Raw genomic sequence first — 49618 nt, forward strand, 5'->3', positions numbered from 1 at the left:
CGGAACCCTTCACGAGGTCCTCGGAAGCCGACGCCTGCTGCGGGAGCACCACGTCGGCGGCGTCCGTCTTCTTCGTCTCACTCACAGCTTCGGCGCAATCTCTTCGGTCCAGATCCGCGTGCGGTCCTCCTGCGAGAGGTGGCAGGCGGAGTAGTGACCGCCGCTGCCGACCAGTTGCAGTTCGGGGCGCACGGTACGGGTGACGTTCCCCTTGGGGAGGTCAGCGTACGGGCAGCGCGGGTGGAAGGCGCAGCCCGAGGGGACGTTGATGAGGCTCGGCGGCTGGCCCTTGACGGGGATGAGCCGCTCGGACGTCTCGCGGTCGATACGGGGCATCGAGCCGAGCAGACCCCAGGTGTAGGGGTGCTGCGGCTGCTCGAAGATCGTGTCGACCGGACCGCGCTCGGCGCACCGGCCGCCGTACATCACCAGCACCTCGTCGGCGATCTCGGCGACCACACCCAGGTCGTGGGTGATGAGGACGACCGCGGAGCCGAACTCCTTCTGGAGATCGCGGATGAGGTCGAGGATCTGCGCCTGGACGGTCACGTCGAGGGCGGTCGTCGGCTCGTCCGCGATGAGCAGTTCCGGGTTGTTGACGAGCGCCATGGCGATCATCGCGCGCTGGCGCATACCGCCGGAGAACTCGTGCGGGTAGCTGTCGACACGCTTGCCGGGCTCGGGGATACCGACCCGGTCGAGCATCTCGACGGCCCGCCTGCGCGCCGTCTTCCTGTCCACCTTGTGGTGGACGCGGTACGCCTCCACGATCTGGTTGCCGACCGTGTAGTACGGGTGCATCGCGGACAGCGGGTCCTGGAAGATCATCGACATCTCGCGGCCGCGGAGCTTGCGCACCTCGTCCGGGTCGGCGCCGACCAGTTCCTTGCCGTCGAGCCAGATCTCGCCGGACATCTGGACGTGCTTGCCGCCCGCGCCCAGCCGGTGCAGGCCCATGATCGCCAGCGAGGTGACGGACTTCCCGGAGCCCGACTCGCCCACGATGGAGAGGGTCTTGCCCTTCTCCAGCGAGAAGCTGAGCCCGTCGACGGACTTGACCAGGCCGTCGTCGGTCGGGAAGTGCACCTTGAGGTCACGTACTTCGAGGAAGGCGCTCGGCGCGTCGGAGCGCGCGGTGACGGGTTCGCCCACCGCGGCGCCGGTCGCGGACAAAGGATTCAGTTCGGTCACGAGAGCCTCACCCGCGGGTCGGCGGCTGCGTAGAGCAGGTCCACCAGAAGATTTGCGATCACGACGAAGAGGGCGGCGATCAGAGTGACACCGAGGATCTTGGGCAGGTCGTTGTCGGTGATGCCCTGTACCGCGTACTGGCCGATGCCGGGCAGCGAGAACACGTACTCGGTGATCACGGCTCCGCCGAGCAGCAGACCGAGGTCCATGCCGAAGATGGTGATGATCGGCGTCAGCGCGGCCCGCAGCCCGTGCCGCACCACGACCTTGCTCTCGCGAAGGCCCTTGGCGCGCGCCGTACGGATGTAGTCCTCGTTCATCGTCTCCAGCATGCCCGAGCGGGTGAGCCGCGCGTAGATGGCGGAGTAGAGGAGAGCGAGCGAGCACCACGCGGGGAAGAGGGTGTTGGCCCACTCCGCGGGATTCTCGGTGATCGGGACGTACGTCTGGCCGAAGATCGGCCACTGGAAGGTGAAGAGCAGCAGCGCCAGGTTGCCCGTGAAGAACATGGGCAGCGAGACACCGGCGAGGGCGATGCCCATGAAGGTGCGGTCGAGGAACGAGCGCGGCTTGAGCGCGGAGACCACACCGGCCGTGACACCGGACACCAGCCAGAGCACGGCGGCACCGGCGGCCAGCGAGGCCGTCACCGGAATGCGGGAGGTCAGCTCCGGCCAGACCGCCTGGTGGGTCTTGAAGGAGTAGCCGAAGCACGGCGCGTCACAGTGCGCCGTGGTGGGGCCGATGTCATAGGTGGCCCCGACGACGATCCCCTTGATGAAATGCCAGAACTGGGCGTAAAGGGGCTGGTCCAGTCCGAGGTTCTGCTTGACCGCGGCGATATCCGCCGCCGACGGGTTCTTCCCGATGTACTGCTGGGCCAGCGAGTCGGCGGTCTGACCGGCGAACCGTGGCAGTACGAAGAAGATGGCGAAGGTGACCGCGGTGACGACCAGCAGCAGGATCACTGCGGCGGCCATTCGGCGGAGGATGTACGAGATCACGGGGATCGGCGCTGGTGCCCGCGGGCCGCTAAGCCCGCGGGCACCAATGCCTTCACCTGCCTTCCGGGGCTACTTCTTGGTCGTACCGATGTTGAGGTAGTCGTACTGGCCGCTGAAGGCCGCCGTGGAGACCAGGTTGGTGAAGCCGGCCGGGCGGTACAGCAGGACCTTGAAGTAGGTCAGCGGAACGAGGGCTGCCTCTTCCATGGCCTTCTTGTCGACCTCGGTGTAGAGGGCGTCACGCGCGGTCTTGTCCTCGGTGCCGATCGCCTTCTCCAGCGTCGAGTTGACCACCGAGTCGTCGAGCTGCGAGAGGTTGGTGTTGCCGGAGGCGCCGATCGCGTCACCGTGCAGGATCTGCTGCAGGAAGCCGTAGCCGGACGGCCAGTCGGCACCCCACTGCATCATCATCAGACCGATGTTGTTCTTCTTGTCGAACGCGGGGACACCGGCGTTGTCGGTGAAGTACTTGCCCGACGGGTACTGCTTCAGGCTGGCGTTGATGCCGGCGGCCTTCAGCGAGTTGATGATCGCGGTGGCCGCGTCGATCTCCGCCGGGCGGTCGCTGCGCGCGGAGATGTTCGTGGTGATCGACGTCTTGCCGCAGGCCTTGAGCTGCTCCTTGGCCTTGGTCACGTCGCCCTTGTTGCCGGCGCTGGCGTAGATGTCCGACTTCTCGTAGCCGGGGATGTCCGGCGGGAGGACGGTGGTGGCGATGTCACCGCGGATCGGGCCGCCCTCGGCGGTCTGCACCGAGACCTTGTCGATGGCGTACTGGACGGCCTTGCGGCAGGCGACGTTGTTGAACGGCGCGAGCTTGGTGTTGATCGCCATGTAGACGAGACGGCCACCGTAGGTGTTGTCGGTGTTGGCCTTCAGGTCGGCGGAGTTGACCACCTTGGCCTGCGTCGCGGCCTGGACACCCGTACCACCCAGGTCGATGGCGTTACCGGCCATGACGTCCTGGTCGATCGTCTCGGCGTTGACCTTCAGCTTGACGACGATCTTGTCCGGGTACTGCTTGCGCAGCGGGTCGGTCTTCGCGTCCCAGTTCTCGTTGCGGACGAGGGTGACCTGCTTGCCCTCCTCGTAGCTCTCGAACTTGTACGAGCCCGAGGACACGATGTTCTTGACGTAGTCGACGCCGGTGTCCTTGGCCTGCGGCACCGGAGCCGTCTGCGGGGTGGCGACCAGGTAGTCGAACTCCTGGAAGGCGCGGTTCAGCTTGAAGACGACCGTGGTGTCGTCCGGCGTCTCGATCGACGACAGACCCTCGGCGCTCTTGTCCTTGTAGGGACCCTTGTACTTGTCGCCGCCCTCGAGGAACTGCTGGAAGTAGTTCGGGCCGAGGGAGAGTACGTCACGCGCGAAGTTGGAGCGCTCCACGGCGTACTTCACGTCCTTCGACGTGATCGCCGTGCCGTCCTGGTACTTCAGACCCGAGCGCAGCTTGTACGTCCAGGTCTTGCCGCCGTCGCTCGGCACACCCGCACTGGCGGCGAGGTCCGGGACCAGCTCGTTGCCCTTGTCGCCCGCGGCGGGCTTGAAGGTCATCAGCGGGCGGGCGTACAGCCGGCTGAGGTTGTACATGTACGCGTAGTACGTGTTGCCCGGGTCGAACGAGTCCGGGACGTCGGAGTACTCGTACGTGACCGTCCCACCCTTCTGGGTGGAGGCGTTGACGACGTCCTTGGTCGCTGCGTTGGCCCCAGCTGATTTCGTGTCGTCGTTCGTGTTGTCATCGGCCTTGCTGCAGCCTGCGAGAAGCAGACTCACACTGCCGATGGCCGCAACTGCGGCCAGCGCTGACCTTCGCATGATGTTCGGGTCCCCTCCATTGTTGGAAACTTGATGGACGCTCGGCGCTGCCACAGGTCAGCGGCTGCGCGGGTCGAGAGCGTCGCGCAGACCGTCGCCGAGCAGGTTGAACGCCAGCACGGTGACGAAGATCGCGAGGCCGGGCACGATCAGGAACTGCGGGTCGACCTGGTAGTAGGTGACCGCCTCGCTGATCATTCCGCCCCATGACGCCTGCGGGGGCTGGATGCCGACGCCGAGGAAGCTCAGGCTCGCCTCGAAGAGGATGTTGGTCGGGATGAGCAGCGTCGAGTAGACGATGATCGGGCCGACCAGGTTCGGAAGCAGCTCTCGGAAGAGGATGTACGGTCCCCTCGCACCCATCCCCCGGGAGGCGTCGACGAACTCGCGCTCCCGCAGGGCCAGGGTCTGGCCGCGGACGATGCGTCCCAGGTAGGGCCAGTTGAAGAAGCCGATGATGAAGATCAACACGCTGATGTGCAGCGGGAGTCCTTCGAGGCCGAACGCGCCGCCCTGCAGCGTCGCGGAGATCGCGATGGCGAAGAGCAGCAGCGGGAAGGCCAGGAAGGTGTCCATCAGCCGGCTGATGATCGTGTCCACCCGGCCGCCGTAGTACCCGGCGACCACTCCGAGGACCGTGCCGATCACGTTGGAGAGGATCGTGGCGCCGAAGGCGACGACCAGCGAGACCCAGGAGCCTTCCAGGATGCGGGTGGCGATGTCGCGCCCGAACTTCGGCTCCACGCCGAGCGGGTGCGCCCAGCTCATCCCGCCGAAGTCACCCAGCGGCAGCGAGGTGTTCGGGTCGATCAGATCCTGGTTGAAGGCGTTCGGGTCGAGGCCGAAAATGGCCTGGATGGGGCGCGAGAGCGCCGCGATCAGGACGAGCAGCACGACGATGACACCGCCGGCGACCGCCACCTTGTCGCGCTTGAAGCGCGTCCAGGCGATCTGCCCCAGGGAACGGCCCTCGATCTGCCCCTTGGGCACACCGGCCAGCACAGCCTCTGGCTGCGCCTCCGCTGTCGACCCGGTGGTCTCGATCGGTGCGGTCACGATGACCCGACCCCTCTGACCGGTGGTTACCGGCCTACGCCTGCCGCTGTCTGCGGCTTGGTTCACTTGCATGCCGGGAACGGCCGCAGATGATGCGGCCTGGAAATCCGGGCTGTTACGACGACTTGCATTCGCTCACGGGACCGAGGACCCCATGTCTGACACGGGAGTCTTCAGTGCCGCCACGATCACGTGCCAGGTCTGATGGAGAAAGTATGCGCAACCGTGATGCGGTTAAGTGGATTCCGTTATCCGAACAGTGGGTAACGCGGGGCGGACAGGGGGCAGTTGGGGTGGAAGAGGCCATGGAGCGCCCTTTCGGCCCGTGTCAGCCCCAAAGGGGACATCCAGCCCTTACGTCTGTCGAGCCGCAGGTCAGACGCGAGGTCATGGCATGCGGAGATCAGGACGTGACGGGGTCAGGACGGGTTTAGCGTTCGAACAGGGATCAGTATGACCGGGACTGCGGGTAGCCGTAGCCACCGGCCACCGGTGCCTGCGCCGGAGCCGCGTGGGCTTCACGGTCGTAGAAGGGCCGCGCGTTCGCGCGCAGCCACATGGCCACCGGGTCGTACTCGTCGGACATCGCGACGGTCGAAACGGGCAACCCGTCGGGCACCGCGCCGATGGACTGCTGCATCATGGCGCGCACCGAGTCGACGGCCGGCGGTGACGTGTCGTAGACGTCGAGACCGATGGCCAGATAAGGCGCCCCGAGGGCGGGCTGCACCCAGGCGCGGCGCAGCGAGCGCACCGCGGACGTGCGGTGCGCGTTCTGCGTGAGCAGGGCGTAGAACTGCGGGATCTCGATGCCCGGCTCGGAGAGTCTGAGCGGGCCCGCGGGCTGGCGCTCCAGGCCGGTGGCGATCCGGCGCAGGTCGAGCCAGGGGATGCCGACACCGCCGCCGGGGGCGTGCGGATTCAGCCAGAGACCGAACTGGTCGGGGTACAGGGTGCGGGCGACGTCGAGGCCGTCGACGACCTCGTAACTGCGGTTCCAGCCGCTGGCCGAGAGCTCCTGGGCGGAGGTGACACAGGGCGCGTACCCGAAGCCGTCCACCTGCATGTTCCCGTACTGCGCGTCCGGGGAGCCGGACTGGCCGTGCCAGAGCAGCATCCAGACCTGGCCTGCCGAGGGGGCGGCGAGCGCCCGCAGGAGCGCCTCGTAGGCGTCGTAACGCCCGGGCGTCACCTGGCGCAGCATGTGCTCGACCTGCCCGGCCGCGGCCGTGCCCGACGCGCTCACCCTGAACCGCCCCTTCGCGAAGAAATCACGACCAACTCACTCATTACGCCCCGGATGCCGGTTACGAACATGCGTCAACACCGGCACCGGCCCATGAAACCAGCTTAAGCGGCGATCCTGACAGCGACGTGGACGCTCCGCTGGGAAAGCCGCTTGAGAGGGCGGGACTTGTTTGATCCGGAGGGGGCCTCCGGACGGGGGCTAATGGCCGTACTGGTAGAAGGGGCGCACCTTCGTGCGCAGCCAGTCGCAGACCGGGTCCTGCGCCACGTCCATCAGGACGAGGTTCACCGGCCACGGCACCGCGACCCGGCCGAGCGCCCGGCCCAGCGCGTCCAGCGGAAGCGTGCGGGCCTCGCCCTCCCACAGGGAGAGTTCGACGCCGACGAACATCACGGGCCCGCCGCCCTCGATGCTGGCCAGGCAGCGGCGGGCGCTCAGCACCACGCCGGTCCCGGCGAACTCGGCGGAGGCCGCCGACAGGAAGTCCACCGGGTCGTCCTGCCAGTCGGGCTCGAAGAGCCGCACCCGGCCGCCGCTCGCGGATCCGTCGAGCGGCGTACGCCCGGCGCGGCACAGCTCGGCGACCGCGGGGGGCGGCAGCGGTATGCCGACCACGCCGTCCGGATTGACCGCGATGCCCACCTGCGGCGGCAGCCCGCGGGCGAACTCGACGGCGGGCGCGATCGTGTACGACATGTGCCCGCCGGTGACCTGGCGGAACTGCTCCTCGGAGCTGAAGACGGGGACGAACGCCTGCCCCGCGATCTCCAGGGTGGGCAGGTCGAGCGGGCCGCTGTGCGGGCCGCCGCCGCTGGGCAGCGGGACCCAGACGAAGCTGCGGCCGAGGACCTCGACGATCCGGGCACCCGAGGAGGGCCCGGCGGGCACTCCGAGGGAGGCCGCGAGCACCTCCTCCAGTTCGTTGCCGGGCCATCCGCCGTGCGGGTGGGGGTACGCCTGCGCCGGGAGGCCGGCGAAGTCGGGGAAGTCCATCTGTCTACCGCCTGCTTCGAACCGCTGTTCCGGAGTTCCGGTGTTCCGGTGTCCGGCGGGAAACCCTAACGGGTTGGGTGGTTCAGCCACCGAAGTCGATCCGGCGCAGCACGTCCGCCGCGTCCCGGTCGATGAGGACGGCCGAGCCGCACCCCTCCGGCAGGTGCCCCTTCTCCACGGACCTGAGCAGCCGGGCGACCGCGCCGCGGTGACGCGCGAACGCGTACCGCGAGACGCCGCGGCCGCGCTCGCGCTGGCCGTCGAGCGCCGTGCCCGGTGTGACGTCGAGCAGCAGCAGGTGCAGCGCGCCGCCCCGGCGGCGGGCCTCGCGGGCGAGCCAGCGGCGCACCCAGGCCTGTGTGCCGCAGTCGTGCACGACCACACCCGCACCGGAACGCAGTGCGCGGCGCAGCCCCGTGTAGTGGGCGACCCTGACCAGCGGGCGGTAGACGGCGTAGGGGAGCCGGCCGGACACCCGGCCGTCCCAGCGGTCGCGGGTGTCCTGCGAGTCGACGCGCGGGCCCGAGACCGCGCGGCGCATCAGGGTCGACTTGCCGCTGCCGGGAAGTCCGGTGACCACGACGACGTCGGAAGTGCCGAAGTGGAGTCCGTGCGGGCTGTGGCCGGCGCGGTCCCTGAGGTCGCGGACGACAGCCGTCGGAAACGGGTCGCACGCCTCCCGGACCGGAGCTCCGGGCTGCTTGGGCAGCGCGAGGCCCGCCGTCGTCGCGTACGCCGTGGTCCTGTTCACCGTGATCGTCCTCCCCATGGGTCTGGAGTCCCATCCCCGCCGAGTGTAAAGAGAAGGTAATGCGCGATGCTTCCTGTTTCCGTAATCGGACTGCCACAGGCTGGTTACAGGTCACTTCGAGGGGCGGTGGACCGCGCGGGGGCGCCCCTCCCGTGTCTCCGGGATGCATGCAATGATGTGCGCGCCAACTGCATACCGGCCGCTTGAATCCGCGCGGGAGAGTCCCAGGGCACCGCACGTCACCCTGGGCGCCGAAGGAGCAAGTCCCTCCCTTGAATCTCTCAGGCCCCGTACCGCGCGGGCGAGGCACATCTGAAAAGCGGGCCGCCGACCGGTGGCCCCACCCAAGGTGCAAATCATGACCACCGCTTCGCGGGGTCGTGATGAACCTCTCAGGTTCCGATGACAGATGGGGAGGAACGACCTCGCCGTCATGCCTTGGGAGCCCCACCGATGAGCAGTAACGCACCCCGTCACACCGCGCTCGATGCCCTGCATCGCTCGCTCGGCGCGACGATGACCGACTTCGCCGGCTGGGACATGCCCCTGCGCTACGGCTCGGAGCGCGACGAACACCTCGCCGTCCGCACGAAGGCGGGCCTCTTCGACCTGTCCCACATGGGCGAGATCACGGTCACCGGGCCGCGGGCCGCCGCACTCCTCGACCACGCGCTGGTCGGCAACATCGGCTCGGTCGGCGTCGGCCGCGCCCGCTACACCATGATCTGCCGGGCGGACGGCGGCATCCTCGACGACCTGATCGTGTACCGGCTCCAGGAGCACGAGTACATGGTGGTCGCCAACGCCTCCAACGCCCAGGTGGTACTGGACGCGCTCGTGGAGCGCGCGGCGGGCTTCGACGCCGTGGTGCGTGACGACCGGGACGCGTACGCGCTGATCGCCGTGCAGGGCCCGGAGTCCTCCGGCATCCTCGGGTCCGTCACCGACGCCGACCTCGACGGCCTCAAGTACTACGCGGGGCTCCCCGGCACGGTCGCGGGCGTCCCGGCGCTCATCGCGCGCACCGGCTACACCGGCGAGGACGGCTTCGAACTCTTCGTCTCCCCCGCCGACGCCGAGAAGGTGTGGCGGGCGCTCACCGAGGCGGGAACCCCCGCCGGGCTCGTCCCCTGCGGCCTGTCCTGCCGGGACACGCTGCGCCTGGAGGCGGGCATGCCGCTGTACGGCCATGAGCTGAGCACCTCGCTCACCCCCTTCGACGCCGGTCTCGGCCGGGTCGTGAAGTTCGAGAAGGAGGGCGACTTCGTGGGGCGCGAGGCGCTCTCCGCTGCCGCCGAACGTGCCCTGGAGAACCCTCCGCGGGTGCTCGTCGGTCTCGTCGCCGAGGGCCCCCGGGTTCCCCGCGCGGGCTACCCCGTGGTCTTCGGGGGCAAGGTCGTCGGCGAGGTCACCTCGGGCGCCCCGTCCCCGACGCTGGGCAGGCCGATCGCGATGGCCTACGTCGACGCCGCGCACTCCGCTCCCGGTACCAGCGGTGTGGGCGTGGACATCCGGGGCAGCCACGAGCCGTACGAGGTCGTGGCGCTGCCGTTCTACAAGCGCCAGAAGTGAGACTGGCCCACAGACCGCGCTCCGGGCCGCTCACGGTCACGGTCACGGTCACCGGACCTGAGCCGACCTGACCTGACCTGAGTACATCCGCCCTGCTCATCACCCCTCCCCCGTCATCAGCAATCCCCCGCGTACAGGAGAATCCACGCCATGAGCAACCCCCAGCAGCTGCGCTACAGCAAGGAGCACGAGTGGCTGTCGGTCGCCGAGGACGGCGTATCGACGGTCGGCATCACGGAGTTCGCGGCCAACGCGCTCGGCGATGTCGTCTACGCCCAGCTTCCGGAGGTCGGTGCCACGGTCACCGCGGGCGAGTCCTGCGGTGAGCTGGAGTCGACGAAGTCGGTGAGCGACCTGTACGCGCCGGTCACCGGAGAGATCGTGGAGTTCAACCAGGACGTGGTGGACGACCCGGCCCTGGTGAACTCGGACCCCTTCACGGGCGGCTGGCTGTTCAAGGTGCGTGTCTCGGAGGAGCCGGACGACCTGCTCTCCGCCGACGAGTACACCGCTTTCACCACCGGCTGAGGAGTCGTAGCCCCATGTCTGAACCCACGTCGATCCTGAACACGCCCCTCCACGAACTCGACCCGGACGTCGCCGCCGCCGTCGACGCCGAACTGCGCCGCCAGCAGTCCACCCTCGAGATGATCGCCTCGGAGAACTTCGCTCCGGTCGCGGTCATGGAGGCCCAGGGCTCGGTGCTGACCAACAAGTACGCCGAGGGCTACCCCGGCCGCCGCTACTACGGCGGCTGTGAGCACGTCGACGTCGTCGAGCAGATCGCCATCGACCGCGTCAAGGCGCTCTTCGGCGCCGAGCACGCCAACGTGCAGCCCCACTCGGGTGCCCAGGCCAACGCCGCCGCGATGTTCGCGCTGCTCAAGCCGGGCGACACGATCATGGGTCTGAACCTCGCGCACGGCGGGCACCTGACCCACGGCATGAAGATCAACTTCTCCGGCAAGCTCTACAACGTGGTCGCCTACCACGTGGACGACGCCACCGGCCAGGTCGACATGGCCGAGGTCGAGAAGCTCGCCAAGGAGTCCAGCCCGAAGCTGATCGTCGCGGGCTGGTCGGCGTACCCCCGGCAGCTGGACTTCGCCGAGTTCCGCCGGATCGCGGACGAGGTCGGCGCGTACCTGATGGTCGACATGGCGCACTTCGCCGGTCTGGTGGCTGCGGGCCTGCACCCCAACCCCGTACCGCACGCCCATGTCGTCACGACGACCACCCACAAGACGCTGGGCGGCCCGCGCGGTGGCGTGATCCTGTCCACGGCCGAACTCGCCAAGAAGATCAACTCGGCGGTCTTCCCCGGCCAGCAGGGCGGTCCGCTGGAGCACGTGATCGCCGCTAAGGCCGTCTCCTTCAAGGTCGCCGCGACGGACGACTTCAAGGAGCGCCAGCAGCGGACACTGGACGGTGCGCGGATCCTGGCGGAGCGGCTCGTGCAGGACGACGTGACCTCGGTCGGGGTCTCGGTGCTCTCCGGCGGCACGGACGTCCACCTCGTCCTGGTCGACCTGCGGAACTCCGAACTGGACGGGCAGCAGGCCGAGGACCGGCTCCACGAGGTCGGCATCACGGTCAACCGCAACGCCGTCCCGAACGACCCGCGTCCGCCGATGGTGACCTCGGGCCTGCGCATCGGTACGCCGGCCCTGGCGACCCGCGGCTTCACCACCGAGGACTTCACCGAGGTCGCCGACATCATCGCGGCCGCGCTCAAGCCCTCGTACGACGCGGACTCGCTGAGGACCCGAGTGTCCGCGCTGGCGGACAGGCACCCGCTGTACCCCGGCCTGAAGTAGTTCGTACGGTTCGTATGGTTCGTACGGTTCACGCCGTTCGCACGTTCTACGCGTTTTCTCGGGGCGCCGCGCACACTGGACGACAGGTGTGTGCGGCGCCCGCCCCTTGCACCACCCCTGTTCTGCCTGTTTTGAGGAGTTCCCGTGGCCATCTCGGTCTTCGACCTGTTCTCGATCGGCATCGGCCCGTCCAGCTCCCACACGGTCGGCCCGATGCGCGCCGCACGCCTGTTCGCCCTGCGGCTGCGCAACGAGGATCTGCTGGACTCGGTGGCGTCGATACGCGCCGAGCTGTACGGCTCGCTGGGCGCGACCGGGCACGGGCACGGCACTCCCAAGGCGGTGCTGCTCGGCCTGGAGGGCGCCTCGCCGCGGACGGTGGACGTGGAGGGGGCCGACCTGCGGGTCGAGGAGATCAGGTCCGCCGGCCGCATCCGGCTGCTGGGCGACCACGAGATCGGCTTCTCCTTCGACGACGACCTGATCCTGCACCGGCGCAAGGCCCTGCCCTACCACGCGAATGCCATGACGGTCTTCGCCTACGACTCCTCGGGCGAACTCGTGCTGGAGAAGACGTACTACTCGGTCGGCGGCGGCTTCGTGGTCGACGACGACGCCGTGGGCGAGGACCGCATCAAGCTGGACGACACGGTCCTGAAGTATCCCTTCCGCACGGGCGACGAGTTGCTGCGGCTGACCCGCGAGACGGGCCTGTCGATCTCCGCGCTGATGCTGGAGAACGAACGGGCGTGGCGTACCGAGGAGGAGATCCGCTCCGGGCTCCTCGGGATCTGGCGGGTGATGCAGGCGTGCGTGTCGCGCGGCATGGCCCGCGAGGGCATCCTGCCCGGCGGCCTCAAGGTCCGCCGCCGCGCCGCCGTCTCGGCACGCCAACTCCGCGCCGAGGGCGACCCGTTGGCCCACGCGATGGAGTGGATCACCCTCTACGCGATGGCGGTGAACGAGGAGAACGCGGCGGGCGGCCGGGTCGTCACCGCCCCGACGAACGGCGCGGCCGGCATCATCCCCGCGGTCCTGCACTACTACATCAACTTCGTGCCGGGCGCCGACGAGGAGGGAGTCGTCCGCTTCCTGCTCGCCGCGGGCGCCATCGGCATGCTCTTCAAGGAGAACGCGTCCATCTCCGGCGCCGAGGTCGGCTGTCAGGGCGAGGTCGGCTCGGCCTGCTCGATGGCCGCCGGCGCCCTCGCGGAGGTTCTCGGCGGCAGCTCCGAACAGGTCGAGAACGCCGCCGAGATCGGCATGGAGCACAACCTCGGCCTGACCTGCGACCCGGTCGGCGGCCTGGTCCAGATCCCGTGCATCGAGCGCAACGGCATGGCCGCGGTGAAGGCCGTGACCGCCGCGAAGATGGCCATGCGCGGCGACGGCTCCCACAAGGTCTCCCTCGACAAGGTCATCAAGACCATGAAGGAGACGGGCGCGGACATGTCCGTCAAGTACAAGGAGACGGCGCGGGGCGGGCTGGCGGTGAACATCATCGAGTGCTGAGGCCCGGTCGCCTGATCCTCACGGTGCCCCTTACAGGGGGGCTCCCCGTACGGAGGGCCCCATCGGGAAAACCGGCGGCCCTCAGACCGCGGCGGTCCGGTTCGTGGAGTCGGCGGCGTTGCGGTGTTCGGCCTGGCGGTGTTCCGCGTTGAGGCGCTGGGCCTCTTCCAGTTGGTCTTCGAGGATGACGATGCGGCAGGCGGCCTCGACGGGGGTGCCCTGGTCGACGAGTTCACGCGCGCGGGCCGCGATGCGCAGTTGGTAGCGGGAGTAGCGGCGGTGGCCGCCCGCGGAGCGGAGCGGGGTGATGAGGCGGGCTTCGCCGATGGCGCGGAGGAAGCCCTGGGTGGTGCCGAGTATTTCGGCGGCCCGGCCCATCGTGTAGGCGGGGTAGTCGTCGTCATCGAGCCGGTTGAACGAGTCGTCTGCTGTCATCGCACCTCTCTGCGCCACGGGTCGAGGGGCCCCGGTGCCGTATGGCACCAGGGCCCCGAAGGAACTGCTACACCATCAGCCGGCCCTACTGCTGCGCCGGCCTACTTGTTTCCGCTGACCCGACCAACCTGCCGTCGGGAGCGCGGGGATCGCGGTTGCTCGACCGGAGACCACCTCACTATCGATGTCCTGCGGTACCCGGGCTCAGCAGTTCCGCCCGGGCGATCCTGATGGCGTTCGGCTCCTCCGTTCTTCCCTCTGGTCAAACACTTGCCAACACGTGCTGTCACTGCGGTCCTGCTCACGACAGCCCCTGATCACCGCGGGCCGCCCGGTCCGGTCGTCAGTCCCGTCGCCATCACGCAACAACCCTGGCTTCGCGACTCCACCACCGCACCGTCCTGCGTACTGCAACTACTTCGATTACTTCAACTGCCTTGTACTGCCCGCCAGTTCGTGCCTGCCGGGCCTTGCTCGATCTCGGCTACGAGAGAAACCATAACCACTCCACAATCCAATGTCTACTCTGGCCAACATAGATTTCCACGTGTTCGACAGTGAGGTAACTGGGCTCGAACAACGACGGGGAGAGGCCACAACGCTCGTCGCCGCCGGATTAACGGGGCATCGGCCGGGGCACAAGCACGGCGCAGGCAGGACCAGGCATGGACGATCCAGAGACCAGGTGACCTGATGAACACGATGAGCGTCAACGTCGCAACAGCCCACTCCACGACCTCCGTCGCCGACACACGCTCCGTCGCCGACGCACGCGAGAGCACCCGGCACTTCCTCGAAGGTCTCCCGCACCCGGCCGGAACCGAGGCCGCCGAAACCGTGGTTCTGGTCGTCTCCGAACTCGTCACCAACGCCCTGCGTCACGGCGGCGGCACCTGCACGCTGGACCTGACCGCGCACCCGGACAGCGTCGAGGTGGCCGTCCACGACCCCAGTCCGCAGGCACCGCGCACGCGCACTCCCGACCTGGACGACGGCACCGGCGGCTTCGGCTGGCCGATGGTCAACCGCCTCGCCCGCGCCACCGCGGTCACCCGCCGAGAGCCCGACGGCAAGACCGTGAGCGCCCTCCTCGCCCGCTCGTGAGCACCCTTGTCACCCGCTGAGGGGACGCCCGCGCTCGATCGCCGCGCCGCGGGCGTCCCCTCAGAGTTCCTTCGCCGGCCAGTCCAGCAACCGGGCACCGATGACCGCGGTCTGGAGCATGTACCGGTGCACCGGGTCGGCCGGATTCGCGCCGGTGAGTCTGTGGATGCGGTCCAGGCGGTAGGTGAGGGCGCGGACGCTGAGGGACAGGCGCCGGGCGGCCTCCGCCGCGACGCAGCCGGAGTCGAAGTACGCGGTCAGCGTGTCCAGGAGCGGCTTGGCTCCGCCACGGGCCCGCCGCAGCGGGCCGAGGGCACTCAGGACCAGGTCGGCCATGGCCTGCCTGTCGCGGGTGAGGACCGGGTAGACGAGGAGATCGGCGGCGTACAGCACGGGTGCGTCGAGTTCCAGGCGTTCGGCCAGGTCGAGGGCGTTCAGGGCCTCCTCGTAGGAGTGGACGACACCGCCGGGGCCCGGACGGGGCCGGCCGACGGCGACCTGCCCTCCCTCGGTGGCGGCGTGCGCCCGCTTGGCGAAGTAGGCGAGTACGTCGTCCTGGTCGCCGGGCGCGACACACACCAGCCGCCCGTCCTTGGTGGTCACCAGGATGCTGCGGTCGCCGAACCGGCCGATCAGCGCGCGCTCCACCTCGCGCGGCACGGCGTCCCCCTCGTCGTAGCCGGACTCGCCCCGTGCCACGGCGACGGCGTGTACGTGCGACAGGCGCAGCCCGAAGCGTTCGGCGCGCTCGGCGAGCAGGCCCAGGTCGCTGCGTCCGTAGAGCAGGTCGTCGATGAACTCCCGGCGGGCGGCCTCCTCCTGGCGTACGGCGAGGAGTTGCGCGCGTTCGTAGCCCTCGGCGAAGGCGTCGACCGCCTGTTCCACGGCGGCCAGGCTGCTTTCGGAGGCGGTCGAGGGCCAGTTGGCGCGGGCGGCGGCAAGGTGGGCGCCGACCAGGACGCGCAGCCCGTACCCCGCCTCGGCGGCCCGCTCGCCCAGCGCGCGGCGGGAGTCGAGCTCGTCGCGGGTGAGTCTGCGGCCGGTGGCGGCCGCGGCGGCGAGGAGGTCCGCGTACCCGTCCAGGTACTCGTCGGGTACGCCCCGCCCCGCCATCCGTGCCCCTGTCCCGCCGATCAGCCGTTGACGCATTTCTAGCGCACGAGCGGAGGGCACGGCCTGCCAGGGGGCGGGCTCGCTGCCGGGAGACGGCAGTTCGGGCGGGTGGCGGGGGTACGGCGGGGCGGTCACCGGGATACGGCGTGTCCGTCGGCGGCGACGCGATCCATTCGGGGCCGCCTCTCCTCACCCGGACGTCTGACGGGGCTGGGCCCCGGTGCCGGTCGCCTCCCCCGTGGACGCTCCGGCACCGTGGCCCTCTCCCCCCGTTTCTGCACGCTCACTCTGACCCGCGACCGGCGTCCCGCGCATTGCCGGATCCCGGCAGTATTTACGCCTTCTTGATGCCGGACCGGTCCCGTGTGTTGTTCCGGCAGTGGACCGGCGGCGAAGGCTGCCGGTTCCGGCCGGCCGGCCGAGGACGAGGACCACTCCATCGCCACGGTGCCGTACCGGTCCGTCGGTGCCGGTCGGTCGACGGTCACGGTGCCGGCAGGGATGACGGGCCGAAGCGGGGGAACGCTGGAGTTCAACCCCTCCAGTCCCCCATTGCCCGGAGGCCCCACATGCTGCGAGGCATCGACGTCAGCGCCTACCAGTCGTCCGCCTACGAGACCGACGGCCTCTCCTTCGTCTTCATCAAGGCGACGGAGGGGCGGTCGTACGTCAACCCCAAGCTCTCCGCCCAGGTGAAGACCGCTCGCGACGCCGACTGCGTCGTCGGCTTCTACCACTTCCTGTGGCCCGGCAACATCACGGCACAGGCCGAGTACTTCCTCAGCAAGGCCCCGGAGAAGGCGGGCGACCTCCTCGTCGTCGACTGGGAGACCACCGGCGAGGGCACCCACGCCGGCAACGCCGAGAAGGACCGCTTCATCCGCAAGGTGAAGGAACTCCGCCCGAACCACCGGGTGTTGCTCTATTGCAATCGGAATTACTGGCTCAACGTCGACACCACCTCGTACGCGGGCGACGGCCTGTGGATCGCCGACTACGTGACCGCGGGCAAGCCCCGCATCCAGGCGAACTGGCGCTTCCACCAGTACACCGACAACCCGCTGGACAAGAACGTCGGCGACTTCAGCAGCAAGGCGGCGCTGCGCAAGTGGGCGCGGCGCGAATGACCGTCCGGCTGCCGTCTACCCTCTGACCTGCGAGTCGGAAGCAGCGGGCGGCAGGAGAGGGGTTCGCGGGATGGGTGCCATGGTTGCCGCGGTCAGCAGTAACGGGACGTATTCGTTCACCAAGCCGAACCGGCCGAGCATCAGGCTGCTTTCCGGGCTCGGGGTGGAGGGGGATGTGCACGCGGGCGTCACCGTGAAGCACCGGTTCCGGATGGCGAAGGATCCCTCGCAGGTGAATCTGCGTCAGGTGCATCTGATTCAGGAGGAGTTGTTCGAGGAGCTGCGCGGCGCCGGGTTCACGGTCGCGGCCGGGGAACTCGGGGAGAACGTCACCACCAGAGGGATCGACCTGCTGGGGCTCCCGGTCGGGACGCTCCTGCGGCTGGGGGACGAGGCCGTCGTGGAGCTGACCGGGCTGCGGAATCCGTGCGCGCAGATCGACACGTACCAGAAGGGCCTGCTCAAGCAGGTCGTCGGGCGGGGTGATGGCGGCACCGTCACCCACAGGGCCGGGGTCATGAGCGTCGTACGGGAAGGCGGTTCGGTGCGGCCCGGGGACTCGGTGGTGGCCGAGTTGCCGGACGGGCCGCACCGGCCGCTGCGGATCGTGTGACGGTCGGGGGCCGGGCCCGCGGCCTGGCCAGGCCGCGGTGGGCCGCCAGGTCAGGCACGGTGGGCCGCCGGGTCAGGCGCGGTGGGTCGTCGAGTCAGGCGCGGTGGGCCGCCGGGCGCTCCGGGGAGGCCTCGGCCAGGGCCTTCGTGACCGCGGCGGTGCCTTCGGCGAGGCCGTAGACGGGGGTCGCGGGCTGCTGGCGCCAGGAGTCGTCGAGGCCGCCGGCATCCACGGCGTCGAAGCCGAGTTCGTCGACGAGGGCGATGACCTTGCGCTTGGCGGCCTCGTCGTCGCCCGCGACCGGAAGGGCCACGCGGTCCGCGGCGCCCGCGGGACGGTGGCGGTCCAGGATGTGCTGGGCGTAGGTGCCGTTGAAGGCCTTGATGACGGTGTGGCCGATCTGCTGGGCGGTCCACCGGCTCTCGGTGAGGCCGTCGTCCTCGATGGCGTCGATCCGGCCGTCGCGCTGGGGGTAGTAGTTGCCGGTGTCGATGACGGCGACCCCTTCTGCGGCCTCGTCGAACAGTCCGGACGGCAGGTCGGGCACCGCCTTCATGGGGACCGTGACCACGACGACCTCGGCCCCGCGCGCCGCCTCCTCGACCCTGACGGGTGTCGCTCCGGTCTCCGCGGCCAGGTCGGTGAGCGTCTCGGGACCTCGGGAGTTCGCGACGGAGACGTCGTGTCCGAGGGCGGTGAGACGCCGGGTGAGGTTCCCGCCGATGTTGCCCGCGCCGATGATGCCGATCTTCATGAGACAGACCCTTCTGGGGTTGGTGCTCCTGACGTGGGTCGGCAACCCCGGGACCGGACCGGCTATTCCGACGCGCGGCGGACGGGTGAACCGGGTCCGGGGCGGCGCAGCGGAAAGGGCGCCCACCGGTGGTCCGGTGGGCGCCCTCCACGGGTGCTACTTGTTCAGGTGGGCCCAGAACTCCTCGAACGACAGGAGCTTGTCGCTGTTGAGGTCACGGCTGGCGATCACGGCCTCCGCGACCGACTCGGTGACGTTCCAGTCACCGCCCTGGGCGAGGGCGGTCTTGAACTCGGCGGCCGTGACGAACCCGTCCCCGTCCGTGTCGATCCGCTCGAACGCCTTGCGTGCTTCCTCGATGTCCGCCACCGGGTCCGCCCCTTCGTAGTGCGCTGTGCCTCGTTTACGTAGGTCAGATTATCGGGCGACGCGAGCGCGGAGTGCGGCGACCACCCAGGCGAACTCCTCCCGGTGCGCGGCCAGGGGCGGCCGGCCCTTCACGGATATCAGCAGTTCGCGGTAGCGGGCGACCTGCTCGTTCTCGGGCGCCTCCAGACGCTCCAGTACGGCCGCGGGGTCGGCGTCGCCGAGCAGGTCCCCGAGGATCTCCTCGGCCTCCGGCTCCTCGGGCCCGATCCCCCGCTCGCGGGCCTGCGCCGCGAGCTGGACGAGACGCTGGGCGAACCACATGGACGCGCCGGCGGGGGTCTCCTGACCGCGGTCGGCGGCGTTGAACTCGGCCACCTTGCGCATTCGCGCCCGGAACCCGGGTTCCCGCAACAGCTCGGCCAGTTCCACCCACGCGTCCACCTGCTCGGGCGTCGGCTCAGCCGGCAGATCCACGGCGGCGTTCCGCATCCGTTCGCGGATCACCGGGTCCGCGGTGTCCAGTCCGCGGAACATCTCGTCCACGAACTCCTCGATGATCCGCCTTCGCTCGGCGGCCGACAGCCGTGCCAGTTTGTTCATCAGTGTCATCTCCTCCGCGGTCGAGCCGCGACGTGCCACGGTCGACAGCACCGCCCGGGTCACCTTCAGGGAGCGGATCTGCGCGTCCAGCGCGGCGACGTGCGTGGCCGCGACCTCCGCGACCGTCGTCTCCCCCGCCAGCACCTGCCGTACGGCGTGCAGCCCGAGGCCCAACTCCCGCAGCGTGCGGATGAGTTCGAGGCGCGCCGCGGAGCTCGCGTCGTAGAGCCGGTAGCCGCCGGCCGACCGGGCCACCGGGGGCAGCGCGCCCTCGTCGGACCAGTAGCGGATGGTGCGCACCGACAGACCCGTGCTCCGGGAGAGCTCTCCGATGGTGAACAGTCCGGTGCCGTCTTCGATCATGTCTGCGAGTCTGGGCCTTCCAGTGGGTGGAGACTCAAGTGAGAGGACGGGCGTCGTGGCCGACACTCTGCGGGACATCCTGGACGCGGCCGCCCGGGGTGTCTTCCCGCCGGCCGACGGCGGCATGACCGTCGTACGCCAGCACGCGCACCGCGACGCCGGCGTCCTCGCGTTCACCGCGCACTCCGTGGTCTTCACCGACGAGGACGAGGGGTGGGTGCGGGCGGCGCTGGCCCGGCTCGACTGCGACGCGCTCGCCGCGACGATGAACCCCCGGTTCCTGGCGGCGTTCATGGAGCGGACGGGCCGTACGAACGACACGATCGACCTGCTCACCGTGGCCGCTCCGCTCCCGGGTGAGCCGTCGCTCGCGCTCGCCGAGCTCGCCGATCCCGGTCATCCCCGGGTCGCGCGGGCGCGCGAGCACCGCGACGAGGTCCGGGTGTGGTCGGCCGAGGGCGGTGTGCTCGTGCTGGGGCGCGGGGTCGCCGGGCGGCTGGAGGCCGCGGTCGAGGTGGACGAGGGTGTACGGCACCGGGGGCTGGGGCGGGTACTGGCCCGGGCGGCGCGGCAGTTGGCCGGGGGCGAACCGGTGTGGGCCCAGCTGGCGGCGGGGAACGCCCGCAGTCAACGGGCGTTCCTGGCGGCCGGTTACCGTCCGGTCGGCGCGGAGGCGCTGCTCACCACCCGCTGACGCGGGCGGAGTTGCCGGAGGCGGGCCTCAACCACCCCAGACCGGGGAGGACGTAGACGCGGGACCGGAAGTCCTTGACGACCGGGAAGAGTCTGCCCGGTCGGTCGGCGGCGCCCCTGGTGCCGAGGCCCCGTTCGCGCGCTCCCCGCACGCGGGACGCCCGGACGCGTGGGACGCCCGGACGCGTGGGACGCCCGGACGCGTGGCAAGCCCGGGACGCCCGGGACGCGTGGGGGTCCTTTGGATCAGGACTCCAGGTCTGCGACAGTCGGCGGTGCGACCTCCACCCATTGACCCGGGCCCTGGTTGTCGCCGGTGCCGCGGTTCACACCCCTGTCGTCCGCGGTGCCCCGGGAGCCCCGGTCGCTCGGCGGCCGGGGCTTTCCGCTCGGCAGGGGCGGGTTCAGCGGTCGGAGACGCGCATCTCGAACCAGGTGGTCTTGCCGCGGGGCAGGAGGTCGACGCCCCAGCGGTCGGAGAGCTTGTCGACGAGGAAGAGACCGCGGCCGCTCAGGTCCATCTCGTGGACCGGCATCAGACAGGGAAGCCCGCGCGAGGGGTCGCGGACCTCGACCCGGATCCATCCCCGGCGGCGGCGCAGCCGGAGTCCGAAGACACGCGCGCCGGTGTGCCGTACGGCGTTGCCGACCAGTTCGGAGACCAGGAGGACGGCGTCCTCCGTCATCTTCGGGGAGAGGCCCCAGTGCCGGAGGACCACGACCTGGGTGAGCCGCCGCGCGGTGGCCGCGGACTCCGGGCGGGACGGCAGCGGCACCTCCGCCTCCACCGGGTTGCCGAACAACTCCAGCGCTTTGAGGGCCTGTTCGTCCTCGACCGCAGGCGTCCAGCGCGCCGCGGTCGCACCCCCGTGCCGCCGCGGCGGTTCGATACCCTCCAGCCCCGCCATGCCTCCATCATGGCCGCCCAGCGCCTTCTTCGGGGCCGTTCCGAAGGAATACGCCCCCCGGAACCTCCCATTCCGAGGCGACCGATCGGCATATGCCACAGGCAGATCGGGATGCGGCACAGCCCATCTGACCTGCCAGGACAGCCCCCTTGGTGGCAGTCCACGGCATTCCCCGAACAGCCGCCCTTAAGGTTGCCTTAAGGCTCGCATAATCCAGCCCTTCGGGGGACACCGGATAAGACATTCCGTCAACTGCAAGTGGATCAGGTCAACTTCTGGTCAGGGTTCTAGCGGAACTTCGCCTTGCCGGGACCCTCCTTCACGAAGCTCCGCATCCCCCGCTCCCGGTCCTCCGTGGCGAACAGGCCCGCGAACCAGCTGCGTTCGATCGCGAGCCCGGTGTCGATGTCCGTCTCCAGACCCAGGTCGATGGACTCCTTCGCGGCGCGCAGCGCGATCGCGGGTCCGCGCGCCAACCGTGCGGCCCACTCGTGCGCCTGGGCGTACACCTCCTCGGCCGGGACCACCCGGTCGACGAGACCCAGCGCCAACGCCTCCTCGGCCTTCACCATCCGGCCGGTGAAGATGAGGTCCTTGGCGCGCGACGGCCCGATCAGGCGGGACAGCCGCTGGGTGCCGCCGGCGCCGGGGATCACGCCGAGCAGGATCTCCGGCTGGCCGAGTTTCGCGTTCTCACCGGCGATGCGGTAGTCCGCGCAGAGGGCCAACTCGCAGCCCCCGCCCAGGGCGTAGCCGGTGACGGCCGCGACGACCGGCTTGGGGATGCGGGCGACGGCGGTGAAGGAGTCCTGGAGGCCGCGGGACCTGACGACCATCGACGCGTGGTCCATGTCCTGCATCTCCTTGATGTCCGCGCCCGCCGCGAACACCTTCTCCCCGCCGTACAGCACCACCGCGCGCACGTCCTCGCGGCCCGCGGCCTCCTCGGCGAGCTCCTTGAGCCGGTCCTGCGTGGCGACGTCCAGTGCGTTCATCGGCGGACGGTCCAGACGGATGGTGCCGACACCCTCGGCCACTTCAAGATGCACAGTCATGGGAGCAGGTTAGCGGCCGTTAACGACAACGGGCCCGGTGTGCTCTGTCACAGCACACCGGGCCCGTACGGAACGAGCGGAGGTCAGGCCGTCCACTTCTCCCAGGACATGTTCCAGCCGTTGAGGCCGTTGTCCGGGTCGACGATCCTGTCGTCGGAGTTCTTCACGACCACCACGTCACCGACCATCGACTGGTTGAAGAACCAGGCCGCGGCCACCTTGCCGTCGTAGCCGCCGCGGACGTCCTTCAGACCGATGCAGCCGTGGCTGGCGTTGTAGTTGCCGAAGGCGCCGCCGCCCCAGTAGTTGCCGTGGATGAAGGTGCCCGAGGTGGTCAGGCGCTGGGCGTGCGGCACGTCCTTGATGTCGTACTCGCCGCCGTAGCCGACCGTCTCGCCGTTCATCCGGGTCACCGCGAGGCGCTCGGTGATGACCATCTGGCCGTTCCAGGTGTCGTAGCCGGGCTTGCCGGTGGTCACCGGGATGGTCTTGATGGTCTTGCCGTCCCGCTTGACGGTCATCGTCTTCGTCTTGACGTCGACGGTGGAGACCTGGCTGCGGCCGACCGTGAACGACACCGTCTTGGCCTGCTCGCCGTAGACACCGGGCCGCCCCTCGACACCGTCGAGGTTGAGCCGCACCGTCACCTTCGTGCCGGCCTTCCAGTACTTCTCGGGACGGAAGTCGAGGCGGTCGTTGCCGAACCAGTGGCCTTCCACGTCGACCGCCGGGACAGTGGTGACGGTGATCGCCTTCTCGACGTCCTCGGGGTGCGTGATACCCCGCGTGAAGTTCACCGAGAAGGGCATCCCGACGCCGACCTTGGAACCGTCCTCGGGCGTGAAGATGCCGACGAAGGTGTTCTTCGGGGTCAGCGTGGTGAACGCGGACTCCTCGGCGGACTCGCGGCCCCCGGAGTCCTTCGCCACCGCGTGGACCTTGTACCTGGTGGCCGAGGCGAGGTGCGTCGAGGGCGTCCAGGTGGCGCCCCCGCCCGTTATCTCGCCCTCGACATCGTTGCCCTTGGTGTCCTGGACGGTGACCTCGGTCAGCTTGCCCTTGGCCGCGGTCACCTTGAGGGCGCCGCTGGTGGCCACGCCACCGGTCCCGTCCTTCGGGGCGATGGTCACGACCGCCTCGGAGACCTTGGTGTCCGCGGTCCCCGAACTCCCCGTGCTCTTGCCCTTGCCTTCCCCGGACCCGGAATCCGAGTCCCCTCCCCCGCCGCACGCGGTCACGGCGAACAACAGCACCACCGGCAGCAGTGCCAGGATCCTTCTGTTCCGCCGTGCCCGCGCGCCAACCGACGGCCCCGATATCGGTCGCCCGTTCAAGTTCGTTCTCCCCTCGCACGGCCTGGTCAGGCCCGCACCCCGGCGCGTCCCACGCGCGTATCGCGCTAATTAATCACACGGCCGGAAGAGATGGATCCCCGCGATTGTCACCGTTCAGTCCCAACTTCAACTGTCCGAGGGACGGGGCCGGGAGCCGTGCGCGCGTACCGCTATGTCGCCCTACTTCACCGCCCCGCCCGCTTTCCACGCCTTCCAGCTCATGTTCCACCCGCCGAGTCCGTTGTCGGGGGCGACCTGTCTGTCCTTGCTGTTGACGACCTCGACGACGTCACCGATGAGGCTGCGGTCGAAGAACCAGCCCGCGGGGCTGTCCGAACTGCCGCCCTTCACGTCCTTCAGACCCACGCAGCCGTGACTGACGTTGGAGTTGCCGAAGACGCCCTGCGCCCAGTAGTTGCCGTGCAGGAAGGTCCCGGAGCTGGTGAGGCGCATCGCGTGGGGGACGTCCGGGATGTCGTACTCGCCCTTGCCGTCGGCCTTCTTGAAACCGACCGTGGCGCCGTTCATCCGGGTCACCTCCAGCATCTCGGTGACCACCATCTTCCCGTTGTACGTGGTGCTCTTCGGAGCACCCGCGGTGATCGGCACGGTGGCGAGGAGCTCGCCGTCGCGGCGTACCTCCATGGTGTGTTCGGCGGCGTCGACCAGGCTGACCTGGCCGCGCCCGACCGTGAACGAGAAGGTCCTGTCCTGGAGCCCGTACACGCCGGGAGCCGCCTCGACGTCCCGCAGCCCCAGGCTGACCGTGACCTCGGTGCCCGGCTTCCAGTACCTCTCGGGACGGAAGTCGAGCCGGTCCCTGCCGAACCAGTGCGGACGGATCTCGACCGCCGGCTCCGCCCGCACCCGGATGGCGCGCTCGACGGCGGCCCGGTTCCCGATCTCCCGGTTGAACTCCAGGGAGACGATCATTCCGGTGCCGACGGTGGAGCGGTTCTCCGGGGTGACGTATCCGATGAACCGCTCGTCGGGGACGTACGTCGTGAACGTGGTGTGCCGGGCCGAGCGCCGTCCGTACCCGTCGACGGCCACGGCGTCGACGCTGTACTTGGCGGCGAGCGCGAGCCGTTCGTCGTCGGGCCGCCAGCGCAGTCCGTCCTCGGAGATGTGCCCCGGCACCGGCGACTCCTGGGCGTCCTGCTCCTTGACGACCGTCACCGACTCAAGGCGCCCGCCGGGCACCCGCACCTGGATCGTCTCGTCCGGCCGTACCGCCTTGCTGTTGTCGTCCGGCGAGACCCGGATGACGTCCTCGGGCGACGGTGGCTTGCCCAGAACCTCGTCCGTCCCGTCCGACGTGCAGCCGGCGGCTCCGGCGAGTAGTCCGGCCCAGGTCAGTACGGCGGCCAGCGCGGCCCCTGCGCGCCGCGCGCGTGTCTCTACGTGCTTCACGCAGGGCCCAACGACCGCGCCTCTCCGGGGAAACGTGAGTGCGAGCCAAGCGCTGGGCAGAACAGTGGGGAGGACGACGCGAACAGGAGCCGCGGCCGGGACGCCGCAGGCCTCCTGACCGTGCTCGCCCCACGAGCCGCGGGAGGCTGACCGGTGTCGAGCGCACCCGAGCAGGAGGCAGTTCAGGAGGGGCGGGCGACGGGCGGCAAAGTGCCGGCGCAACCCGCCCCCCTGGTCAACGGCGCGGCGCGCGCGGCGCCCGCCGTGCAGGTGTGGCCGGGTGCCTCGACCCCGCTGGGCGCGCGCTTCCGCGTGGGCCCCGACGGCGTCACGGGCACCAACTTCGCGCTGTGGGCGGGCGGCGCGGAGTCCGTCGAGCTGTGCCTCTTCGACGAGGGGGGCGCCGAGATCCGCGTCCCGCTGACCGAGCTCACCCACGAGATCTGGCACGGCTTCGTGCCCGGTGTGCTGCCCGGCCGCCGCTACGGCTTTCGGGTGCACGGCCGCTGGGACCCCTGGACCGGCGCCCGCTGGAACCCGGCGAAGCTGCTCCTGGACCCGTACGCCCGTGCCGTGGACGGCGACTTCACCCTGCCGCCCGAGGTGTACGGGCATGTCCGCGACTGGCCCCAGCAGCACGTCGCGGACACGGTGCGCGACGACCGGGACTCGGCGCCGTACGTCCCCAAGGGCGTCGTGGTCCACGACGACGAGGACTGGTCGGACGACCACCGCCCGAAGACCCCGTGGGCGGACTCGGTGATCTACGAGCTGCATGTGCGCGGGTTCACCCGGCTGCACCCCGGCATCCCGGAGGAGCTGCGCGGCACCTACGCCGGGCTGGCGCACCCGGCCGCCGTCGACCACCTGGTGCGGCTCGGCATGACGGCCGTGGAGCTGCTGCCGGTGCACCAGTTCGCGCACGAGGACCATCTGCTGCGCAAGGACCTGAAGAACTACTGGGGCTACAACTCGATCGGGTACTTCGCCCCGCACGCCGGCTACGCGGCCTCGGGGACCACCGGTCAGCAGGTCGGCGAGTTCAAGCGGATGGTGCGGGCGCTGCACGCCGCCGGTATCGAGGTGATCCTCGACGTCGTCTACAACCACACCGCGGAAGCAGGCGAGTTGGGGCCCATGCTGTCCCTGCGCGGGATCGACAACCGCGGGTACTACCGGCTGCAGTCCGACGCGCGGCGCTACACGGACTACACGGGGTGCGGAAACACGCTGCACGTGGTGCAGCCGCACGTGCTGCGACTGATCACGGACTCACTGCGCTACTGGGTGACCGAGATGGGCGTCGACGGCTTCCGGTTCGACCTGGCGGCGGCGCTCGCCCGGTCCATGCACGACGTCGACATGCTGTCGCCGTTCCTCGCCGTCATCGCGCAAGATCCCGTACTGCGCCGGGTGAAGCTGATCGCCGAGCCCTGGGACGTGGGATCCGGCGGATATCAGGTCGGCGCCTTCCCACCCCTGTGGACGGAGTGGAACGACCGCTACCGCAACGCCGTGCGGGACTTCTGGCGGGGCGCCCTGCCGGACGTACGGGATCTGGGCTACCGGCTCTCGGGGTCGAGCGACCTCTACGCGTGGGGCGGCCGGCGTCCGTACGCCTCGGTGAACTTCGTGACCGCCCACGACGGTTTCACGCTCCGGGATCTCGTCTCCTACGAACGCAAGCACAACGAGGCGAACGGCGAGGGCAACCGCGACGGCACGGACGACAACCGCGCGTGGAACTGCGGGGTCGAGGGCGAGACGGACGACGAGCGGGTACGGGCCCTGCGGCGACGGCAGTTGCGGAACCTGCTGACGAGTCTGCTGCTGTCGACCGGGGTGCCGATGCTGGTCGCGGGCGACGAGTTCGGGCGGACCCAGGGGGGCAACAACAACGCCTACTGCCAGGACAACGAGGTCAGTTGGGTCGACTGGTCCCAGCTCGACGACCCCGGGTGGCGGAGCCTGTTCGAGCTGACGTCACGGCTGATCGCGCTGCGGCACGAGCACCCCGTGCTGCGGCGGCGGGCGTTCTTCTCCGGGCGGGCGCACTCCGTGGACGGGCTGCGGGACCTGGCCTGGTTCACCGCGCGCGGCACGGAGATGACGGAGCGGGACTGGTACGCGCCCGCGGCGACGCTGGGGATGTACCTCTCGGGGCGGGACATCCCGGGGCGGGACGCGCGCGGGGTGCCCGTGGTGGACGACAGCTTCCTCACGGTGCTGCACGCCGGGGACCGGCCAGTGGGTTTCGTCCTGCCCGGACCGCCCTGGGCCTCGCAGTACGAGGTCGTGGTGGACACCTCGCGCGAGTCGCAGGAGGAGGCTCCCGGAGTGCGGCACCGGGCGGGGACGGCGATCACGGTGCCGGCCCGCGCGGTGCTGTTGCTGCGGGTGGTGGGGTGAGTTCCGTTCGCCCCCGCCGCATGTCCCGGGGGCTCCGCCCCCGGACCGCCGCATCGCGTTGACGCGGTCGTCCTCGAACGCCGGACGGGCCGGAACGTCCATCGTGTGGACGGCGTCTTGACGGCCCAGCGTCAGCGCTGGCACCGTCCGTGGTCATGAGAATCTCCGCTGATCACCCGCGCGCGCTCGTCGCGCTCGTGGAGCGGCGCCACGTCGACCTGTGCCGGCAGTCCAGCGCCATCTGTCGCTGACCCCGCGGTCTTCACTGCTCTCCCTCTCTCCCTCTCACCCTCTCTTCTTCTCCTTTCTCCTCGTCTCCTTCCTGATTCCTTCCTGCGTGTCCCGCCGCGGGACACGTCTGTTCTGAGGAACCCGCATGTCCGAAATATCCCGTCGGGTCTTCGGCGGTCTGATCGGTGGCGGCGCTGTGACCGCCGTCGCAGGTACGGCCACCGCCACCGAAGCAGCCGCCACCGAGAGGCCGTTCCGGGCCCGTACCGCCGCCGCCGGATCCCGCCGCCGCCCCAACTTCCTCGTCATCCTGGGTGACGACCTCGGCTGGGCCGACCTCTCCTCGTACGGCGCACCGCACATCAGAACGCCGAACCTGGACCGGCTGGCCCGCCAGGGCGTGCGGTTCACCGACGCCTACTCCGGGTCGGCCACCTGCTCGCCGACCCGGTTCAGCCTCTACACCGGGCGCTATCCCGGGCGTACGAAGGGCGGGCTCGCCGAGCCCATAGCCAACAGGACCCAGGGGCTCGACCCCAGCCACCCCACTCTCGCCTCCCTGCTGAGGAAGGCCGGCTACTCCACCGCGCTCATCGGCAAGTGGCACTGCGGCTTCCTGCCGGACTACGGGCCCACCAAGTCCGGCTGGGACGAGTTCTTCGGCAACTTCGGGGGCGTACTGGAGTACTTCTCCAAGCTCGGGCAGCTCGGCGACTACGACCTGTACGAGGGCGACGCGGCCTACAAGGACCTGCGTTACTACACGGAGGTGCTGACCGAGCGGGCCGTGGAGTACGTGAGCCGCGACCACGACGAGCCGTGGCTGCTCAACCTCAACTTCACCACCCCGCACTGGCCCTGGCTCGCGGAGGACGACGCGGAGACCGGAGCCGAGATCGCGGCGCGGATCCGGGCCGCGAGCGGTCCGGCCGAGGTGACCGCGGCGCTGCTGCACAACGACGGCGGCTCGGTCGAGAAGTACACGCAGATGGTGCAGAGCCTCGACGCCGCCGTCGGCGAGGTGCTCACCGCGCTGCGCCGGGCCGGGCAGGAGGAGAACACGGTGGTGCTGTTCGCCAGTGACAACGGCGGCGAGCGCTTCTCCTACAACTGGCCGCTCAGCGGCGAGAAGGCCTCGCTGCTCGAAGGCGGCATCCGGGTGCCGACCATCGTGCGCTGGCCCGCCCGGCTCGACGGCGGCCAGGTCAGCCACGAGCCGGCGTTCTCGCCCGACTGGACGGCGACGCTGCTGGAGCTGGGCGGCGCGCGGCCCGAGCCGGCGTATCCGCTGGACGGCACCAGCCTGGCGGGGTATCTGCTGCGGGACGAGGAGGTCGGCGAGCGTGACCTGTTCTGGCGGGTCCGGGGCAGCCGGGCGCTGCGGCGCGGCGACTGGAAGTACCACCGGGCCGCCGACGGTGTCGACCACCTCTACGACCTGAGCGCGGACTCGCGTGAGCAGGCCGATCTCGCCGCGGACCGGCCGGAGTTGCTCGCGGAGCTGAAGGCGGCCTGGGAGAGGACGGACGGCGGGCTGCTGCCGTACTCGGCCGCGTAGTCGGCCGGACAGCCCCACGACCGCGAAGAGCGCAGGTCGTAGGACCAGCGACCGACGCCGTTACGGCTAAAACTCGGTGGGCTGTGTCAGTGGCGAACCGTAGGCTCGCCACTGATGTCCACAACAGATGCAGTGACCAAGGACCACACCGGGACCGAGGACCGCGCCGAGCCCCCCGCCCCCGCCGGCCGTTCCACCGTGCGCAGTCTGCTGCGCCTGTGGCCGTACGTGCGGCCGGTGCGGGCGCGGCTGTTCACCGCGGCGTTCGTCGCGGTCGTGGCGTCCTGTACGGGGCTGGTGTTCCCGCTCGTCATGAAGTGGATGGTGGACGGTCCGGTGGCCGGCCACGACACGCGGGGTGTCTGGCTCGGGGCCCTGTATCTGCTGCTGCTCGGGATCGCCGAGGCCCTGCTGTTCGGACTACGGCGATGGCTGGTGGCCCGGCCGCTGGCGGGCGTCGAGGCGGCGATGCGGGCGGATCTGTTCCGGCATCTCCAGCGGCTGCCGGTCGCCTTCCACGACCGCTGGGCCTCCGGTCAGCTGCTGTCCCGGGGCACCACGGACCTGATGCTGCTGCGGATGTTCCTGGCCTTCCCGCTGACCTTCCTGCTGGTCAACACCGTGACGATCCTCGCGGGCATCGGCATCATGCTGGCCCAGGAGTGGACACTCGGGCTGCTGCTGCTCGCACCCGCGGCGCCCGTGATAGTCGTCTGCTGGCTCTTCGAGCGACGGTACGCGGAGGTGGCCCGGCGGGCGCAGGACCAGGTGGGCGATCTGACGACGGTCGTCGAGGAGAGCGTGCTCGGCATCCGGATCATCAAGGGCTTCGGGCGTCACCGGAGCCAGGCGCACGCCTTCCGCGAGCTGTCCCGGACCCTGCGCGGGACGGAACTCGCCAAGGCCCGCCTCCTCGCCACCATCTGGGTCGTCATCGTCACCCTCCCCGAACTCGCCATCGGCGCCGCCCTCGTCCTCGGCACGGTCCAGGTCGCCGACGGCGACCTCTCCGCCGGTACTCTGGTGGCCTTCCTCTCCACCGCTCTCGCCCTGCGCTGGCCGGTCGACTCGATCGGCTTCCTGCTGGCCATGAGCCAGGAGGCGGCGACGGCCACCGAGCGGTACTTCGAGGTGATGGACTCGGAGCCGGAATCCGCGGGGATCTCCGCGAGCGCCGACGGAACGGGCGGGGGCGGCCTGCGGTTCCACGACGTTCGGTTCCGCTACCCGGACGCGCCCGCGGACACCCCGCCCGTCCTGGACGGCGTCGAACTGCACATCCACCCGGGCGAGTCGATGGCACTGGTCGGCGCGACCGGCACCGGCAAGACCACCCTCACCGCTCTCGTACCCCGGCTCCACGAGGTGACGTCCGGCCGGATCACGCTGGACGGCGAGGACATCACGGCGATGCCGCGCGAGGAGCTCCGCGCCCGGGTGGCCGTCGCCTTCGAGGAACCCACCCTGTTCTCCGCCAGCGTCGGCGAGAACGTGCTCATGGGAGCCGGGGAAGGCGCGGGAGAAGCGGAGCTGGACCGGGCGCTCGGCGTCGCGCAGGCGGACTTCGCGCACGCGCTGCCGCAGGGCACGGCGACGCAGGTCGGCGAGCAGGGCCTGAGCCTCTCCGGGGGCCAGCGGCAGCGGCTGGCCCTGGCCAGAGCGGTCGTCGGCAGCCCTCGCTTCCTGGTCCTCGACGACCCGCTGTCGGCGCTGGACGTCCACACCGAGGCCGCGGTCGAGGCGGCCCTGCGCCGCGTACTGGCGGAGACGACCGCGCTGATCGTGGCGCACCGTCCGTCCACGGTCCTGCTCGCCGACCGGGTCGCCCTGCTCTCCGGCGGCCGGATCGCCGCGGTGGGCACCCACCACGAACTGCTGCGCACGAACACCGAGTACGCCCATCTGATGTCGGGCATCGAGGAGGACGACCGATGACGGCGCCGACGACGACCGCGCCGGGCAGAGGCAGCGGCGAGGGAGAGGGAGAGGGCAAGGGCAGGAGCCCGCGAGAATCCTCTCGGCACGCGGACCCCTTCGACCACGACGACCTGCCCACGCCCCCGGGCGCGACGGGCGCGCTGCTGCGCTCGCTGCTCGCCCCGCTCAGGTCACGGGTGGTCCTGGCCGCCGTCCTGCTCCTGCTCCAGCAGGCCGCCGTCCAGGCCGGTCCGCTCCTCGTCGCGTACGCCATCGACCGCGCCGTACCGGCGTTCAGGCACCACGACAACGGGCCGCTCATCGCGGTGGCCGTCGCGTACCTGTTCTGCTCGGTGGCCTCCGGCAGCCTCCAGTACGCGTTCATACGCGCCTCCTCCCGCGTCAACCAGGACGTGCTGCTGGACCTGCGCGGCCGTATCTTCCGGCACGCGCAGGCGCTCAGCATCGACTTCCACGAGCGCTACACCTCGGGCCGGCTGATCTCGCGTTCCACGACCGACGTCGAGTCGCTGCGCGAACTGCTCAGCGAGGGGCTGCAGGAGCTCCTCATGGTCATCCTGTCCTTCGTCTACATCTCGGCGATGCTGCTCTGGCTCGACCTGGGGCTCGGCGCGGTGGCGGTGGCGTCCTTCGTGCCGCTGTATCTGCTCATCCGTATCTACCAGCGCCGCGCGGGCCGCGTCTTCGCGAACCGTTCCACCGCGATCGCCTCCGTCATCGTGAAGTTCGCGGAGACCATGAACGGCATCCGCCCGGTGCGCGCGTTCCGCCGCGAGGCCGCCAACGACGCGGAGTTCCGGGAGCTCAACCGGCGCCATGAGCGGACGAACGGCGACGCCCTCGTGGAGATGGCCCGCTATGTCGTCGGCTCGCGTCTGGTCGCCAACACGGCGGTGGCCGGGATCGTGCTGTGGGGCGCGTCCCGGGTGGTCTCGGGCTCGCTGGCGCTGGGTGTGCTGGCCGCGGCGGTGCTGTATCTGCGCCGGCTGTACGACCCGATAGACCGCCTGGGCATGTTCCTCAACTCCTACCAGTCGGCGGCGGCCTCGCTGGAGAAGATCGCGGGTCTGCTGGCCCAGGTCCCCTCCGTGCCGGAGCCTGCCGCGCCGAGGCCGCTGCCCGCCCTCGCCTCCGAACACCCGGGCCGCGAGGTCGTCTTCGACGGAGTCCGCTTCGGGTACCGCACGGGCGGCGAGATCCTCCCCGCCTTCGACCTCACGCTGCCGGCCGGCCAGACGGTGGCGGTCGTCGGCTCGACGGGCGCGGGCAAGTCGACCCTCGCCAAGCTGGTGGCCCGTTTCTACGACCCCACCGGCGGCCGGGTCCTCCTCGACGGCGTCGACCTGCGCGAGCTGTCCGTGCCCGAACTGCGGCGCGGGGTGGTGATGGTGACGCAGGAGGCGTTCCTGTTCTCCGGCACGGTCGCGGAGAACATCGCCATCGGCCGCCCCGACGCGACCCGTGCGGACATCGAGGGCGCCGCGAAGGCCATCGGCGCCCACGACTTCATCAGCTCCCTGCCCGACGGCTACGACACGGACGTACGCAAGCGCGGCGGTCGCATCTCGGCGGGCCAGCGCCAACTGGTCGCCTTCGCGCGGGCGTTGCTCGCCGACCCGGCCGTCCTCATCCTCGACGAGGCGACCAGCTCACTGGACGTGCCTGGTGAACGGGCTGTCCAGCGTGCCATGTCGACGGTGCTGCGGGGCCGTACGGCGGTGGTCATCGCGCACCGGCTCTCCACCGTGGAGATCGCCGACCGGGTGCTGGTGATGGAGGGGGGCCGGGTGGTCGAGGACGGCACGCCGGACCAACTCGTCGCCGGTACGGGCAGGTTCGCGGATCTGCACCGGGCGTGGCAGGACAGCCTCGTCTAGCGCGTCGGACAGTTCGAGTCAGGGAGGGGGAGCGGGAGCGGATGATCGACGCGTACGAGGACCCGGGCACGCCCGACTGCCGTAGCGGCGGCCGGTATCTGTGGTGGCTGTGCACCCGGCAGGCGCGCCGGGCGGTGGCGGGGGCGCTGCTGGCGAGTGTCTGGATGGGGCTCCTGGCCCTGACGCCGTACATGCTGTCGCGGGCGATCGACGACGGCCTGGAGCCGGGTGACCAGAGGGCGCTGTTCGGCTGGGCCGCCGCCCTGCTGGGCGCGGGGGCGTTCAACGCTTTCCTGGGCGTGCTGCGGCACCGCACGATGACCAAGCTCCGGATGGACGGCCACTTCCGTACGGTCAAGGTCGTGGTGGGGCAGGCGACCCGGCTGGGGGCCGCGCTGTCGCGCCAGGTGGGGGCGGGCGAGGTCGTCACCATCGGGGTCGGCGACGTCCAGACGATCGCCACGTCCCTGACCGTCGTCGGCCCCGGCGTGGCCGCGGTCCTCACCTACGGCGTCGTGGCCGCGCTGCTGCTGTCGGTCTCGGTCCAGCTGTCCGTCGTGATCCTGCTCGGGGTGCCGGTGATCGCCGTGCTCCTCGGCCCGATGCTGGGGCGGCTCCAGGGCGCGGAGACCGGGTACCGCGAGCGGCAGGGTGTGCTGACCGCCCGGATCGGCGACCTCGCGGGCGGCCTGCGGGTCCTCAACGGCCTGGGTGGCAAAGGGCTGTTCGCCGACGCCTTCCGCCGTGACTCGCAGGAGTTGCGGGCGCAGGGGTACCGGGTCGGGGCGGTGACCAGCTGGGTGCAGGCACTCGGCCTCGGGCTGCCGACGGTGTTCCTCGCCGTGGTGACGTGGCTGGCGGCCCGGCTGGCCGCCCAGGGGTCCATCACCATCGGCGAGTTGGTGTCCGTGTACGGCTATGTCGCCGTCCTGGTGATGCCGGTGGCGTTCTTCATCGAGTGCGGCTATCAGGTCAGCCGGGGGCTGGTGGCCGCCCGGCGGGTGGTGCGGTTCCTGGCGCTGGAGCCGATGGAGTTCGTGGAGCCCTCGGACTCTCCGGGCGTGGCCGTCGGCGCCGTCGGCACCCGTGACGCCCCGGCGGAACCGTCCACGCTCCGCGACCCGGAGTCGGGCGTCCAGGTGGCGCCCGGCAGGCTGACGGCGCTGGTCGGCGCCCGTCCCGCGGACTCGGCCGGCGTGGTCGACCGGCTGGGGCGGTACGCGGAGTCGGCGGCGACCTGGGGCGGCGTACGGCTGTCCGAGGTCCCCCTGTCGCAGGTGCGGAGGCGGATCCTGGTCGCGGACAACGAGGCGGACCTGTTCGCGGGCACCCTGCGCGAGCTGGTCTCCGGCCGTGGCGACCACGACGAGCGGGCCGTCTCGCGGGCCGTGCACGCGGCCGTCGCGGACGACATCGTCCGCGGGCTGCCGGACGGGCTCGACTCGGCCGTCGACGCGCAGGGCCGCAGCCTCTCCGGAGGCCAGCGGCAGCGGGTACGCCTGGTGCGGGCGCTGCTGGCCGATCCCGAGGTGCTGCTCGCGGTGGAGCCCACCTCGGCCCTCGACGCCCACACCGAGGCGACCGTCGCCACCCGGCTGCGGGTCGCGCGCAGCGGCCGTACGACCGTGGTGACCAGCACGTCACCGCTGCTGCTCGACCAGGTGGACACCGTGTCCTACCTGGTGGACGGCAAGCTCGCCGCCGTGGGCAGCCACCGTGAACTCCTCGACGGGGAGCCTGGATACCGCGCGCTGGTGGCCCGCGGCGCGGACGCGACGGACGACGGCGGGGAGGCGACGGGCGTCGGGGCGGGCTCGATGGGCGTCAGCGCGCACGCGACGGACGACGGCGCGGACGCGACAGATGGCGGGGCGGATCGCGGCGCCGGTCTGGGGCGGGCGGGCGGCGTGGGCGCGGAGGGGGCTGTGCGATGAGTGGGCATCTGCCGGTGGCCGAGCAGGCCGATGTGCGCCGGGCGTCCGTCCGGCTGGTCCGGGCGGACCGGCGGGCCTTCGCCGTCCTTCTCGGCCTCAACTCGCTGGCCGCCGCGGCGGGACTGGTCGGGCCCTGGCTGCTCGGCCGGATCATCGACGACGTGCGGGCCGGAGGCGGGGTCGACGTCGTGGACCGGCTCGCGCTCGTCATCCTGGTGTGCGCGCTGGCGCAGTTGGTGCTGGCGCGCACCGCCCGGTATGTGGGACACCGTTTCGGGGAGCGAACGCTGGCGCGGGTGCGCGAGGAGTTCGTCGAGCGGGCGCTCGCGCTGCCCGCCTCGGTCGTGGAGCGGGCCGGGACGGGCGACCTGACGGCGCGCGGCACCGCGGACGTCGCGATGGTGGGCACCACCCTGCGCGACGCGGGTCCCGAACTGCTCATCTGCTCGGTCCAGTCGCTGTTCATCCTCGGCGCGGTCTTCGTCCTCGACCCGCTGCTCGGTGCCTGCGGTGTGCTGGGCCTGACCGGCATCTGGTTCGCCACGCGCTGGTATCTGCGCCGGGGCCGCACCGCCTATCTCGCCGAGGGTGCCGCGACCTCGGAGGTCGCGGAGATCCTCGCGGCCACCGCCGCGGGCGCCCGCACGGTCGAGGCGTTCGGGCTCCAGCGGCGCCGGACCGCCGCGAGCCGGGACGCGATCGAGACACTGCGCCGTACCCGGATGCGGACCCTGTTCCTGCGCAACGTGTTCTTCCCGCTGGTGGAGGTCTCCTACGTCGTCCCCGTGGCCGCCGTTCTGCTGGTGGGCGGCGCGCTGCACGCGCGGGGTGCGATGAGCCTGGGTGCGGTGGTCGCGGCGGCGCTGTACCTGAACCAGCTCGTCGATCCGCTGGACACGATCCTGAACCGGGTCGAGCAGTTGCAGAGCAGCAGCGCCTCCTTCGCCCGGGTGGAGGGGCTCGCCCGGGCCCCGCGGGCCACTTCGAAGGCCGGCTCGCCCCTGCCGGCGGACGACCGGATCGACGTGACGGACGTGCGCTACTCCTACGACCGCGGGGGTGAGGTGCTGCGCGGGGTCGACCTGATTGTGCGTCCCGGGGAACGGCTGGCCGTGGTCGGGCCGTCGGGCGCCGGGAAGACCACCCTGAGCAGGCTGCTCGCCGGGGTCGACGCGCCGCGCTCGGGCTCGGTGACGGTGGGCGGGGTGCCGATCGTGGGCCTCGATCCCGAACTGCTGCGACGGCAGGTCGTCCTGGTCACCCAGGAGCACCACGTGTTCCTCGGCACGGTCCGGGACAATCTGCTGATCGCCGAACCGGCCGCCACGGACGAGGAGTTGTGGGCGGCCCTCGCGGCGGTCGGCGCCGACGACTGGGCGGGTGAACTGCCGGACGGGCTGGACACCGAGCTGGGCGCCCACGGACACCCCACGGACGGTTCGCGGGCCCAGCAACTCGCCCTCGCCCGCGTCGTCCTGGCGGACCCGCACACGCTGATCCTCGACGAGGCCACGGCGCTCCTCGACCCGACGACCGCCCGCCACACGGAGCGCGCGCTGGCCGCCGTACTCAAGGGACGCACTGTCATCGCGATCGCGCACCGGCTGCACACCGCGCACGACGCGGACCGGGTGGCCGTCATGGAGGACGGCCGACTGACCGAACTCGGCACACACGAGGACCTGGTGGCCGCCGGGGGCGCGTACGCGGAGCTGTGGCATTCGTGGCACGGAGAGAGCCCGTCCGCCATGTGACCCGCTTCGCCGTGCGCGGAACGCGGGCGGTCAGTTGCCCGGCCGGCAAGGGGAGTCGGGCGGCTGCCGTCGGCCGCCGTGCCGAGGCCGGCCCTCCAGTACGGCGAACTTGTCAGCACGGCGACGGGGCGCGACCAGGCGTCCGGCCGCGCGACGCGCCGGGCGGGCGGCGGGCCAGGCGTCCGGCGGCTGGCGGATGGCGGCTGGCGGCTGGCGGGGCCAAGCGGTCAGCCCGACGGACGACCACCCTGGGCAGCGCGTCGGGCGGGCAGCGCGTCGGGCGACCAGCCCATCGGCCGGACAGACAGCCGGCCAGCCGCTGCGGCGGTCAGCCGGCCAGCGGCTGGACGGTCAGCGGCCACACATCCAACGCGCCAGGCGGACAGCCCGTCGGCTGGTCAAGCACACAGCCGGTGAGCCGACCAGCCCCCCGGCCACGCCGCACCCACCCCCCACCACCCACACACGCTCAACCAACGCTCCGTATACCGAACATGACCATCCGGACAACGAACTATTTCCGGCCAACTTGTTGACACGCTCCTGACAGACAGCGCATTCCCCTGCCACTCTTCCCACGGCTACTTCACAGCAACCCCACAGCTTCACCGGCAACAGCGCCGTGAAGTGCCGCAACACCTCCGCACCTGCACCCGCACCTGGTTCCGCGCACCGCCCTGTTCTGCCCGGACGGTCACCCTTCGTCCGGTCTCCCCTGGCCGCGCGACCCGCGGCCACGCAGAAGGAGTCAGTGTTGAGAAGCAGCTCCCCTCACAGACGCACCTCCCACAGCCCCGCCTCCGGCGCCACCCGGCGCCGCGCCGCGGCCGTCGCCCTCGCCGGCGTCGCCGCGCTGATCGCCACGGCCGTCCAGTCGGGCGCCGCCACCGCGGCCCCGGAGAAGGCACCGTCGGCCGCCGGCAAGGTCAACCCCGGCGCCGTCGGCGTGAAGCTCTCCCCCGCCCAGCGCGCCGCGCTGATACGCGACGCCGACGCGGCCAAGGCGGACACCGCCGACGACCTGAACCTCGGCGCCAAGGAGAAGCTCGTCGTCCGCGACATCGCCAAGGACGCGGACGGCACGCTCCACACCCGCTACGAGCGCACCTACGCCGGACTCCCCGTCCTCGGCGGCGACTTGGTGGTCGAGACCGCCAAGTCGGGCGCGACCGAGGGCGTCGTCAAGGCGACCCGGTCGCCCATCGAGCCGGCGACGACCACCGCGGCGCTGCCCGCCGCCAGGGCCGAGACCCAGGCGCTGGCCGCCGCGAAGGCGGAGAAGGCCAAGAGCCCCGACGTCAACCGGGCGCCCCGCAAGGTCGTCTGGGCCGCGAGCGGCACGCCCACCGTGGCGTGGGAGACGGTCGTCGGCGGCTTCCAGCACGACGGCACCCCGCAGGAACTGCACGTCGTCACGGACGCCACCACCGGCGCGAAGCTGTACGAGTGGGAGGCGATCGAGACCGGCACCGGCAACACGGTGTACTCGGGCACGGTCAACCTCGGCACCACACAGGCGGGTTCGGCCTACAACCTCACCGACGGAACACGCGGCGGCCACAAGACGTACAACCTCAACCGCGGCACCTCCGGGACCGGCACCCTCTTCTCGGGCTCCGACGACGTGTGGGGCAACGGACTGGCGTCCAACCTGGAGTCGGCCGGCGCCGACGCCCACTACGGCGCGGCACTGACCTGGGACTACTACAAGAACGTGCACGGCCGTTCGGGCATCAGGGGCGACGGTGTCGGCGCGTACTCCCGCGTCCACTACGGCAACAACTACGTCAACGCCTTCTGGTCGGACAGCTGCTTCTGCATGACGTACGGCGACGGTTCGGGCAACGCCAACCCGCTGACGTCGATCGACGTGGCCGCCCACGAGATGTCGCACGGCCTCACCTCCGCCACCGCGGGCCTCGTCTACAGCGGCGAGTCCGGCGGCCTGAACGAGGCGACCTCCGACATCTTCGGCTCCACGGTCGAGTTCTACGCGGCCAACTCCTCCGACGTCGGTGACTACCTCATCGGCGAGGAGATCAACATCAACGGCAACGGCACGCCGTTGCGTTACATGGACAAGCCGAGCAAGGACGGCGCGTCCAAGGACAGTTGGTACTCCGGGATCGGCTCGATCGACGTCCACTACTCCTCGGGCCCGGCGAACCACTTCTTCTACCTGCTGAGCGAGGGCAGCGGCACCAAGACCATCAACGGCGTCTCCTACGACTCGCCCACCGCCGACGGACTCCCGGTCACCGGGATCGGCCGCGCGAAGGCGGAGCAGATCTGGTTCAAGGCGCTCACCACGAAGTTCACCTCGACGACCAACTACGCGGCGGCCCGTACCGGCACGCTCGCGGTCGCCGGTGAGCTGTACGGCACCACCAGCACCGAGTACAAGGCGGTGCAGGACGCGTGGGCCGGTGTCGCCGTCGGAGCGCGCTCCGGTGGTGGCGGCGGTGGCGGTACGTCGTTCGAGAGCACGGCCGACGTATCGATTCCGGACAACGGCGCGGCGGTCACCTCGCCGATCTCCGTCACCGGGCGTACCGGCAACGCGCCGACGAACCTCGCGGTCGCCGTGGACATCGTGCACACCTACATCGGTGACCTCCAGGTGCAGCTGGTCGCGCCCGACGGCACGGCGTACACGCTGAAGGCGTACGGCACCGGCGGAAGCGCGGACAACCTCAACACCACCTACACGGTGAACGCCTCCTCCGAAGTCGCGAACGGGACCTGGCTGTTGAGGGTCCAGGACAACGCGGCCGTGGACACCGGCTACATCAACAGCTGGAAACTGACGTTCCCGTAGGGGTTCACCGCAGACAGGGCGCCGTCCCGGAGGTTCAACTCCCCGGGGCGGCGCCCTCTTTTGCCTGGTCCGGAGTTTGACTTGACGTCTCCTTTGCGGAGAACGAAGCCGCGTCGCACAGAGTGATCTTCACTCGACCGATGCTTTCCGGCCAAGATACGGAGGCACTCATGACATGTACGCGGCGCAAGTGCCACTCTTCCACCGCACGGCTCACCCGCACCGCAACTTCACCTTCCGTTCGGCCACCCCACGCCGTCCGGTCGCCCCCACCAAGGAGTTCGCGTGACCCACCTCTACGCGCGTCACAAGCGCACCACTCTGGCCATCGCCACCGCCGTGGCCGCCGGCGCCCTGCTCGCCACCGGTATGACCACCGGTGCTTCCGCCGAGTCCTCGGCGGCCCCCACAGCCAGGCCGACCCTCCCGGGCGCCCAGATCCAGCTGTCCCCCGCGGCACGCACCTCCCTGATCAAGGAGGCCGACGCGGCGACCCCGCGAACCGCCGAGGAGATAGGTCTCGGCGCCAAGGAGAAGCTGGTCGTCAGAGACGTCAGCAAGGACGCGGACGGCACGGTCCACACGCGCTACGAGCGCACGTACGCCGGACTCCCGGTCCTCGGCGGCGACCTGGTCGTCCACGAGAGCGCGTCCGGGAAGACCGAGGGCGTCACCAAGGCGACGAAGGCGACCATCAAGGTGGCCTCCCTCACCCCGTCCGTCACCTCCGCGAAGGCCGAGAAGCAGGCCCTGACCGCCGCCAAGGCCGCCGGCTCGGAGAAGACCACGGCCGACCAGGCGCCCCGCAAGGTGATCTGGGCGGCGGACGGCACCCCGGTCCTCGCGTACGAGACGGTGGTCGGCGGGCTCCAGGACGACGGCACCCCGAACGAGCTGCACGTCATCACCGACGCGGCCACCGGCGCGAAGCTCTACGAGTACCAGGGCATCGAGACCGGCACCGGCAAGAGCCTGTACTCGGGCACGGTCACCCTCGGCACCACGCTGTCGGGCTCGACCTACCAGCTGACCGACACCTCGCGCGGCAGCCACAAGACGTACAACAAGTCGCACACCACCAGCTCGACCGCGGGCACCCTGTTCACCGACGCGGACGACACCTGGGGCACCGGCGCGGCCTCCAGCTCGACCACCGACCAGACCGCGGCCGTCGACGCCGCGTACGGCGCGCAGGTCACCTGGGACTTCTACAAGAACACCTTCGGCCGCTCCGGCATCAAGAACAACGGCGTCGCGGCGTACTCCCGGGTCCACTACGGCAACGCGTACGTCAACGCCTTCTGGGACGACAGCTGCTTCTGCATGACGTACGGCGACGGTTCGGGCAACGTCAAGCCGCTCACCTCGCTGGACGTCGCGGGCCACGAGATGAGCCACGGCGTCACCTCCAACACCGCGGGCCTCAACTACAGCGGTGAGTCCGGCGGCCTGAACGAGGCCACCTCCGACATCTTCGGCACGGCGGTCGAGTTCTACGCGGCCAACTCCTCCGACGTCGGCGACTACCTCATCGGCGAGAAGATCAACATCAACGGCAACGGCACCCCGTTGCGCTACATGGACCAGCCGAGCAAGGACGGCGCGTCGGCCAACTACTGGTCCTCGTCGCTGAAGAACCTGGACGTGCACTACTCGTCCGGTCCCGCCAACCACTTCTTCTTCCTGCTGAGCGAGGGCAGCGGCGCGCGGACGGTCAACGGGGTGAGCTACAACTCCCCGACGTACAACGGCTCCACGATCACCGGCATCGGCCGGGCCAAGGCCGTACAGATCTGGTACAAGGCCCTGACCCAGTACATGACGTCGACGACCACGTACGCGGGCGCCCGCACGGCGACGCTGAGCGCGGCTTCGTCGCTGTACGGCTCCGGCAGCACGGAGTACGCGACCGTCGCGGCCGCCTGGAGCGCGATCAACGTGAGCTAGTCGGCACATAGCAGACTGGGCGGCACCCGGAGAGAAGGCGACTCCGGGTGCCGCCCTACGCTGTGCCCCATGCCGTACACGTACGAGGACGTGGGCGCGACCCGCGAGGACCGCTGCCCCCCGGGCTTTCACCGACTGCACGTGCGCACCCGCGTCGGCGAAGGCGAGGCCGTCTTCCGCCGAGCGTCCGAAGCCCTGATGACCTGGGAGATGCACCGGGAGCTCGGCGGCGTCACCATCACGACCGACGCCGACAGGGCCGCACCCGGTGTCGACGTCACGGTCGGCCTCGGCCCCATCAAGGCGCCCTGCCGTGTCGTGTGGACGGTGGAGGAGTACCGCCGCACCGCCTGGGCGTACGGCACCCTCACCGGCCACCCGGAGTGCGGCGAGGAGGCCTTCGAGATAACCCGTACCGGCGACGGCACCGTCTGGCTCACCATCACCGCCTTCAGCCGCGCCGCCAAGTGGTACACGAAGGCGGGCGGCGCCGCGGCCCGGGGAGTGCAGCACGCCTACGCGCAGCGGTGCGGGAAGGTCCTGCGGAGGCTGTGCGCCCCCTACGAACCGGCCTGACCCGCACCGCCACGAACGCCCGGCGCCCGCGCCCCTCCCGACCGACGGTCACGGGCTCACCGCATCAGCACGCCCGCCCCCTCCACCAGACCCTCCGAAGGCACCGCGACCAGCCCCAGTTCCGCCGCCGAGGCCAGCAGCCGGTGCGCGGGCAGGATCCGCACGGTGTAGCCGAACGGCCCGGTCCGGTCCAGGGACAGCGGGCCCTCGTACGCCCAGCAGCCGTCCGGGTCGGGCCCGCCCACCGGTTTCAGCGGGACGCACAGCGCGTCGGCGATGCGGTCGTCGGAGTCGACGCGGCCCGCGACCGCCTGCACCTCGACGTCGTCGGGGGCGAGGCCTCCGAGAGCGACGCGGACGCGCAGCGAGAGCGTGGTGCCCAGTTCCGCGGAGGTCGTGGCGGAGGAGGCCTCGACGTGGTCGACGGTGACGTGCGGCCAGGCCGAGCGGACGCGTGACTTCCAGGCTGCCAGTTCGCGGGCGGTGTCCGCGTCGAGGGCGCGGTGGGCGCGGGCGGCGGGCGCGTAGAGACGCTCCACGTACTCACGGACCATCCGCCCGGCCAGCACCTTGGGTCCGAGGTGGGTCAGGGTCTGGCGGACCATCTCGATCCAGCGGTCGGGCAGGCCGCCCTGGCCGCGCTCGTAGAAGCGCGGTGTGACGCGCTGCTCCAGCAGGTCGTAGAGCGCCGCCGCCTCCAGGTCGTCACGCCGGTCGTCGTCGGTCGCGGTGCCGTCGGCCGTCGGGATCGCCCAGCCGAAGTCGGGCCGGAACCACTCGTCCCACCAGCCGTCCAGGACGGACAGGTTGAGACAGCCGTTCAGCGCGGCCTTCATCCCGGACGTGCCGCACGCCTCCAGCGGACGCAGCGGGTTGTTCAGCCAGATGTCGCAGCCGGGGTAGAGCTTCTGCGCCATCGCCATGCCGTAGTCCGGCAGGAACACGATCCGGTGCCGCACCCGCGGATCGTCCGCGAACCGGACCAGCTCCTGGATCAGCCGCTTGCCCCCGTCGTCGGCGGGGTGCGCCTTGCCCGCGATGACGATCTGGATCGGCCGCTCGGGGTGCAGCAGCAGGTCCATCAGCCGGTCCCGGTCCCGCAGCATCAGGGTCAGCCGCTTGTACGAGGGGACGCGGCGCGCGAATCCGATGGTGAGGACGTCGGGGTCCAGGACGCCGTCGATCCAGCCCAGTTCGGCGCTGCCCGCGCCGCGCTGCCGCCAGGACGCGTGCAGCCGCTCCCGCACCTCCACCACCAGTTGCTCGCGCAGCACGCGCCGCAGGTCGAAGATGTCCTGGTCCGGGATGTCGGCCACGGCGTCCCAGCGTTCCGAGCCACCGGCCGTCATCGCGTCCTCGGCGCGCTGGGCGCCGATCTGCCGTGCCCCGAGCCGGAAGACCTCCGGCGCCACCCAGGTCGGCGCGTGTACGCCGTTGGTCACCGAGGTGATCGGCACCTCGTCCGCGTCGAAGCCCGGCCACAGGCCCGAGAACATCTGGCGGCTGACCTGACCGTGCAACAGCGAGACACCGTTGGCGCGTTGGCCGAGCCGCAGGCCCATCACCGCCATGTTGAAGAGGTTCGGCTCGCCGCCGGGATAGGTCTCCATGCCCAGGCCGAGGACGCGTTCCACGTCGATGCGCGGGAGTTCGGCGTCCGGGCCGAAGTGGCGGGCGACCAGCTCACGGTCGAAGCGGTCGATCCCGGCGGGCACCGGCGTGTGGGTGGTGAAGACGGTGCCGGCCCTGACCGCTTCGAGCGCGGCCTCGAAGTCCAGCCCGCCGTCGGCGAGTTCGGCGATGCGCTCCAGGCCGAGGAACCCCGCGTGCCCCTCGTTGGTGTGGAACACCTCGGGCCGCGCGTGGCCGGTTAGGCGGCAGTACGTCCGTACCGCCCGGACCCCTCCTATGCCCAGCAGCATCTCCTGGAGGAGCCGGTGCTCGCTGCCGCCGCCGTACAGCCGGTCGGTCACCCCGCGTTCGCCGAGGTCGTTCTCCTCGACGTCGGAGTCGAGCAGCAGCAGCGGCACCCGGCCGACCTGGGCCAGCCAGACCCGGGCACGCAGCGCACGGCCGCCCGGCAGGGCCAGCGAGACCTGGGCCGCCGATCCGTCGGCCTCGCGCAGGGGCACCACCGGCAGTTCGTTCGGGTCCAGGACCGGATAGTGCTCCTGCTGCCAGCCGTCCCGTGACAGGGACTGCCGGAAGTAGCCGTGCCGGTACAGCAGGCCCACGCCGATCAGCGGAACGCCCAGATCGCTGGCGGCCTTCAGATGGTCACCCGCGAGGATGCCGAGGCCCCCGGAGTACTGGGGCAGCGCGGCCGTGATGCCGAACTCCGGCGAGAAGTAGGCGATGGCGGCGGGCAGTTCGGGGGCCTGTGTCTGGATCTGGGTCTGGTACCAGCGGTCGCCGGTCACGTAGTCACGCAGATCGTCGGCGGCTGCGGCGAGCCGGCGCAGGAAACGCCGGTCCTCCGTGAGTTCGGCGAGCCGCGCGGGAGCCACGCTGCCGAGCAGGCGTACGGGATCGCCGTCGGAGGCGGCCCAGCGCTCGGGGTCCACGGACTGGAAGAGGTCACGGGTCTCGGCATGCCAGGACCAGCGCAGGTTGCGCGCCAGGTCACTGAGCGGGTGAAGGGCTTCGGGGAGAACGGGCCGGACGGTGAATCTACGGATTGCCTTCACGAGTTCCACCTTCACGCGGGACGTAAGCGGCAGGGCGTACGCGGCGGAGGAACGCACCTCCTTGTGCGGCCTTCGTCACCCCACGACGGTAGCGGCGAGGGTGCCTCCGCGACACGGCGCATCCGTCGGGCGCACTCGCTCCCGGCGCCCATCTCCGCCGCCGTCCACGCGAGAGCGGCGCCGATTCAGGGGCAAAAAGATATATGGCCGATTCCGCCCTCCTGTGCGGCCTTGTGGCGCTTCACACCGCACGAGAGGCTGCCAAGTGGTGTGCCTCCCGCTCCCGGCCCGCACCGGCCCGGACCGGTCGCGTACACCGTGTCGAGGAGGGGAAACCAAGTCATGGCACGGACGAGAAGACGGCGTCTGCGCTGGGCGGGAGGCCTCACCGCGGTGACGACGGCCGCGGTGCTTTCGGCCATCACCCTGCCCGCGCACGCCGCCCCCCAGGGGCGGGTACTCGGCGCCGGTGCTCCCGGTTCGATAAGCGGAAGCTACATAGTGACGCTCAAGGGGGGATTCCGGACACCGGAGACAGGACCGGAGGGGAGTACGAGCGCGCTGTCCGCGACGGGCAGGAGCATCGCCGGGAAGTACGGGGCGAGAATCAGCCACACCTACGGCACGGCTCTCAACGGCTACGCCGTGCGGGCCGACGAGGAGCAGGCCCGGCGGCTCGCGGCGGACCCCCGTGTGGCGTCGGTCGCGCAGGACACCAGGGTGGCGCTCGAAAGCAGCCGGCCGAGACCGCCCTGGGGACTGGACCGCATCGACCGGCCGAAACTGCCGCTCGACGGCAAGTACACCTATCCCGCGTCGGCCGGCAAGGGCGTGACGGTGTACGTGATCGACACCGGCATCCGGACCTCGCACAAGGACTTCGGCGGCCGGGCGAGCTACGGCTGGGACTTCGTCGGAAACGACAGGACCGCCAAGGACGGCAACGGCCACGGCACCCATGTCGCCGGCACCGTCGCGGGCAGCGCGTACGGCGTCGCCAAGAAGGCCAGGGTCGTCGCCGTCCGGGTCCTCGACAACAACGGCTCCGGCACGACCGCGCAGGTCATCGCCGGTATCGACTGGGTGACCAGGCACGCGAGGAAACCGGCGGTCGCCAACATCAGCCTCGGCGGGTACGGCAACGCGCAGTTGGACGCCGCCGTACGCAACTCCATCGCCTCCGGCGTGACCTACACGGTCGCGGCGGGCAACGCCGGACTGCCTGCCGCCCTCTACTCCCCCGCCCGGGTCGCCCAGGCCATCACCGTCGGCGCGAGCGACGTCACGGACGCGCGGGCGGGCTTCTCCAACACCGGCGCCGCCCTCGACCTGTTCGCGCCCGGAGTGGCGATCACCTCGGCGTCGTACGCCAGTGACACGGGGAAGGCGACCTTCTCGGGTACGTCGATGGCGAGCCCGCACGTGGCGGGCGCGGCGGCGCTCTATCTGGGCGGCCATACCAGGGCCACACCGTCCCAGGTGGGCAAAGCCCTGGTTAAGAACGCGGTTCCGGGGAAGATCTGGGGCGCGGGTGCGGGTTCCCCGAACAGGTTGCTCCAGGTCGGTACACGCTGACAAGCTGCGGGAACAGGCACCGGCCTCGCCCTCACCGGTCGAGGCCGGACCTGTGCGCGGACGTACGCGCGAGTAGTTAACAAAGTGCCGGTTGCCCACCCGAATAGGGTGGGAAGGCTCCACCGGTACGCCCCGCAGACCTCACCTCCCCACACCCTCATCCGCCCACCCACGTTGACGCGGACAGGAGCGGTCATGCCCGCCACGCACCACACGTCGCCACCCCCGACGTCCACCCCCGACTCACCGCCCACACACGGCGCCGACGCGGACGCCGGCCCCCCGGAGAAACCCTCCACGGCCACCACCGCGGGAACGGCCCCGGAGCCGGGGAAGCCCTCGGCCGCGGCGGAGACCCTGGAACCCGGGAAGCCCACGGTCGCTGCGGAGTCCCCGGAACCCGCGAAGCCCACGGTGCCGGCGAAACCCGCGGAGCCCTCGGCCACCGCGGAGTCCCCGGAACCGGCAATGCCCACGGTCGCGGCGGAAACCCCGGAACCCGCGAAGCCCGCGAAGCCCGCGACCGCGGCGAAGCCCGCGAAAACCGCCGAGCCCACGGTGTCGGCGAAACCCGCGGAACCCGCCAAGCCCACGGGGGCGGCGAAGCCCGCGGCGTCCGCGACTTCGGCGGCTCCGGTGGCTTCGACCACACCCACGGCCCCCGTGACGTCCGCGGCTCCCGCAGGACCCGCGGCTTCGCCGGAACCCTCGGTCCCAGCGGGTCCAGCGGCTTCGGCGGCTTCGGCCGGTCCGGCCACACCCACGGGCCCCGTGACATCCGCGGCTCCCGCAGGACCCGCGGCTTCGCCGGAACCCTCGGTCCCAGCGGGTCCAGCGGGTCCAGCGGCTTCGGCGGCTTCCGCGGCTTCGGCCGGTCCGGTCACCCCAGCGGCTTCGGCCAGTTCAGCGGCTCCAGCCACTCCGGCCACACCCACAGGACCGGCGGAGCCCCCCGTGGCCATCGGGCGGATTCCGCTTCTCGACGTGCGGCCGGTCGTCGATCGCGGGCGGTGGCCGGCCAAGGCGGTGGTCGGGGAGGTGTTCGAGGTCTCGGCGACGGTGTTCCGCGAGGGACATGACGCGGTCGCGGCGAACGTCGTCCTGCGGGACCCGGAGGGCCGCACCGGCCCCTGGACGCCCATGCGAGAGCTGGCGCCCGGCACCGACCGGTGGGGCGCCACGGTGTCCGCCGGGAAGGCGGGGCACTGGACGTACACGGTGGAGGCGTGGGGAGATCCCATCTCCACCTGGCGCCGGCACGCGGGGATCAAGATCCCGGCCGGCATCGACACCGAACTGGTCCTGGAGGAGGGCGCCCGGCTTTACGAGCGCGCGGCCACCGGCGTACCGAAGAGCAAGGGCCGCCGCGACGTCCTCCTCGCGGCCGCCGACGCGCTGCGCGACACGGCTCGCCCCGCCCCGGCCCGCCTGGCCGCCGCGCTCACCCCCGAGGTGGACGGGATTCTCGCCCGCCACCCGCTGCGCGAACTCGTCACGTCCTCCGAGCCGTTGCCCCTGAAGGTGGAGCGGGAACGGGCCCTGTACGGCTCCTGGTACGAGTTCTTCCCGCGCTCCGAGGGCACCCCCGACCAGCCGCACGGCACCTTCCGTACCGCCGCCGAGCGGCTGCCCGCCATCGCGCGGATGGGCTTCGACGTCGTCTACCTCCCACCGATCCACCCCATCGGCGGCACCTTCCGCAAGGGCCCGAACAACACGCTGTCCGCGGGCCCGCAGGACGTCGGCGTGCCCTGGGCGATCGGCTCCGCGGAGGGCGGCCACGACGCCGTCCACCCGGACCTCGGCACGATCGACGACTTCGACGCGTTCGTCAGCCGGGCGGCTCGCGAGGGCATGGAGATCGCCCTCGACTTCGCGCTCCAGTGCTCCCCGGACCACCCGTGGGTCCAGAAGCACCCGGACTGGTTCCACCACCGCCCGGACGGCACGATCGCGTACGCGGAGAACCCGCCGAAGAAGTACCAGGACATCTACCCGATCGCCTTCGACAAGGACATGCCGGGCCTGGTCCAGGAGACGCTGCGGGTGCTGCGGTACTGGATGAGCCACGGCGTACGGATCTTCCGCGTCGACAACCCGCACACGAAGCCGGTGGTGTTCTGGGAGCGGGTCATCGCGGACATCAACCGCACCGACCCGGACGTGATCTTCCTCGCGGAGGCGTTCACCCGGCCCGCGATGATGCACACGCTGGCGAAGACCGGCTTCCAGCAGTCGTACACCTACTTCACCTGGCGCAACACCAAACAGGAGCTGACCGAGTACCTGACGGAGCTCTCGGGCGAGGCAGCCGCGTACATGCGGCCCAACTTCTTCGTCAACACCCCGGACATCCTGCACGAGTTCCTCCAGCACGGCGGCCGTCCGGCCTTCGAACTGCGGGCGGTGCTCGCGGCGACCCTGTCGCCGACGTGGGGCGTCTACAGCGGCTTCGAACTCTGCGAGAACGCTCCGGTGCGGCCCGGCAGCGAGGAGTACCTGGACTCGGAGAAGTACCAGCTCCGGCCGCGTGACTGGGAGTCGGCGGAGCGTGAGGGACGTAGCCTCGCACCCCTGCTGGGCAGGCTCAACGCGATCAGGCGCCGCAGTCCGGCCCTGCGCCAGTTGCGCGACATCCACTTCCACCACACGGACCAGGAGTCGGTCATCGCGTACTCGAAGTCGGTTCCGGACAGCGGCGAGGACAAAAGCACCACGGACGGACGCGGTTCGAACACGGTTGTGGTGGTAGTCAACCTCGACCCCCACCACACCCAGGAGGCGACGGTCTCGTTGGACATGCCACAACTCGGCCTGGACTGGCACGAGTCCGTGCCGGTGCGCGACGAGCTCACCGGCGAAACCTTCTACTGGGGCAGGGCGAATTATGTGCGTCTTGAGCCAGGGCATCGTCCCGCGCACATCCTCACCGTCCTGCGACCGTCCTCACCGCAGATCGGAGGGTCACCCACCATATGATCGTCAACGAGCCCGTCCCGGATACGTTCGAGGACACCCCGGCCAAGGACCGCGATCCCGAGTGGTTCAAACGCGCCGTCTTCTACGAGGTCCTGGTCCGCTCCTTCCAGGACAGCAACGGCGACGGAGTCGGCGACCTCAAGGGCCTGACCGCGAAACTCGACTACCTGCAATGGCTGGGCGTCGACTGCCTGTGGCTGCCCCCGTTCTTCAAGTCACCCCTGCGCGACGGCGGCTACGACGTCTCCGACTACACCGCCGTCCTGCCCGAATTCGGTGACCTCGCCGACTTCGTCGAATTCGTCGACGCCGCCCACCAACGCGGCATGCGCGTGATCATCGACTTCGTCATGAACCACACCAGCGACCAGCACCCCTGGTTCCAGGAATCACGCGCCAACCCCGACGGCCCCTACGGCGACTACTACGTCTGGGCCGACGACGACAAGCAGTACCAGGACGCCCGCATCATCTTCGTCGACACCGAAGCC

At 70.6% G+C, this 49618-nt stretch carries 39 protein-coding genes and 1 riboswitch (1 of these 40 running past the window's edge); of the genes, 21 read left to right on the top strand and 18 right to left on the bottom strand.

All coding sequences use genetic code 11. The features are described from left to right. The 8 genes from ACIP79_RS25865 to ACIP79_RS25900 form a co-directional block, all read right to left on the bottom strand. Positions 1-85, bottom strand: partial view of an ABC transporter ATP-binding protein gene (locus ACIP79_RS25865; protein ID WP_401226982.1) — the 5' end (the start) only. Its footprint begins 1202 nt before the window's first position; the window shows 85 of its 1287 coding nt (coding positions 1-85); the start codon lies at positions 83-85; the stop codon falls past the left edge of the window. Beyond that, entirely contained in the window at positions 82-1182 is a 1101-nt protein-coding gene (locus tag ACIP79_RS25870) for an ABC transporter ATP-binding protein (protein ID WP_401227033.1), read from the bottom strand. Before ACIP79_RS25870 ends, ACIP79_RS25865 begins: the two co-directional genes overlap by 4 nt. A 5-nt stretch (positions 1183-1187) precedes the next feature. Then, positions 1188-2195 carry an ABC transporter permease gene (locus ACIP79_RS25875; protein WP_401226984.1) on the bottom strand — a complete coding sequence of 336 codons (1008 nt, stop codon included), beginning with the start codon at positions 2193-2195 and terminating at the stop codon, positions 1188-1190. A 69-nt stretch (positions 2196-2264) separates the two neighbouring features. Next, a complete protein-coding gene (locus ACIP79_RS25880) occupies positions 2265-4013 on the bottom strand; it encodes an ABC transporter substrate-binding protein (RefSeq protein WP_401226986.1) in 1749 nt (582 codons plus the stop codon). Between the two features lie 57 nt (positions 4014-4070). Then, positions 4071-5069: an ABC transporter permease gene (locus tag ACIP79_RS25885; protein WP_401226987.1), complete on the bottom strand. Its 999-nt coding sequence runs from the start codon at positions 5067-5069 to the stop codon at positions 4071-4073. A gap of 448 nt (positions 5070-5517) precedes the next feature. After that, positions 5518-6315, bottom strand: a complete 798-nt coding sequence (locus ACIP79_RS25890) for an enhanced serine sensitivity protein SseB C-terminal domain-containing protein (RefSeq protein WP_383681332.1) — start codon at positions 6313-6315, stop codon at positions 5518-5520. A 201-nt stretch (positions 6316-6516) separates the two neighbouring features. Next, positions 6517-7311 carry an enhanced serine sensitivity protein SseB gene (locus ACIP79_RS25895; RefSeq protein WP_401226989.1) on the bottom strand — a complete coding sequence of 265 codons (795 nt, stop codon included), beginning with the start codon at positions 7309-7311 and terminating at the stop codon, positions 6517-6519. Positions 7312-7393: 82 nt separating this feature from the next. Then, positions 7394-8068, bottom strand: a complete 675-nt coding sequence (locus ACIP79_RS25900; RefSeq protein ID WP_401227034.1) for an AAA family ATPase — start codon at positions 8066-8068, stop codon at positions 7394-7396. Between the two features lie 198 nt (positions 8069-8266). Continuing rightward, positions 8267-8368, top strand: a riboswitch (glycine riboswitch). 147 nt (positions 8369-8515) lie between these two features. Between ACIP79_RS25900 and gcvT the strand changes: the two genes are divergently transcribed. The 4 genes from gcvT (at position 8516) to ACIP79_RS25920 (ending at position 12963) form a co-directional block, all read left to right on the top strand. Next, positions 8516-9634 (top strand): glycine cleavage system aminomethyltransferase GcvT, encoded by a 1119-nt coding sequence (gene gcvT / locus ACIP79_RS25905; RefSeq protein ID WP_401226991.1) that lies wholly within the window; start codon positions 8516-8518, stop codon positions 9632-9634. Between the two features lie 150 nt (positions 9635-9784). Then, on the top strand, positions 9785-10162 hold the full coding sequence (gene gcvH, locus ACIP79_RS25910) for a glycine cleavage system protein GcvH (protein ID WP_383681326.1): 378 nt from the start codon (positions 9785-9787) through the stop codon (positions 10160-10162). A gap of 14 nt (positions 10163-10176) precedes the next feature. Then, complete coding sequence (gene glyA, locus ACIP79_RS25915) at positions 10177-11451, top strand: serine hydroxymethyltransferase (protein WP_383681324.1); 1275 nt, start codon at positions 10177-10179, stop codon at positions 11449-11451. Between the two features lie 144 nt (positions 11452-11595). After that, positions 11596-12963 (top strand): L-serine ammonia-lyase, encoded by a 1368-nt coding sequence (locus ACIP79_RS25920; RefSeq protein ID WP_401226993.1) that lies wholly within the window; start codon positions 11596-11598, stop codon positions 12961-12963. An 81-nt stretch (positions 12964-13044) separates the two neighbouring features. On the opposite strand, the gene ACIP79_RS25925 is transcribed toward ACIP79_RS25920, so the two are convergent. After that, complete coding sequence (locus ACIP79_RS25925; RefSeq protein WP_401226995.1) at positions 13045-13398, bottom strand: MerR family transcriptional regulator; 354 nt, start codon at positions 13396-13398, stop codon at positions 13045-13047. Positions 13399-14091: 693 nt separating this feature from the next. Between ACIP79_RS25925 and ACIP79_RS25930 the strand changes: the two genes are divergently transcribed. Beyond that, a complete protein-coding gene (locus tag ACIP79_RS25930; protein ID WP_401226996.1) occupies positions 14092-14502 on the top strand; it encodes an ATP-binding protein in 411 nt (136 codons plus the stop codon). A 60-nt stretch (positions 14503-14562) separates the two neighbouring features. Here the strand turns inward: ACIP79_RS25930 and ACIP79_RS25935 are convergent, their stop codons facing one another. Beyond that, positions 14563-15615 (bottom strand): PucR family transcriptional regulator, encoded by a 1053-nt coding sequence (locus tag ACIP79_RS25935; RefSeq protein WP_401227035.1) that lies wholly within the window; start codon positions 15613-15615, stop codon positions 14563-14565. 569 nt (positions 15616-16184) lie between these two features. On the opposite strand from ACIP79_RS25935, the gene ACIP79_RS25940 reads away from it, so the two are divergent. Beyond that, on the top strand, positions 16185-16742 hold the full coding sequence (locus ACIP79_RS25940) for a glycoside hydrolase family 25 protein (RefSeq protein ID WP_401226997.1): 558 nt from the start codon (positions 16185-16187) through the stop codon (positions 16740-16742). A gap of 70 nt (positions 16743-16812) precedes the next feature. Beyond that, entirely contained in the window at positions 16813-17355 is a 543-nt protein-coding gene (locus ACIP79_RS25945; RefSeq protein ID WP_401226998.1) for an MOSC domain-containing protein, read from the top strand. A gap of 94 nt (positions 17356-17449) precedes the next feature. On the opposite strand, the gene ACIP79_RS25950 is transcribed toward ACIP79_RS25945, so the two are convergent. The 3 genes from ACIP79_RS25950 to ACIP79_RS25960 all read right to left on the bottom strand — a co-directional run bounded on the left by ACIP79_RS25950 (position 17450) and on the right by ACIP79_RS25960 (position 19441). Further along, a complete protein-coding gene (locus ACIP79_RS25950) occupies positions 17450-18109 on the bottom strand; it encodes an NADPH-dependent F420 reductase (protein WP_401227000.1) in 660 nt (219 codons plus the stop codon). A 156-nt stretch (positions 18110-18265) separates the two neighbouring features. Next, the gene (locus ACIP79_RS25955) at positions 18266-18478 is read right to left on the bottom strand and encodes an EF-hand domain-containing protein (RefSeq protein WP_383682968.1); all 213 of its coding nucleotides are present in this window, start codon (positions 18476-18478) and stop codon (positions 18266-18268) included. Positions 18479-18526: 48 nt separating this feature from the next. Next, complete coding sequence (locus ACIP79_RS25960; protein ID WP_401227001.1) at positions 18527-19441, bottom strand: MerR family transcriptional regulator; 915 nt, start codon at positions 19439-19441, stop codon at positions 18527-18529. Between the two features lie 55 nt (positions 19442-19496). On the opposite strand from ACIP79_RS25960, the gene ACIP79_RS25965 reads away from it, so the two are divergent. Next, on the top strand, positions 19497-20135 hold the full coding sequence (locus tag ACIP79_RS25965) for a GNAT family N-acetyltransferase (protein WP_401227003.1): 639 nt from the start codon (positions 19497-19499) through the stop codon (positions 20133-20135). Between the two features lie 403 nt (positions 20136-20538). On the opposite strand, the gene ACIP79_RS25970 is transcribed toward ACIP79_RS25965, so the two are convergent. The 4 genes from ACIP79_RS25970 to ACIP79_RS25985 all read right to left on the bottom strand — a co-directional run bounded on the left by ACIP79_RS25970 (position 20539) and on the right by ACIP79_RS25985 (position 24844). Then, positions 20539-21147 carry an ATP-binding protein gene (locus ACIP79_RS25970; RefSeq protein ID WP_401227037.1) on the bottom strand — a complete coding sequence of 203 codons (609 nt, stop codon included), beginning with the start codon at positions 21145-21147 and terminating at the stop codon, positions 20539-20541. A 182-nt stretch (positions 21148-21329) separates the two neighbouring features. Continuing rightward, a complete protein-coding gene (locus tag ACIP79_RS25975) occupies positions 21330-22097 on the bottom strand; it encodes an enoyl-CoA hydratase/isomerase family protein (RefSeq protein ID WP_401227004.1) in 768 nt (255 codons plus the stop codon). Positions 22098-22180: 83 nt separating this feature from the next. Then, a complete protein-coding gene (locus ACIP79_RS25980) occupies positions 22181-23431 on the bottom strand; it encodes an Ig-like domain-containing protein (RefSeq protein ID WP_401227006.1) in 1251 nt (416 codons plus the stop codon). Between the two features lie 180 nt (positions 23432-23611). After that, complete coding sequence (locus ACIP79_RS25985; RefSeq protein ID WP_401227008.1) at positions 23612-24844, bottom strand: Ig-like domain-containing protein; 1233 nt, start codon at positions 24842-24844, stop codon at positions 23612-23614. A gap of 153 nt (positions 24845-24997) precedes the next feature. On the opposite strand from ACIP79_RS25985, the gene glgX reads away from it, so the two are divergent. The 10 genes from glgX to ACIP79_RS26035 all read left to right on the top strand — a co-directional run bounded on the left by glgX (position 24998) and on the right by ACIP79_RS26035 (position 41886). Continuing rightward, positions 24998-27253: a glycogen debranching protein GlgX gene (gene glgX / locus ACIP79_RS25990; RefSeq protein ID WP_401227009.1), complete on the top strand. Its 2256-nt coding sequence runs from the start codon at positions 24998-25000 to the stop codon at positions 27251-27253. Positions 27254-27408: 155 nt separating this feature from the next. Further along, positions 27409-27504, top strand: a complete 96-nt coding sequence (locus ACIP79_RS25995; RefSeq protein ID WP_383682983.1) for a putative leader peptide — start codon at positions 27409-27411, stop codon at positions 27502-27504. 125 nt (positions 27505-27629) lie between these two features. Further along, complete coding sequence (locus tag ACIP79_RS26000) at positions 27630-29042, top strand: sulfatase (RefSeq protein ID WP_401227012.1); 1413 nt, start codon at positions 27630-27632, stop codon at positions 29040-29042. Positions 29043-29156: 114 nt separating this feature from the next. Then, on the top strand, positions 29157-30977 hold the full coding sequence (locus tag ACIP79_RS26005; protein WP_401227014.1) for an ABC transporter ATP-binding protein: 1821 nt from the start codon (positions 29157-29159) through the stop codon (positions 30975-30977). After that, positions 30974-32857, top strand: coding sequence for an ABC transporter ATP-binding protein (locus tag ACIP79_RS26010; RefSeq protein WP_401227015.1), 1884 nt, complete (start codon positions 30974-30976; stop codon positions 32855-32857). Before ACIP79_RS26005 ends, ACIP79_RS26010 begins: the two co-directional genes overlap by 4 nt. Before the next feature lie 41 nt (positions 32858-32898). Then, a complete protein-coding gene (locus ACIP79_RS26015; protein ID WP_401227016.1) occupies positions 32899-34791 on the top strand; it encodes an ABC transporter transmembrane domain-containing protein in 1893 nt (630 codons plus the stop codon). Further along, positions 34788-36545 carry an ABC transporter ATP-binding protein gene (locus ACIP79_RS26020; protein ID WP_401227017.1) on the top strand — a complete coding sequence of 586 codons (1758 nt, stop codon included), beginning with the start codon at positions 34788-34790 and terminating at the stop codon, positions 36543-36545. The genes ACIP79_RS26015 and ACIP79_RS26020 overlap by 4 nt, the downstream gene beginning before the upstream one ends. 754 nt (positions 36546-37299) lie before the next feature. After that, positions 37300-39363, top strand: a complete 2064-nt coding sequence (locus tag ACIP79_RS26025; protein WP_401227018.1) for a M4 family metallopeptidase — start codon at positions 37300-37302, stop codon at positions 39361-39363. Positions 39364-39648: 285 nt separating this feature from the next. Further along, complete coding sequence (locus tag ACIP79_RS26030; protein WP_401227019.1) at positions 39649-41310, top strand: M4 family metallopeptidase; 1662 nt, start codon at positions 39649-39651, stop codon at positions 41308-41310. A 69-nt stretch (positions 41311-41379) separates the two neighbouring features. After that, on the top strand, positions 41380-41886 hold the full coding sequence (locus ACIP79_RS26035; RefSeq protein ID WP_401227021.1) for a DUF1990 family protein: 507 nt from the start codon (positions 41380-41382) through the stop codon (positions 41884-41886). A gap of 56 nt (positions 41887-41942) precedes the next feature. Here ACIP79_RS26035 and ACIP79_RS26040 read toward each other — a convergent pair whose 3' ends face one another. After that, positions 41943-44573, bottom strand: a complete 2631-nt coding sequence (locus ACIP79_RS26040; RefSeq protein WP_401227039.1) for a glycosyltransferase family 1 protein — start codon at positions 44571-44573, stop codon at positions 41943-41945. A 342-nt stretch (positions 44574-44915) separates the two neighbouring features. Here ACIP79_RS26040 and ACIP79_RS26045 point away from each other — a divergent pair, with 342 nt between their 5' ends. The 3 genes from ACIP79_RS26045 to ACIP79_RS26055 form a co-directional block, all read left to right on the top strand. Next, complete coding sequence (locus tag ACIP79_RS26045; RefSeq protein ID WP_401227022.1) at positions 44916-46148, top strand: S8 family peptidase; 1233 nt, start codon at positions 44916-44918, stop codon at positions 46146-46148. A gap of 954 nt (positions 46149-47102) precedes the next feature. After that, a complete protein-coding gene (locus tag ACIP79_RS26050; RefSeq protein ID WP_401227024.1) occupies positions 47103-49127 on the top strand; it encodes an alpha-1,4-glucan--maltose-1-phosphate maltosyltransferase in 2025 nt (674 codons plus the stop codon). Next, positions 49124-49618, top strand: a 495-nt coding sequence (locus tag ACIP79_RS26055) for an alpha-amylase family glycosyl hydrolase (protein ID WP_401227026.1), incomplete at its 3' end; no start/stop codon positions are given. The genes ACIP79_RS26050 and ACIP79_RS26055, both read left to right, overlap by 4 nt.

Source organism: Streptomyces sp. NPDC088747 (genome assembly GCF_044751025.1).
GTDB lineage: Bacteria > Actinomycetota > Actinomycetes > Streptomycetales > Streptomycetaceae > Streptomyces.

Excerpts from the sequence above, each read along its gene's own strand:
- ACIP79_RS25995 (WP_383682983.1), top strand. The coding sequence starts at position 27,409 with ATGAGAATCTCCGCTGATCACCCGCGCGCGCTCGTCGCGCTCGTGGAG.
- ACIP79_RS26010 (WP_401227015.1), top strand. The coding sequence starts at position 30,974 with ATGACGGCGCCGACGACGACCGCGCCGGGCAGAGGCAGCGGCGAGGGA.
- ACIP79_RS25940 (WP_401226997.1), top strand. The coding sequence starts at position 16,185 with ATGCTGCGAGGCATCGACGTCAGCGCCTACCAGTCGTCCGCCTACGAG.
- gcvH (WP_383681326.1), top strand. The coding sequence starts at position 9,785 with ATGAGCAACCCCCAGCAGCTGCGCTACAGCAAGGAGCACGAGTGGCTG.
- ACIP79_RS25935 (WP_401227035.1), bottom strand. The coding sequence starts at position 15,615 with ATGGCGGGGCGGGGCGTACCCGACGAGTACCTGGACGGGTACGCGGAC.
- ACIP79_RS25930 (WP_401226996.1), top strand. The coding sequence starts at position 14,092 with ATGAACACGATGAGCGTCAACGTCGCAACAGCCCACTCCACGACCTCC.
- ACIP79_RS25960 (WP_401227001.1), bottom strand. The coding sequence starts at position 19,441 with ATGATCGAAGACGGCACCGGACTGTTCACCATCGGAGAGCTCTCCCGG.
- ACIP79_RS26000 (WP_401227012.1), top strand. The coding sequence starts at position 27,630 with ATGTCCGAAATATCCCGTCGGGTCTTCGGCGGTCTGATCGGTGGCGGC.
- ACIP79_RS26005 (WP_401227014.1), top strand. The coding sequence starts at position 29,157 with ATGTCCACAACAGATGCAGTGACCAAGGACCACACCGGGACCGAGGAC.
- ACIP79_RS25925 (WP_401226995.1), bottom strand. The coding sequence starts at position 13,398 with ATGACAGCAGACGACTCGTTCAACCGGCTCGATGACGACGACTACCCC.
- ACIP79_RS25950 (WP_401227000.1), bottom strand. The coding sequence starts at position 18,109 with ATGAAGATCGGCATCATCGGCGCGGGCAACATCGGCGGGAACCTCACC.
- ACIP79_RS25880 (WP_401226986.1), bottom strand. The coding sequence starts at position 4,013 with ATGCGAAGGTCAGCGCTGGCCGCAGTTGCGGCCATCGGCAGTGTGAGT.
- glyA (WP_383681324.1), top strand. The coding sequence starts at position 10,177 with ATGTCTGAACCCACGTCGATCCTGAACACGCCCCTCCACGAACTCGAC.
- ACIP79_RS25945 (WP_401226998.1), top strand. The coding sequence starts at position 16,813 with ATGGGTGCCATGGTTGCCGCGGTCAGCAGTAACGGGACGTATTCGTTC.
- ACIP79_RS26045 (WP_401227022.1), top strand. The coding sequence starts at position 44,916 with ATGGCACGGACGAGAAGACGGCGTCTGCGCTGGGCGGGAGGCCTCACC.
- ACIP79_RS25895 (WP_401226989.1), bottom strand. The coding sequence starts at position 7,311 with ATGGACTTCCCCGACTTCGCCGGCCTCCCGGCGCAGGCGTACCCCCAC.
- ACIP79_RS26015 (WP_401227016.1), top strand. The coding sequence starts at position 32,899 with ATGATCGACGCGTACGAGGACCCGGGCACGCCCGACTGCCGTAGCGGC.
- ACIP79_RS26035 (WP_401227021.1), top strand. The coding sequence starts at position 41,380 with ATGCCGTACACGTACGAGGACGTGGGCGCGACCCGCGAGGACCGCTGC.
- gcvT (WP_401226991.1), top strand. The coding sequence starts at position 8,516 with ATGAGCAGTAACGCACCCCGTCACACCGCGCTCGATGCCCTGCATCGC.
- ACIP79_RS25975 (WP_401227004.1), bottom strand. The coding sequence starts at position 22,097 with ATGACTGTGCATCTTGAAGTGGCCGAGGGTGTCGGCACCATCCGTCTG.
- ACIP79_RS26020 (WP_401227017.1), top strand. The coding sequence starts at position 34,788 with ATGAGTGGGCATCTGCCGGTGGCCGAGCAGGCCGATGTGCGCCGGGCG.